50 protein-coding genes, 1 tRNA gene and 2 pseudogenes are annotated in these 56,621 nt (G+C 62.4%); 28 read left to right on the top strand and 25 right to left on the bottom strand.

The window, feature by feature from the left end; all coding sequences use genetic code 11:
• The coding region (locus tag Q0T48_RS00925; RefSeq protein WP_295951104.1) for a symmetrical bis(5'-nucleosyl)-tetraphosphatase at window positions 1-810 on the top strand (810 nt) is incomplete at its 5' end.
• A gap of 7 nt (window positions 811-817) precedes the next feature.
• Here the strand turns inward: Q0T48_RS00925 and Q0T48_RS00930 are convergent.
• The 8 genes from Q0T48_RS00930 to Q0T48_RS00965 all read right to left on the bottom strand — a co-directional run bounded on the left by Q0T48_RS00930 (window position 818) and on the right by Q0T48_RS00965 (window position 12,987).
• Window positions 818-2,281 carry a DEAD/DEAH box helicase gene (locus Q0T48_RS00930; protein WP_295951106.1) on the bottom strand — a complete coding sequence of 488 codons (1,464 nt, stop codon included), beginning with the start codon at window positions 2,279-2,281 and terminating at the stop codon, window positions 818-820.
• A gap of 158 nt (window positions 2,282-2,439) precedes the next feature.
• A complete protein-coding gene (lon, locus tag Q0T48_RS00935; protein ID WP_295951109.1) occupies window positions 2,440-4,866 on the bottom strand; it encodes an endopeptidase La in 2,427 nt (808 codons plus the stop codon).
• A gap of 97 nt (window positions 4,867-4,963) precedes the next feature.
• A complete protein-coding gene (clpX, locus tag Q0T48_RS00940) occupies window positions 4,964-6,229 on the bottom strand; it encodes an ATP-dependent Clp protease ATP-binding subunit ClpX (protein WP_295951111.1) in 1,266 nt (421 codons plus the stop codon).
• A gap of 105 nt (window positions 6,230-6,334) precedes the next feature.
• A complete protein-coding gene (gene clpP, locus Q0T48_RS00945; RefSeq protein ID WP_295951115.1) occupies window positions 6,335-6,982 on the bottom strand; it encodes an ATP-dependent Clp endopeptidase proteolytic subunit ClpP in 648 nt (215 codons plus the stop codon).
• A 109-nt stretch (window positions 6,983-7,091) separates the two neighbouring features.
• Window positions 7,092-8,402 (bottom strand): trigger factor, encoded by a 1,311-nt coding sequence (tig, locus tag Q0T48_RS00950; protein WP_295951116.1) that lies wholly within the window; start codon window positions 8,400-8,402, stop codon window positions 7,092-7,094.
• A gap of 28 nt (window positions 8,403-8,430) precedes the next feature.
• Window positions 8,431-8,517: transfer RNA gene (locus tag Q0T48_RS00955), tRNA-Leu, on the bottom strand.
• Between the two features lie 116 nt (window positions 8,518-8,633).
• On the bottom strand, window positions 8,634-11,843 hold the full coding sequence (locus tag Q0T48_RS00960) for an efflux RND transporter permease subunit (RefSeq protein ID WP_295951119.1): 3,210 nt from the start codon (window positions 11,841-11,843) through the stop codon (window positions 8,634-8,636).
• Window positions 11,844-11,850: 7 nt separating this feature from the next.
• Window positions 11,851-12,987 carry an efflux RND transporter periplasmic adaptor subunit gene (locus Q0T48_RS00965; RefSeq protein WP_295951239.1) on the bottom strand — a complete coding sequence of 379 codons (1,137 nt, stop codon included), beginning with the start codon at window positions 12,985-12,987 and terminating at the stop codon, window positions 11,851-11,853.
• Between the two features lie 226 nt (window positions 12,988-13,213).
• On the opposite strand from Q0T48_RS00965, the gene hpnC reads away from it, so the two are divergent.
• From hpnC to hpnE, 3 genes are all read left to right on the top strand, one after another.
• On the top strand, window positions 13,214-14,083 hold the full coding sequence (hpnC, locus tag Q0T48_RS00970) for a squalene synthase HpnC (protein ID WP_295951121.1): 870 nt from the start codon (window positions 13,214-13,216) through the stop codon (window positions 14,081-14,083).
• A gap of 162 nt (window positions 14,084-14,245) precedes the next feature.
• Window positions 14,246-15,085, top strand: a complete 840-nt coding sequence (hpnD, locus tag Q0T48_RS00975) for a presqualene diphosphate synthase HpnD (protein WP_295951124.1) — start codon at window positions 14,246-14,248, stop codon at window positions 15,083-15,085.
• Window positions 15,082-16,314, top strand: coding sequence for a hydroxysqualene dehydroxylase HpnE (gene hpnE / locus Q0T48_RS00980; protein ID WP_295951128.1), 1,233 nt, complete (start codon window positions 15,082-15,084; stop codon window positions 16,312-16,314). Before hpnD ends, hpnE begins: the two co-directional genes overlap by 4 nt.
• Window positions 16,315-16,357: 43 nt before the next feature.
• Here hpnE and Q0T48_RS00985 read toward each other — a convergent pair whose 3' ends face one another.
• From Q0T48_RS00985 to Q0T48_RS01005, 5 genes are all read right to left on the bottom strand, one after another.
• Complete coding sequence (locus Q0T48_RS00985) at window positions 16,358-17,287, bottom strand: NADP-dependent oxidoreductase (RefSeq protein WP_295951242.1); 930 nt, start codon at window positions 17,285-17,287, stop codon at window positions 16,358-16,360.
• Window positions 17,288-17,398: 111 nt separating this feature from the next.
• On the bottom strand, window positions 17,399-18,211 hold the full coding sequence (locus tag Q0T48_RS00990; RefSeq protein ID WP_295951131.1) for an oxidoreductase: 813 nt from the start codon (window positions 18,209-18,211) through the stop codon (window positions 17,399-17,401).
• Window positions 18,212-18,288: 77 nt separating this feature from the next.
• Window positions 18,289-18,888 carry a TetR/AcrR family transcriptional regulator gene (locus Q0T48_RS00995; protein ID WP_295951134.1) on the bottom strand — a complete coding sequence of 200 codons (600 nt, stop codon included), beginning with the start codon at window positions 18,886-18,888 and terminating at the stop codon, window positions 18,289-18,291.
• A 95-nt stretch (window positions 18,889-18,983) separates the two neighbouring features.
• Entirely contained in the window at window positions 18,984-19,532 is a 549-nt protein-coding gene (locus tag Q0T48_RS01000; protein WP_295951136.1) for a PA2169 family four-helix-bundle protein, read from the bottom strand.
• A 227-nt stretch (window positions 19,533-19,759) separates the two neighbouring features.
• Complete coding sequence (locus Q0T48_RS01005) at window positions 19,760-20,455, bottom strand: HAD-IA family hydrolase (protein ID WP_295951139.1); 696 nt, start codon at window positions 20,453-20,455, stop codon at window positions 19,760-19,762.
• Window positions 20,456-20,475: 20 nt separating this feature from the next.
• On the opposite strand from Q0T48_RS01005, the gene hemH reads away from it, so the two are divergent.
• The 3 genes from hemH to Q0T48_RS01020 all read left to right on the top strand — a co-directional run bounded on the left by hemH (window position 20,476) and on the right by Q0T48_RS01020 (window position 23,213).
• A complete protein-coding gene (gene hemH, locus Q0T48_RS01010) occupies window positions 20,476-21,582 on the top strand; it encodes a ferrochelatase (RefSeq protein WP_295951142.1) in 1,107 nt (368 codons plus the stop codon).
• Between the two features lie 48 nt (window positions 21,583-21,630).
• Window positions 21,631-22,851 (top strand): NAD(P)/FAD-dependent oxidoreductase, encoded by a 1,221-nt coding sequence (locus Q0T48_RS01015; RefSeq protein WP_295951144.1) that lies wholly within the window; start codon window positions 21,631-21,633, stop codon window positions 22,849-22,851.
• 98 nt (window positions 22,852-22,949) lie between these two features.
• Window positions 22,950-23,213 carry a hypothetical protein gene (locus Q0T48_RS01020; protein WP_295951145.1) on the top strand — a complete coding sequence of 88 codons (264 nt, stop codon included), beginning with the start codon at window positions 22,950-22,952 and terminating at the stop codon, window positions 23,211-23,213.
• Window positions 23,214-23,587: 374 nt separating this feature from the next.
• Here Q0T48_RS01020 and Q0T48_RS01025 read toward each other — a convergent pair whose 3' ends face one another.
• On the bottom strand, window positions 23,588-24,736 hold the full coding sequence (locus Q0T48_RS01025; RefSeq protein ID WP_295951147.1) for a Fic family protein: 1,149 nt from the start codon (window positions 24,734-24,736) through the stop codon (window positions 23,588-23,590).
• A gap of 180 nt (window positions 24,737-24,916) precedes the next feature.
• Here Q0T48_RS01025 and Q0T48_RS01030 point away from each other — a divergent pair, with 180 nt between their 5' ends.
• Complete coding sequence (locus Q0T48_RS01030) at window positions 24,917-25,717, top strand: PhnD/SsuA/transferrin family substrate-binding protein (protein ID WP_295951149.1); 801 nt, start codon at window positions 24,917-24,919, stop codon at window positions 25,715-25,717.
• A 76-nt stretch (window positions 25,718-25,793) separates the two neighbouring features.
• On the opposite strand, the gene Q0T48_RS01035 is transcribed toward Q0T48_RS01030, so the two are convergent.
• Window positions 25,794-27,260: a PLP-dependent aminotransferase family protein gene (locus Q0T48_RS01035; RefSeq protein WP_295951152.1), complete on the bottom strand. Its 1,467-nt coding sequence runs from the start codon at window positions 27,258-27,260 to the stop codon at window positions 25,794-25,796.
• An 85-nt stretch (window positions 27,261-27,345) separates the two neighbouring features.
• Between Q0T48_RS01035 and Q0T48_RS01040 the strand changes: the two are divergent.
• A pseudogene (locus tag Q0T48_RS01040) lies at window positions 27,346-28,041 on the top strand (GNAT family protein); the annotation flags it as partial.
• A 69-nt stretch (window positions 28,042-28,110) separates the two neighbouring features.
• On the opposite strand, the gene Q0T48_RS01045 reads toward Q0T48_RS01040, so the two are convergent.
• The gene (locus Q0T48_RS01045; protein ID WP_295951158.1) at window positions 28,111-28,776 is read right to left on the bottom strand and encodes an amino acid ABC transporter permease; all 666 of its coding nucleotides are present in this window, start codon (window positions 28,774-28,776) and stop codon (window positions 28,111-28,113) included.
• A 202-nt stretch (window positions 28,777-28,978) separates the two neighbouring features.
• A complete protein-coding gene (locus tag Q0T48_RS01050; RefSeq protein ID WP_295951161.1) occupies window positions 28,979-29,752 on the bottom strand; it encodes a transporter substrate-binding domain-containing protein in 774 nt (257 codons plus the stop codon).
• Window positions 29,753-29,989: 237 nt separating this feature from the next.
• Here Q0T48_RS01050 and Q0T48_RS01055 point away from each other — a divergent pair, with 237 nt between their 5' ends.
• The 9 genes from Q0T48_RS01055 to Q0T48_RS01095 all read left to right on the top strand — a co-directional run bounded on the left by Q0T48_RS01055 (window position 29,990) and on the right by Q0T48_RS01095 (window position 38,133).
• Window positions 29,990-30,922 (top strand): fatty acid desaturase, encoded by a 933-nt coding sequence (locus tag Q0T48_RS01055; RefSeq protein ID WP_295951163.1) that lies wholly within the window; start codon window positions 29,990-29,992, stop codon window positions 30,920-30,922.
• A 26-nt stretch (window positions 30,923-30,948) separates the two neighbouring features.
• Complete coding sequence (locus Q0T48_RS01060; RefSeq protein ID WP_295951164.1) at window positions 30,949-31,872, top strand: ABC transporter substrate-binding protein; 924 nt, start codon at window positions 30,949-30,951, stop codon at window positions 31,870-31,872.
• 4 nt (window positions 31,873-31,876) lie between these two features.
• The gene (locus Q0T48_RS01065; RefSeq protein ID WP_295951166.1) at window positions 31,877-33,079 is read left to right on the top strand and encodes an ABC transporter permease; all 1,203 of its coding nucleotides are present in this window, start codon (window positions 31,877-31,879) and stop codon (window positions 33,077-33,079) included.
• The gene (locus Q0T48_RS01070) at window positions 33,076-34,008 is read left to right on the top strand and encodes an ABC transporter ATP-binding protein (protein WP_295951169.1); all 933 of its coding nucleotides are present in this window, start codon (window positions 33,076-33,078) and stop codon (window positions 34,006-34,008) included. The genes Q0T48_RS01065 and Q0T48_RS01070 overlap by 4 nt, the downstream gene beginning before the upstream one ends.
• Before the next feature lie 96 nt (window positions 34,009-34,104).
• On the top strand, window positions 34,105-34,779 hold the full coding sequence (locus Q0T48_RS01075; protein WP_295951173.1) for an ABC transporter permease: 675 nt from the start codon (window positions 34,105-34,107) through the stop codon (window positions 34,777-34,779).
• Window positions 34,779-35,567, top strand: a complete 789-nt coding sequence (locus Q0T48_RS01080; protein ID WP_295951175.1) for a PhnD/SsuA/transferrin family substrate-binding protein — start codon at window positions 34,779-34,781, stop codon at window positions 35,565-35,567. The genes Q0T48_RS01075 and Q0T48_RS01080 overlap by 1 nt, the downstream gene beginning before the upstream one ends.
• Window positions 35,568-35,697: 130 nt before the next feature.
• A complete protein-coding gene (gene rpsU, locus Q0T48_RS01085) occupies window positions 35,698-35,910 on the top strand; it encodes a 30S ribosomal protein S21 (RefSeq protein ID WP_092756237.1) in 213 nt (70 codons plus the stop codon).
• Window positions 35,911-36,000: 90 nt separating this feature from the next.
• Entirely contained in the window at window positions 36,001-36,462 is a 462-nt protein-coding gene (locus Q0T48_RS01090) for a GatB/YqeY domain-containing protein (protein ID WP_295951182.1), read from the top strand.
• Window positions 36,463-36,525: 63 nt separating this feature from the next.
• Window positions 36,526-38,133: a DUF6600 domain-containing protein gene (locus tag Q0T48_RS01095; protein WP_295951185.1), complete on the top strand. Its 1,608-nt coding sequence runs from the start codon at window positions 36,526-36,528 to the stop codon at window positions 38,131-38,133.
• Between the two features lie 116 nt (window positions 38,134-38,249).
• Here the strand turns inward: Q0T48_RS01095 and pmbA are convergent, their stop codons facing one another.
• Entirely contained in the window at window positions 38,250-39,641 is a 1,392-nt protein-coding gene (gene pmbA, locus Q0T48_RS01100) for a metalloprotease PmbA (RefSeq protein ID WP_295951187.1), read from the bottom strand.
• Between the two features lie 87 nt (window positions 39,642-39,728).
• On the opposite strand from pmbA, the gene yjgA reads away from it, so the two are divergent.
• The 5 genes and pseudogenes from yjgA (at window position 39,729) to creD (ending at window position 44,809) form a co-directional block, all read left to right on the top strand.
• Entirely contained in the window at window positions 39,729-40,373 is a 645-nt protein-coding gene (gene yjgA, locus Q0T48_RS01105; protein WP_295951189.1) for a ribosome biogenesis factor YjgA, read from the top strand.
• A complete protein-coding gene (gene mog / locus Q0T48_RS01110; protein ID WP_295951191.1) occupies window positions 40,370-40,951 on the top strand; it encodes a molybdopterin adenylyltransferase in 582 nt (193 codons plus the stop codon). The genes yjgA and mog overlap by 4 nt, the downstream gene beginning before the upstream one ends.
• 250 nt (window positions 40,952-41,201) lie before the next feature.
• The gene (gene creB, locus Q0T48_RS01115) at window positions 41,202-41,906 is read left to right on the top strand and encodes a two-component system response regulator CreB (RefSeq protein WP_295951194.1); all 705 of its coding nucleotides are present in this window, start codon (window positions 41,202-41,204) and stop codon (window positions 41,904-41,906) included.
• Window positions 41,907-41,908: 2 nt separating this feature from the next.
• Window positions 41,909-43,316, top strand: a pseudogene (creC, locus tag Q0T48_RS01120) (two-component system sensor histidine kinase CreC).
• 83 nt (window positions 43,317-43,399) lie between these two features.
• A complete protein-coding gene (creD, locus tag Q0T48_RS01125) occupies window positions 43,400-44,809 on the top strand; it encodes a cell envelope integrity protein CreD (protein WP_295951197.1) in 1,410 nt (469 codons plus the stop codon).
• On the opposite strand, the gene cysE is transcribed toward creD, so the two are convergent.
• Together cysE and Q0T48_RS01135 are read right to left on the bottom strand one after the other, a co-directional pair.
• The gene (cysE, locus tag Q0T48_RS01130) at window positions 44,787-45,560 is read right to left on the bottom strand and encodes a serine O-acetyltransferase (protein WP_295951199.1); all 774 of its coding nucleotides are present in this window, start codon (window positions 45,558-45,560) and stop codon (window positions 44,787-44,789) included. The two genes, creD and cysE, sit on opposite strands and share 23 nt — an antisense overlap.
• A 9-nt stretch (window positions 45,561-45,569) precedes the next feature.
• The gene (locus tag Q0T48_RS01135) at window positions 45,570-46,385 is read right to left on the bottom strand and encodes an RNA methyltransferase (protein WP_295951201.1); all 816 of its coding nucleotides are present in this window, start codon (window positions 46,383-46,385) and stop codon (window positions 45,570-45,572) included.
• Between the two features lie 86 nt (window positions 46,386-46,471).
• On the opposite strand from Q0T48_RS01135, the gene Q0T48_RS01140 reads away from it, so the two are divergent.
• On the top strand, window positions 46,472-47,401 hold the full coding sequence (locus tag Q0T48_RS01140; RefSeq protein ID WP_295951205.1) for an inositol monophosphatase family protein: 930 nt from the start codon (window positions 46,472-46,474) through the stop codon (window positions 47,399-47,401).
• Between the two features lie 5 nt (window positions 47,402-47,406).
• On the opposite strand, the gene Q0T48_RS01145 is transcribed toward Q0T48_RS01140, so the two are convergent.
• From Q0T48_RS01145 to iolG, 3 genes are all read right to left on the bottom strand, one after another.
• Window positions 47,407-48,519, bottom strand: coding sequence for a two-component system response regulator (locus Q0T48_RS01145; protein ID WP_295951210.1), 1,113 nt, complete (start codon window positions 48,517-48,519; stop codon window positions 47,407-47,409).
• A gap of 233 nt (window positions 48,520-48,752) precedes the next feature.
• Complete coding sequence (locus Q0T48_RS01150; protein WP_295951213.1) at window positions 48,753-49,772, bottom strand: Gfo/Idh/MocA family oxidoreductase; 1,020 nt, start codon at window positions 49,770-49,772, stop codon at window positions 48,753-48,755.
• A 3-nt stretch (window positions 49,773-49,775) separates the two neighbouring features.
• Window positions 49,776-50,771, bottom strand: coding sequence for an inositol 2-dehydrogenase (gene iolG, locus Q0T48_RS01155; RefSeq protein WP_295951216.1), 996 nt, complete (start codon window positions 50,769-50,771; stop codon window positions 49,776-49,778).
• 271 nt (window positions 50,772-51,042) lie between these two features.
• Between iolG and Q0T48_RS01160 the strand changes: the two genes are divergently transcribed.
• On the top strand, window positions 51,043-51,900 hold the full coding sequence (locus Q0T48_RS01160) for a TIM barrel protein (protein WP_295951219.1): 858 nt from the start codon (window positions 51,043-51,045) through the stop codon (window positions 51,898-51,900).
• A gap of 13 nt (window positions 51,901-51,913) precedes the next feature.
• On the top strand, window positions 51,914-52,981 hold the full coding sequence (locus Q0T48_RS01165; protein WP_295951223.1) for a LacI family DNA-binding transcriptional regulator: 1,068 nt from the start codon (window positions 51,914-51,916) through the stop codon (window positions 52,979-52,981).
• A gap of 48 nt (window positions 52,982-53,029) precedes the next feature.
• Here the strand turns inward: Q0T48_RS01165 and Q0T48_RS01170 are convergent, their stop codons facing one another.
• Window positions 53,030-53,914 carry a MurR/RpiR family transcriptional regulator gene (locus tag Q0T48_RS01170; RefSeq protein ID WP_295951226.1) on the bottom strand — a complete coding sequence of 295 codons (885 nt, stop codon included), beginning with the start codon at window positions 53,912-53,914 and terminating at the stop codon, window positions 53,030-53,032.
• Between the two features lie 141 nt (window positions 53,915-54,055).
• Here Q0T48_RS01170 and Q0T48_RS01175 point away from each other — a divergent pair, with 141 nt between their 5' ends.
• Window positions 54,056-55,318 carry an FAD-dependent oxidoreductase gene (locus tag Q0T48_RS01175; protein ID WP_295951231.1) on the top strand — a complete coding sequence of 421 codons (1,263 nt, stop codon included), beginning with the start codon at window positions 54,056-54,058 and terminating at the stop codon, window positions 55,316-55,318.
• Window positions 55,308-56,273 carry a xylose isomerase gene (locus Q0T48_RS01180; RefSeq protein WP_295951234.1) on the top strand — a complete coding sequence of 322 codons (966 nt, stop codon included), beginning with the start codon at window positions 55,308-55,310 and terminating at the stop codon, window positions 56,271-56,273. Before Q0T48_RS01175 ends, Q0T48_RS01180 begins: the two co-directional genes overlap by 11 nt.
• Window positions 56,274-56,373: 100 nt before the next feature.
• On the opposite strand, the gene Q0T48_RS01185 is transcribed toward Q0T48_RS01180, so the two are convergent.
• Window positions 56,374-56,535, bottom strand: coding sequence for a hypothetical protein (locus Q0T48_RS01185; protein WP_295951237.1), 162 nt, complete (start codon window positions 56,533-56,535; stop codon window positions 56,374-56,376).
• Between the last annotated feature and the right edge of the window lie 86 nt (window positions 56,536-56,621).

Genomic DNA, 56,621 nt, shown 5'->3' on the forward strand with positions numbered 1-56,621 from the left:
GACAGCCCGCTGCAACGGCTTTTGGATCGACTGGACTTCTCGCCCAGCCGCGACACGATTTATTTACTGGGCGATCTGGTCAACCGGGGGCCGTCCTCGCTGGAGGTACTGCGCCGCCTGATGGGCTATGGCAATGCCGCCCGCTGCCTGCTGGGCAACCACGACCTGCATTTGCTGGCCGCCGCCCACGGCATACGCCCCACGCACCGTCTGGACACGCTGCAAGGCATCCTGCAAGCCCCAGACAGCGCCGTACTGCTCGACTGGCTACGCCACCAGCGCATGGCCATGCGCGAGACGCTGGAGGGCCAGGACATCCTGATGGTGCATGCCGGTGTGCTGCCCGGCTGGAGCGCGGCCCAGACCATGGCGCTGGCAGGCGAAGTGGAGGCCGTGCTGCGCGGCCCCAACCTGGCGGCGTTTTTGGGCCAGATGTACGGCAATACCCCGGCACAGTGGAGCGAGACCTTGCAGGGAGCCGACCGGCTGCGGGTGATCGTGAACGCACTCACCCGGCTGCGCTTTTGCACGGCAGACGGGGTGATGGAATTCGACAGCAAGGAAGGCGCGGGCACCCGCCCCGAGGGCTACCTGCCGTGGTTCGATGTGCCGGGCCGACAAACCGCCCACATGACCGTGGCCTTTGGCCATTGGTCCACGCTGGGCTGGTTGGGCCGCAGCGACGTGCTGTCGCTGGACACTGGCTGTGTGTGGGGCGGTGCGTTGAGTGCGCTGAAGCTTGGGGCCAACCCGGCCACCAACGAGCTCATCCAGGTGCACTGCGAGCAGGCGCAGCGCCCTGGGAGCTGACCAGAAGTTAGGCGGCGACTGACGCTTCGATGGCCTTGGCTTCGACGGCCTTGAACAAGGCCGCGACCTTGCGCTTGGGTTTGATGTTGGCCGAGATGCCGCGCACCGTGGCGTGTTTAGCCGCAGCTTCCCAGTTAGGCGCTTCGGTGACCGCAGGGGCCTCGTAGGGCTTGTCAAAGAAGGGGTCGCGCGGTGCGCTATGGCGCTGGGGACGCGGAGCCGGGCGCGGCGTGTCGATCACATCGCGCGGATCGTCACCACCCCAAGCGCGGCGGCCGTCGTTGATACGGCCTTGTTCGCGGATCTTGGGGGTGTCTTCTTCGAATTCCATGGGTTCGAGCTCGATCTTGGTCTTGATCAGCTTCTCGATGTCGGCCACTAGACGCACATCGCTGCCCGCCACAAAGCTCACCGCCAGACCGGATGCGCCAGCACGGCCGGTGCGGCCAATGCGGTGCACATAGTCTTCGGCATTGAATGGCACGTCGAAGTTGAACACCGCGGGCACGTCCTTGATGTCCAGACCGCGGGCGGCCACATCGGTGCATACCAGCAGATCGACTTCACCTTTTTTGAAGGAGTCCAGAGCCTTCAACCGCTCATCCTGGCTTTTATCGCCATGCAAAGCGGTGGTTTTCAAGCCTTCTTTTTCCAGCGAACGGGCCAAGCGAGCACAGCCCAGTTTGCTGTTCACAAACACAAAGGCCTGCTTCATACCGCGCGACTTGAGCACCTGGTGCAGGGCACGGCGCTTGTCGTCAGCATTGACACTGTAGAAATGCTGCTCCACCGTGGAAGCGGTGGCATTGGAGCGGGCCACTTCGATGGTGACCGGGTCTTGCAGGTAGCTGCTCGCCAAGCGCTTGATTTCGGGCGAGAACGTGGCCGAAAACAGCAAGGTGGTGCGCTGCTTGGGCAGATAGCTCAGGATGCGCTGCAGGTCGGGTAAGAAGCCAATGTCGAGCATGCGGTCGGCTTCGTCCAGCACCACGTATTCGACTTGGTTCAGCACCGCGTTTTTGGCTTCGATGTGGTCCAGCAGACGGCCTGGCGTAGCGACCAGGATCTCAACGCCTTTTTTCAGCTCCAGCGTTTGCGGCTTCATGTCCATGCCGCCAAACACCACGGCACTGCGCAGGTTAGTGTGCTTGGCATACGACTTGACGGCCTGGGCCACTTGGTCGGCCAACTCACGCGTGGGCAACAGCACCAAGGCGCGCACCGGATGGCGGGCGGGCGAGGTGGAGGCATTTTCATGCTTGAGCATGCGTTGCAGCAAGGGCAGCGAGAAAGCCGCTGTCTTGCCAGTGCCGGTCTGGGCGGCACCCATCACGTCACGGCCTTGCAACACCACCGGAATGGCTTGCGCCTGGATGGGTGTCATGGCGGTGTAGCCCATGTCGGCCACAGCACGTGACAGGGGTTCTGCAAGCTGCAGCTGCGAGAAAGAATCCAGGGGGGTATCGCTCATCAAATCCAGAGGGTAGGGGCTATTCAAACAATAGCAAATTGCACCCACATGACATGGGTAAACCCCGATTATCTCTGAAATCGCAAAACCGGGTCTTAAACAACAAAAGGCCGATGGAGCAAATGCCCCATCGGCCTTTTGTTTCAGTACGCTATTCGCTAGTGCTTAACCGGGACCGCAGGCGCAACAACCACCGCTTCCAGCGCCGCAGGAGCCACTGCCACCGGCTCTTCGTCAGGCAGCGGCTGGGGCATGCGCTCTAAGGCTACTTCCAGTACCTGGTCGATCCATTTCACCGGGATGATTTCCAGGCCGTTTTTGACATTCTCGGGAATGTCCTGCAGGTCCTTGGCGTTTTCTTCTGGGATCAGCACCGTCTTGATACCGCCGCGCAAGGCGGCCAGCAGCTTTTCTTTCAGGCCGCCGATGGCTGTGACTTCGCCGCGCAAGGTGATTTCACCCGTCATGGCCACGTCGCCGCGCACTGGAATACCGGTCAGAGCCGATACAAAGGCCGTGGTCATGGCCGCACCCGCACTCGGGCCATCTTTGGGCGTTGCACCATCTGGCACGTGAATGTGGATGTCTTTTTTCTCGAACACTTCGTCCTTGATGCCCAGACGCTTGGAACGGCTGCGTACCACGGTGCGGGCTGCTTCCACCGACTCTTTCATCACGTCGCCCAGCGAACCGGTACGGGTGATCACGCCCTTGCCGGGCATGATGGCCGCTTCGATAGTAAGCAAATCGCCGCCGACCTCGGTCCAGGCCAAGCCCACCACCTGGCCGACCTGGTTTTGCTGCTCGGCACGGCCATAGCTGTACTTTTGCACGCCCAGATAGTCGTTCAGGTTGTCGGCCGTAACCTTGACCTGTGGCACCATTTCTTTCAGCAGCAAGCCCTTGACCACCTTACGGCAGATCTTGGAAAGTTCGCGTTCCAGCGAGCGCACCCCCGCTTCACGGGTGTAGTAGCGCACGATGTCGCGCACCGCCTCAAAGCTCACCAGCAACTCGGACTCGTCTAGGCCGTTGTTCTTCAACTGCTTAGGCAGCAGGTATTTGACGGCAATGTTAGTCTTTTCGTCTTCGGTGTAGCCCGACAGGCGTATCACTTCCATACGGTCCAGCAGGGCCGAAGGAATGTTCATGGAGTTCGAGGTGGCGACAAACATCACGTCGCTCAGATCGAAATCCACTTCCACGTAGTGATCGCCAAAGGTATGGTTTTGCTCAGGGTCCAGCACCTCCAGCAGAGCGCTCGACGGGTCGCCGCGGAAATCCGTGCCGAGTTTGTCGATTTCGTCCAACAAAAACAGCGGATTGCGCGTGCCGATCTTGCTCAGGCTTTGCAGCACTTTGCCCGGAAGCGCGCCGATGTAAGTACGGCGATGGCCGCGGATCTCGGCCTCGTCGCGCATACCGCCCAGCGCCATGCGCACGTATTTGCGCCCGGTGGCCTTGGCGATCGACTGGCCCAGCGAGGTTTTACCCACGCCCGGAGGGCCAACCAGACACAGGATGGGGGCCTTGACCTTGTCCACGCGTTGCTGCACCGCCAGATATTCCAGGATGCGGTCTTTGACCTTATCAAGCCCGAAATGGTCTTCGTTGAGCACGCCTTCGGCATTGCGCAGGTCGTGTTTAATCTTGGTCTTTTTGCTCCACGGCAAACCGGTGAGCACGTCGATGTAGTTGCGCACCACGGTGGCTTCGGCCGACATAGGCGACATCAGCTTGAGCTTTTTGAGTTCGCTCTCGGCCTTTTTCAGGGCCTCTTTGGACATCTTGGCGAGCTTGATCTTTTTCTCAATCTCGTCGATGTCCGCGCCCTCTTCGCCCTCGCCCAATTCCTTCTGGATGGCTTTGACCTGCTCGTTCAGGTAGAAGTCGCGCTGATTTTTTTCCATCTGGCGCTTGACGCGGCCACGGATTTTTTTGTCAACATTCAGAATGTCCACTTCGCGTTCGAGCTGGCCGTAGAGGTTTTCCAGGCGTTCGCGCACATCCGACAGATCCAGCACCACCTGCTTGCTGTCGAGCTTGAGCGGCAGGTGGGCGGCAATGGTGTCGGCCAGGCGGCCAGGGTCGTCGATGCTGGAGATCGAGGTCAGGATCTCGGGCGGAATCTTCTTGTTGAGTTTGACGTACTGGTCAAACTGCTGCATCACGGCACGGCGCAGGGCCTCGATTTCCGTGGTTTTTTGCACCGGCGCCGCGGCAACCACCGGCGTGGCGTTAGCCGTGAAATGCGATTCGCCGTCGTCGATGTGGTTGACGCGAGCCCGTTGCTGGCCTTCGACCAGCACCTTGACCGTGCCGTCCGGCAGCTTCAGCATCTGCAAAATGGTGGAGATACAACCGACATCGAACATGTCAGACACCGAGGGCTCGTCCTTGGCGGCGGCCTTCTGGGCCACCAGCATGATGCGGCGATCGGACTCCATCGCGGCTTCCAGTGCCTTGATGCTCTTGGGGCGCCCCACGAACAAGGGGATCACCATATGGGGGAAGACCACCACGTCGCGCAGAGGCAGCAGGGGCAGGTCGAGGGGTTCGGCAGGTAGTGGAGTGTGTCCGGACATGAAGATCCTTTGAGTAACCTGTTGAATATGGACTTCGAGCGGTAATTTTCAACCGGCCCCGCTCCCTATTTTGCAGCGGGGGGTCGGTTGACTCCTATCAGGCCTTTTTAGCGGCTTCGCGATACACCAACAGCGGTGGCTTGTTTTCGTCAATCGTCGACTCGTCCACCACCACTTTATCCACATTGTGGTTGGTGGGCAGATCGAACATGGTGTCGATCAAGGACAACTCCAGAATCGAACGCAAACCCCGTGCGCCAGTCTTGCGGGCCAAAGCCTTTTTGGCGATGGCTTTGAGGGCCGAAGGACGGATTTCCAAGTCTACGCCCTCCATAGCCAACAGCTTGCTGTACTGCTTGACCAGCGCGTTTTTAGGCTCGGTCAGAATCTGCACCAACGCATCTTCGCTGAGCTCGGCCAGGGTCGCGACCACCGGCATACGGCCCACCAGCTCAGGGATCAGGCCAAACTTGATCAGATCTTCGGGTTCGACATCGCGGAACACCTCGGTCAGACTGCGTTGCGCTTTGCTTTTGACCGAAGCACCGAACCCAATGCCCGACGATTCGGTGCGGTTGCCGATGACTTTTTCCAGCCCAGAGAACGCGCCGCCCAGAATAAACAAAATATTGGTCGTATCGACCTGCAAGAAGTCCTGGTTGGGGTGCTTGCGCCCGCCCTGGGGCGGCACGCTGGCCATAGTGCCTTCGATCAGCTTAAGTAAAGCCTGTTGCACGCCCTCGCCCGACACGTCGCGGGTGATGGAGGGGTTGTCGGACTTGCGCGAGATCTTGTCGATTTCGTCGATATAGACAATGCCGCGCTGGGCCCGCTCAACTTCGTAATTGCAGCTTTGCAGCAGCTTGGCAACGATGTTTTCCACGTCCTCACCCACGTAACCGGCTTCAGTCAGGGTGGTGGCATCGGCCATCACAAACGGCACATCCAGCATGCGGGCCAGGGTTTGTGCCAGCAGGGTTTTGCCGGAGCCGGTCGGACCGATCAAGAGAATGTTGCTCTTGGTGAGCTCGATCTCGTCCTTTTTTGCGGTTTCTTTGTGCCGCAGACGCTTGTAGTGGTTGTACACCGCAACCGCCAACGTACGTTTGGCCACTTCCTGGCCAATGACGTAATTGTCCAGGTTGTTCTTGATATCTACCGGTGTGGGCAGTGCGGCACCGGCATCGCGGGCTTCGGTACCTGCGGGCAACTCATCACGGATGATGTCGTTGCACAGGTCGATGCATTCGTCGCAAATAAACACCGAGGGCCCTGCAATCAGCTTTTTTACTTCGTGCTGGCTTTTGCCGCAGAAGGAGCAGTACAGGGTTTTTTCGCTGGAGGAGCCTTTTTTCTCGGCCATGGGAGGAATGCCTTTTCAGTCGTTACTGAATGATAACCAAATAAAAACGGCGCTTTCTGTTGCAGAAAACGCCGTTATGGGCTTGTTAGCCGCCTATTTTTAGGCTTAAGTACGTTTAGCGATGACTTGGTCTACCAAGCCATACTCTTTTGCTTCGTTGGCTGACAGCCAATAGTCGCGCTCCATGTCGCGCGCAATTTTTTCCACGGGCTGGCCTGTGCGCTCAGCATAGATCTTGTTGAGCTGCTCGCGGGTCTTAAGAATTTCTCGGGCCGAAATTTCAATATCGCTCGCCATACCGCGCGCACCACCCGAGGGCTGGTGGATCATGATGCTGGAATTCGGCAGTGCAAAGCGCTTGCCTTTGGCACCCGCAGCCAACAAGAAAGAACCCATGCTGGCCGACATGCCAGTGCACAGCGTGGACACATCGGGTTTGATGAAGTTCATGGTGTCGAAAATAGCCAAACCTGCACTGACCGAACCGCCTGGCGAATTGATGTAGAGCGAAATGTCTTTGTCCGGGTTTTCGCTTTCCAGGAAAAGCAACTGTGCCACCACCAGGTTGGCCATGTAGTCTTCCACCGGGCCGACGAGAAAAATCACGCGCTCCTTGAGCAAACGCGAGTAAATGTCATAAGAACGCTCGCCACGACCGGACTGCTCAATCACCATGGGCACCAGCCCTAGAGCCTCGGTTTGCAATGAATCGTAAGCGCCGAACGGGATGCTGTCAGCTTGGTTTTTGTACATGAGGTGACTCCGAAGGTTGAATAGATGTTACTTTAGACAAAACAAATGGGGCTGGTGCGCAGGAGTTCAATCCACACACCAACCCCATTGTTTTAAAAATTCAAAATCTTCAGTTCTGACCCATCAGCTCGTCAAACACAACCGCCTTTTCCACCACTTGGGCTTTGCCCAGGACGAATTCGGTGACATTGCTTTCGATCACGATGGCTTCAACTTCTGCCAGGCGCTGGTTGTCGCTGTAGTACCAGCGGACCACATCGGTAGGCTTTTCGTAGCTGGCAGCCAGCTCTTCGATGTGGGCCTTGATTTGCTCCGTGGTGGCTTGCAGCGCATTGCTACGCACCAGCTCGGCCACGACCAGACCCAATCGCACACGGCGCTCGGCCTGTGGGCGGAAGATGTCGTCAGGGATCGGGGCCTTGTCCGCATCCTTGATGCCGCGCTGCTTCAAATCAGCACGCGCACCTTCGACCAAGCGGTTCAACTCGGTTTGCACGCTGGAATTGGGCAGATCGAGTTCCGACTTGGACACCAACGCGTCCATGGCGGCTTGCTTGTTGCGAGCCAGCACGCGGAACTTGACCTCGCGTTCCAGATTCTTGCGGATATCGGCGCGCAGGCCTTCGACCGTAGCATCTGCAATACCGAGCGACTTGGCCAAGGTTTCGTCCACGGCGGGCAGGTGCGCAGCTTCGATCTTCTTCACGGTGACCATGAAGTCAGCTTGCTTGCCAGCCACGTCTTTGCCGTGGTAATCGGCCGGGAATGCCAGCGGGAAGGTGCGGCTTTCGCCGGACTTCATGCCGCGCACAGCATCTTCAAATTCTTTCAGCATCTGACCTTCGCCAACCAGGAACTGGAAAGCTTCGGCTTTGCCGCCTTCGAAGGTTTCGCCGTCGATCTTGCCTTCGAAGTCCACCGTCACGCGGTCACCGTCTTCAGCAGCAGCTTCGAGTGCGCGCTGGGCAAAGGTACGGCGCTGCTTGCGCAGGATTTCGACGGTTTTGTCGATCGCGCCATCGTCCACTGCGGTAGTAATCTTTTCGACTTCGGCGGTGCTCAGGTCACCAATCTTGACATCGGGAAAGACTTCAAAGATCGCGTCAAAAGCCATTTGGCCTTCGGGCGAGGTTTCGTTTTCGCTGATGCGGGGCTGGCCTGCGACACGCAGCTTGGCTTCGTTGGCGGCCACGGCAAAAGCCTCGCCTACCTTGTCGTTCATCACTTCGTAGTGGACCGAATAACCGTAGCGCTGGGCAACCACGTTCATGGGCACTTTGCCTGGACGGAAGCCGTCCATTTTGACGGTGCGGGCCATCTTCTTGAGACGGGTAGCCACTTCGTTCTGGATCACATCCACAGGCAGGGACAGCGTGATTTTGCGTTCCAGCTTTTCAAGGGTTTCAACAGTAACTGCCATCTTGGTCTCGGTCTCGTATAAAAAAGTGTGGTGCGCGGGGGGGGACTCGAACCCCCACATCCTTGCGGACGTCAGGACCTAAACCTGGTGCGTCTACCAATTTCGCCACCCGCGCAGATTCAGAACTAACAAACGGTCTTGGGTGCTATGCCAAGACCGTTTGTGTGAAATCAGTCAGCCCGCTATTTTAGCGTGCTCGCGGACCAGATTCCGTACGGGCTAACCAGGGGCTCAGCGAGAGTCGCGCCGAACCCGGAACCAGGCCGCGTACATGGCGGGCAAAGCCAGCAGAGTCAGTACCGTAGCCACGATCAGGCCGCCCATGATGGCCACGGCCATCGGCCCCCAGAACACCGAGCGCGACAACGGAATCATGGCCAACACGGCAGCAGCCGCGGTCAACACAATCGGGCGCAGACGCCCCACGGCCGACTCCACGATCGCATCCCAAGTGGGCACGCCACGGGCACGTTCGTGCTCGATCTGGTCGATCAAGATCACCGAATTGCGCTGGATCATGCCCATCAGCGCAATTACCCCCAGCAGTGCCACGAAGCCAAACGGGCGGCCCAGCAGGATCAGGGCTCCGGCCACCCCGGCAATGCCCAGCGGGCCGGTCAAGAACACCAGCATGGCCCGACTGAAGCTCTGCAGTTGCAGCATTAGCAAAGTGAAGGTGAGGAACAGCATGATGGGGATGCCCGCGGCGATGGATGCGGAGCCCTTGCTGCTCTCCTCCACCGCGCCAGCCACTTCAATGCGGTAAGCCCTCATGCCTTTGCTGGCCCACTGGGCTTCCAAGGTTTTCAGGGAGGGTAGCAACTCGTTCGTCACGGTGGCCCCTTGCAAGCCTTCGGTGATGTCGGCCTGCACGGTGATGGCGTAGTCGCGGTTTTCGCGCCACATCACACCGGGTTCCCAGTCAAACACCGGCTTGGCAATTTGCAGCAGTGGAATCGACTGCCCCGAGGCGGTGGGCAGATACGCATTGCCGATATCGGTAATGGCACTACGCTCGTCTAGCGGCTGGCGCAGAACGATGTCGATGAGCTTGTCGTTCTCGCGGAACTGGCCCACCGTGGTACCGCTCAAAATGGTTTTGGCAGCCTGTGCAATCGATTGGCTGGTGACACCCAGCGCACGCGCCTTGGTCTGGTCCAACTCCAGGCGCATGACCTTGACCGACTCGTTCCAGTTGTCGTTCACGCCCCGGGTATTGGCACTCTTACGCATCAAGGCCTTAACCTCGTCAGCACGCAAACGCAAGACGGCGGGGTCGGTGCCAATCACCCTGAACTGCACCGGATACGGCACCGGCGGGCCGGTAGACAAGAGCTTGGCGCGCCCGCGGACGTCAGGGAACTCGGTGGCCAGTAGCGCGGGCAGTTTGTTGCGCAAAACGTCCCGCGCCTTCAGGTCCTTGGTCATCACAATCAACTGCGACACATTGGTCTGAGGGAACACCTGGTCCAGCGGCAAGAAGAACCGGGGTACACCCGACCCGACCCAGGACACGACGGAGCTGACACCAGGGTCTTTCAGCAAGCGAGCCTCGATCAACTTGGCGGTGGCATCGTTGGCCTCAAAAGAAGTGCCCTCGGGGAACCACAAGTCCACCAGAATTTCCGGTCGGCTGGAGTCTGGGAAAAACTGCTGCTGCACCTTGCCCATGCCCACAATGCCCAGCGCGAAAATCAGCAAAGTCAGGGCAATGGTGATCCAGCGGTGCAGCACACACCAGCCCACCAGGCGGCGAAACCGCTTGTAAAACGGGGTATCGAAGGTGTCATGCCCATGCACCGGCCCATCTCCTGGCCCATCGCCCGGCGTGCCATTAGGCAGCACCTTGGCATGCGGCGGCGGCTTCAACAGCAGTACGCCCAGGTAGGGCACAAAGTACACCGACACGATCCAGCTCAGCAACAAGGCCAGCACCGTCACGGCAAAAATCGCAAAGGTGTATTCACCGGTGGTGGACTTGGCCAGGCCGATAGGCAAAAAGCCCGCCGCTGTGATCAGCGTGCCGGTCAGCATGGGCATGGCGGTGATCTCGTAGGCGAAAGTGGCGGCACGCACCTTGTCGTAGCCCTCTTCCATTTTGCGCACCATCATTTCCACGGCGATGATGGCGTCGTCCACCAACAGGCCCAGCGCAATGATCAGCGAGCCCAGCGAAATCTTGTGCAGACCAATGCCCCAGTACCACATGCCCAGGAAGGTCACGCCCAGCACCAGCGGAATCGTGATGCCCACCACCAAACCAGGCCGCATGTCCAGCGTGTAGCTGCGCCAGAAAGGATTCTTGCCCGGCCGTTTGTGCAAACCCAGGCTGATAAAGCTGACCGCCAGCACGATGGCTACCGCCTCGATCAACACGTGGATGAATTCGTTCACCGAGGTGCTCACCGTTTTTGGCTGGTCTTGCACCTGCACCAGTTTGACCCCGGCGGGCAGACTATTGCCGATCTGCAGCGCCATGGCGTCCATGGCCTTGCCCAAGGTGATGATGTCGCCGCCCTTGGCCATCGACACCCCCAAAGCAATCACTTCCTTGCCCTGGAAGCGCACCTTCACACTCGGCGGATCGATGTAGCCCCGGGTGATCACGGCGATGTCACCCAGCCGCAATTGGCCCGCCCCGGCCGTCGTGCTGCTGGCCCCCCGGATCGGCATGGCTTTAAGTTGCTCCACCGTTTGGAACTGCCCCGCCACCCGCACCTGCACCACGTCCAGCGGGGTTTGCACCGTACCGGCACTTTCCACCGCGTTTTGCTGGCCCAGCTGGGTCAGTACCTGGTTCAGGTCCAGACCGAGTTGGGCCAGGCGCTTTTGCGATACCTCGACATACACTTTTTCGTCTTGCACGCCAAACAGCTCGACCTTGCCCACATCGGGCACGTGCAGCAGCTTCTGGCGCACATCGTCGGCAAACACCTTTAGCTCGGCATTGCTGAAGCCATCAGACTCCAGCGCGTAGATCACGCCGTACACGTCACCAAAATCGTCGTTGAAAAACGGCCCTTGCACGCCCGGCGGCAAGGTGTACGCCATGTCGCCAATCTTCTTGCGCACCACGTACCAGAGGTTGGCGACTTCGCTGCCTTTGATGGAGTCCTTGACCTGAAAAATGATCTGCGACTCGCCGGGCTTGGAATAGCTGCGGATTTTGTCCGCGTACGGCACCTCTTGCAGGGTGCGCTCCAGCTTGTCGGTGACCTGCTCGGCCACTTGCTGGGCAGTGGCACCCGGCCAGAAGGTTTTAACCACCATGACACGGAAGGTAAACGGCGGATCTTCATCCTGGCCGAGCTGGAAATAGGCGGCAAAGCCCATCACCATCAGCACCACCAGCAGGTAGCGGGTCAGCGCAGGATGTTCCAGCGCCCATTTGGAAAGGTTAAAGCCTGGCTTGAGCTGGTCAGGGGTATGGGGTTGCGTCATCAGAAACTCACTGTGCAGCAGATGCAGCTACGGGTGGCGCTACATTTTCAGTAGCTACCGATGCAGGTGCGGGCTGCGATGGCGTCGGTTTTGACTGAAAAATAGAGACTTTTTGTCCCTCGGCTAGCACATGCACCCCAGCGGATACCACCTGCATGCCGGGTTGCAAGCCGCTGGCAATCACGGTCTCGTTGCCGTCTGCCGTGGCCACCACCACCGGCTGGGACTTGACCGTCATCGTGGCCGGGTCTACCAGCCACACGGCCGTCTTGCCATTGGCCTCCTGCTTGAGCGCGCTGGTCGGCAGCTTGATGACCGGCGTGCCTGCGTGGCTCAGCGCCTGCGGCAGCACACTCACCGTAGTGCCCAGGGCAGGCGCAGTTTTTTCATCAATGGCCACCTTCACCTGGAAAGTGCGCGTCACCGGGTCGGCACTGGCCGCCACCTCGCGCACCTTGCCTTCCAGCGAAGTCTTGCTGGCCCACACCCGTACTTCCACGGCCGAGCCCAGCGTGACTGCGGCCACCCGGTCTTCCGGCACCACAAACACCACGTCCCGGGCACCATCGCGGGCCACGCGCACCACCGGCGTGCCGGCCGCCACCACCTGGCCGGGCTCGGCAGCAATGGCGGTGACGACACCGGCCACATCCGACACCAGCCGCGTGTACGCCGCCTGGTTGCTCTGCGACGAGAGCTGGGCCTGCGCCTGTTGCACCTGCGCCTGCGCCGACTTCAGAGCGCTATCACGTTGCTCCAACTGGGCACCGCTGATGAAGTTCTGCTCTTTCAGCTCTTTGTAGCGCTTGTAGTCAGCACTGGCCAGATCGCGGTTGGTGGCCGCCGAGGCCAGTTGCGCGCGGGCCGCATCGGCGGCCAACTGGTAATCTTTAGGGTCGAGTTGCGCCAGCACCTGGCCGACCTTGACACGCTGGCCCAGCTCGGCCTGGCGCTGCATGATCTTGCCCGCCACCCGAAAGCCCAGCGCCGACTCGGCCTGCGGCCGCACTTCACCGGCAAATTCCAGGGTAGCCAGCATGCCACTGGGGGCCACGGTCAACACCTTGACGGCACGAATAGGCTCAGGCACAGGCTCAGGCTTGGAACATGCTGCCAGCACCGCCACCACCCCGATACAGCACATGCTGGCACGGAACAGGGGACGCACGCTGGGCGGCAACGAAAATTGGTATGACATAGCAAGCCTAAGAAAATGGGACTGGCGCAGTGTCCGGGTCGCGGACCATAGACCCAACACATGGGCACTGCAAAAGTCGTAAAACGGCAAAAAACTGTAACCGCCATTGTTACTGACTAGCGGGTTAGTAATCTAGAAGAACGGGTAAAGCTTGTCAAGCGACAATCCCGGCGTGAACGCACTCCCCACCTTGAAACAAAATGCTACCCCACAAACGGTGGACCACTATGAAAATTTTCCGGTGGCATCGGTCTTGTGTCCTGCCCATCTGCGCCCGCCCATCGCCGCCATCTACTGGTTTGCGCGCACCGCAGACGACATTGCCGACGAAGGCCCGGCACCTGCTGCGCAGCGGCTGGCCGACCTGAGCGCCTTCCGCGCCGACCTGACCGCCGCCGCGGCGGGCCGCAGCGCCAGCGGCCGCTGGCCCCAGGTGTTCGGCCCCTTGCACGCCGCCATGGCCACCTGGAAGCTGCCCGAGCCGCTGCTGGCCGACCTGCTCAGTGCCTTCACGCAAGACATCATCAAAACAGATGAAGAAACCGGCTACGCCGACCGCGCTGAGCTGCTGGACTATTGCCAGCGCTCTGCCGCACCCGTAGGCCGCCTGCTGCTGCATTTGTATGGAGTAGACGATGCGCAGTCGCTGCAATATAGCGATGCCATTTGCAACGCCCTGCAACTTATCAACTTCTGGCAAGACCTGAGCCTGGACCTGCCGCGTGGGCGCTTCTACCTGCCTCAAGACCGTAGCCAGCACTATGGTGTGGATGCCGCCGCCCTGGCCCAGCAACCCCAAAGCCCCGCCCTCACCCGTCTGATGCAGGAAAACGTGGCCTGGGCCCGTGCCCTGATGTTGAGCGGCGCGCCCCTGGTGCACCGCGTACCGGGCCGCGCGGGGTGGGAGCTGCGCCTGGTCGTGCAAGGCGGCCTGCGCATTCTGGACAAGATTGAAGCCCTGGGCTACGCCACCCGGCATACCCGCCCCACCGTGCGTAAAGCCGACGTGGCCGTGATGCTGTGGCGCGCACTGTGGATGTAACAATGCACAAACTACTACGCAACCATCCAACCCCTCTTGCAGGCAGAACGAGCGCCGTCCAGAAACACCGCAGAACTGGCTTTGCCAGGCTGCTGGTGTTGCCCCCTGCAAGGGGATTGGCGAAAAGCGCTTGCGCTGAAGCCTGGGGGTGAGCCACAACCTATGACCCCCGAGCAATACGTCCAAAACAAAGCTGCGTCTTCTGGCAGCAGCTTCTACTACGCCTTTCTGTTCCTGCCCAAGCCCCGCCGGGCCGCGATCACCGCCTTCTATGCCTTCTGCCGCGAGGTGGATGACGTGGTGGACGAAACCGCCGATGCCGGTGTCGCCCGCACCAAGCTGGCCTGGTGGCAAGGCGAAGTCGCCAACGCCTATGCAGGCAAACCCACCCACCCGGTGATGAAAGCCCTGATGCCGCTGGCCGCCGACTACCAGATCGAGCAGCGCCACCTGCAGGCCATCATCGAAGGCTGCCACATGGACCTAGAGCAAACCCGCTACCTCGACTTCCCCGGCCTGCAGCGCTACTGCCACCTGGTGGCAGGCGTGGTGGGCGAGGTCTCGGCCCGCATCTTTGGCCAGACCGACCCCGCCACCACCCAGTACGCCCACACCCTGGGCCTAGCCTTCCAGCTCACCAACATCATCCGCGACGTGGGCGAAGACGCGCTGATGGGCCGCATCTACCTGCCGGTCAACGAGCTGCAGCAGTTCGACGTGAAGGCCCACGAAGTCTTGAAGCGCACCTACTCCGACCGCTTTACCGCCCTGATGCGCTTCCAGGCCCAGCGCGCCCATGGCCTGTACGAAGAAGCCTTCGCCATGCTGCCCGCTGCCGACCGCCGTGCCCAAAAGCCCGGCCTGATGATGGCCAGCATTTACCGCACCCTGCTGCGCGAGATCGAGGCCGACAACTTCCAGGTGCTGCACCAACGCGTCAGCCTGACCCCGCTGCGCAAGCTGTGGCTGGCGTGGAAAGTCCAGGCACTGAACAAGCTATGAAGATTGCGGTGATCGGCGCAGGCTGGGCCGGGCTGGCCGCAGCCGTCACCGCCACCCAGGCCGGGCACCACGCTACAGTTTTTGAAGCATCTCGTGCAGTCGGCGGTAGAGCTAGAGCCATTTTTGGCACTGAACTCGACAATGGCCAGCACATCTTGATCGGGGCGTACACCGACACCTTGCGGCTGATGCGCGAGGTGGGCGTGGATGTAGACCAGGCCCTGCTGCGCCTGCCACTGACTCTGCTGTTCCCCGATGGTCAGGGCCTGCGTTTGCCCAGCCTGCCCGCGCCTTTCGATGCCTTCGTCGGCATCCTGCAAGCCCGCGGTTGGGGCTGGCGCGACAAGGTTAGCCTGCTGCGCACGGCAGTCGGTTGGCAGCTGGCACGATTCCAGTGTCGCCCCCAACAATCCGTCGCCGACCTGTGCGCCACACTCACAGCGCGTGTGGTGGATGAACTGATCGAGCCCCTGTGCGTGGCCGCGCTGAACACGCCCGCGAATCGCTCCAGTGGCCAGGTGTTTCTGCGCGTCATCCAGGATTCGCTGTTCGGCGCCCCCGGCGGTTCAAACCTGCTGCTGCCCAAAGTCGATCTGAGCGCCCTCTTTCCGACCCCCGCCGTACGCTGGCTGGAATCCCGCGGGGCCACCGTCACGCTGGGCCACCGGGTGTTCAGCCTGCAACCCCAGGGCGCGCAATGGCAAGTCGATGGTGCCGTGTTCGACCAGGTGCTGCTCGCCTGCCCACCGTGGGAGGCGACCCGGCTGGTAGAAAGTAGCGGCGTGCCAGCAGACGCCTGGCTGGCGCAGGCCCACGCCCTGCAATTCGAGTCCATCGCCACCGTCTACGCCACCAGCGACACCCGACTTTCCCAGCCCATGTTGTCGCTAAAGGCTGGCCCTGCGCAGTTTGTGTTCGACCGGGGCCAGCTCGGCGGCACGGCGGGCCTGCTGGCGTTTGTGGCCAGCGCCAGCCAAGGCGACCGGCAGACGCTGGAAGAGCCGGTCATCGCCCAAGGCCGCGCCCAGTTGGCCCTGCCCGACCTGCAAGCCCTGCGTACCGTGGTGGAAAAGCGCGCCACCTTTGCCTGCACCCCTGGGCTGCAGCGCCCCTCCCAACACATCGCTCCCGGCCTGACGGCTTGCGGCGACTATGTGGACGGGCCGTACCCGGCGACACTGGAGGGGGCAGTGCGCAGCGGCATGGCGGGAACGCTATCTATTCAGTAGCTGGTTACGCTGATGGAATAAGCGCAGGCAGCCATTTTCGCGCTCACTTCATTTTGATGACGACCTTGCCTTTGGCGCGGCCCGTTGCAACGTAGGCCAGGGCCTCGTTGGTGTGTTCGAAGGCAAAGACCCGGTCCACCACCGGGTGGATGGCCCCCGCCTCGATCAGGCGGGTGATCTCGCCCAGTTGGCTTCCATCCGCCCGCATAAAGAGGAACGCGTAGTCCACCTCACGGCGCTGGGCCTTGCGCCGGATGCCTGCGCTCAAGAGCCGCAGGATCAAGCGCACGAACCCGGGCGCTCCAATTTTTTGGCCGAATGCGGGGTCCGGCGGCCCGGAGATGGAGATGAGCTGGCCGCCGCTTTGGAGCACGCGCAAGGATTTGGCCAGCGTTTTGCCGTCCTGGCTGTTCAGCACCACGTTGTAGCCGTGCAAGACATCCTCAAAGTCCTGCGTCTTGTAGTCGATGGCGACATCGGCACCCAGGCTTTTGACGAGCGCGAGGTTGCTGGTGCCCGTAGTGGTGGCGACGGTTGCACCCAGGTGCTTGGCCAACTGGATGGCCAACGTGCCGACACCGCCAGAGCCCGCCTGGATGAAGACTTTCTGCCCTTTCTGCAGTTGGGCCTTTTCGACCAAAGCCTGCCAGGCTGTCAAAGCTACCAGAGGAATGGAGGCGGCTTCTTCCATGGTGAGGTTTTGGGGCTTGAGCGCCAAGGATGCCTCCTTGACCGGTACGAATTCGGCGAAAGACCCTATCCGAAAATCATCCGTCCGCGCATAGACCTCGTCGCCCAGCTTGAACTGCCGAACACGCGGGCCCACCTGCACCACCACCCCGGCCACGTCATGCCCCAAGATGAGGGGCAGGCGGTAGGGCAGGATGAGCTTGAACTCGCCGTCGCGGATCTTGGAGTCCAGCAGGTTCACGCCAGCGGCGTGCACCTGGACCAGCACCTCGTCGTCACGCAGCTCGGGCTATGGCATGTCGGCCAGGCGCAACGCGCCCTTTTTGCCGTACCGTTCAAGAACAAATGCTTTCATGGGGTTTCCTTGGGTGTGTGTTGTACGAGGCACAGGCGCTTATGCCGCGAGCCGCAGGTCTTTGCGCACCCCGGCATCCAGCACGCGGGCGGGCGCAAACCTGCGCAGCAGGCGCATGCGGCGGGCCAGGCCCGGGGCGTAGCGGATCTGGGGGTGGGCTGCCATGGCGGCCTTCAGCACCATGTCGGCCACCACCTCCAGCCCGTCTGCGTCCACCAGCACCTCCTTGACCCGCCTCTCCACGCCCGCGCGGATGTCGCGGTACAGGTCCAGCGGCGCATCGGGGGGCACCAGGTTGGCATCAAACGGCGTGTGAATGTAGGCAGGCTCGACCACCGAGACGCGGATGCCCAGCGTGCGCAGTTCATGGTCCAGCGCTTCCGAATAGCCCGCCACCGCGTGCTTGGTGGCGGAGTACAGCGCCATGTACGGCATGGGCAAAAAACCCAGCACCGAGCCGATGTTGATGATGCGCCCCGCCTTTTGGCTGCGCATATGCGGCACCACGGCCCGGACCATCCGCACCATCCCGAAGAAATTGGTGTCGAAGATAGCCCGGGCCTGCGCCATCGAGCTCTCTTCTGCCGCGGCTGCAGCCACCCCGAAACCGGCGTTGTTGACCAGTAGATCAATGCGGCCTTCCCGCTGCAGCAACTGCTGGACCGCTGCGTCGACCGACGCATCCTGGGTCACATCCAGGGGCAGCATCTCAAACGGGCGCTGGCCTGGCTGGTCGCCGCGTCGGCTGGTGCCGTACACCGTGTAGCCCGCTCTGGACAGGCACTGCGCGGTCGCTTCACCAATGCCCGAGGAGGCCCCGGTGACGAGGGCAATTTTCTTCATCCTATCCATGGTGGCTTTCCTTCAATTACTTGGTATGATGATCATCATATTTTTTGACGTGCAAAAAATGGCGTGCATCTACAGCTTCAGGCGGGGCTCAAATGCTTCAAGGCGGCCGCGCACAGGCTGTCTGCCATCGCGGGCTCGTCAACGGCACGGGCCAGCAGCAAGGTGCCCACCATGGTGGCGACGGTCACGAGGGCGTGCTCATGGGCGCCAGGCTGCCCCCAGTCTGGCGACTGGCGGGCGACCAGATCGACCATGGCCTTGATGTGCCGGGTGGTCACTTGGCGGACTTCGGGGGCCTGGCGTGCCGTCTCCGAGCCCAGCGCCACCAGCGGGCACCCCTGCTCTACCTGCACCAGATGTTCCCGCGAGAGGTAGGCATGCAGCATGGATGCCAAGGCCTGCGCAGGGGGCGCGCTGGCGACCACCTCTGCCGCAACGGTAGCGGACTCTGCGCATGCCCGCCCTGCGGCTTCCGCCAGCATGGCCTCGCGCGACGCAAAGTGGGCATAGAAGGCACCATGGGTCAGGCCCGCCTCCTTCATGATGTCGGCCACGCCGGTACCGCCGTAGCCGCTGCGGCGGATCGCCCGCGCTGCGGCAGACACGATGCGCTCGTGGGAGGCCTTTTTGGCCGATGTTCTAACACTGGGTTTTGCATTCCGCATGATACACATCATACACGACCCGAAAAAACCGCGCTGTGGTGTTGAAGGCCATAGCCACCCCGCGCCACCACGGAAAGAGGGTGCGGGATGCCGCTGACCGAAAGGTGTCAGCGTTGGGGCTTGTGGTCGTCGCGCAGCGACTTGATCGTGTCGTGGTTCTTCTGCACACCCCGCATCTGGCGCGCCACGATGCCCTGGATGTCCAGCGGCAAGGCCTCCTGCAGCGCCTTGCGGTAACGGCCCAAGGCGATGTCTTCGCCGCGCTCGCACTCTTCCAGCACGGCCAAGTCGTCACCATCGTCGCCGGTCAGCATCTCGCGCACAGCCACCCAGCCCCGGTGCACCGTACCGCTGACGGTGCCGCTGTCCTCGGGCGTGCCGCCTAAGCGCACCACCTCGTTGGCCAGTTCGGCGGCAGAGCTGGCGCAATCCCGCATGCGCTCGGCAAATACGGTTTGCAAGTTGGAAGCCTTGGTGCGTTCAATACAGGCTTTGAAGCCATATTCCCCGTCACAACAGGTTTCGATCAGCAGGTTCAAGGTAGCGATCACGTCGTCGTTGTGCATTGGCAATTCAGCATCCACCGCCGCCGTGGGCACCGGGGGAATGGCCAGGCCGCCGAGCAGGCCAAGGGTGGGGTCGTTTTGGTTCAACATACAAATACTCCTTCAGGAATGGGAATGGAATCCGATCCGCCTGGTGCCTTTTGGTCGGCGGCTCGGCAAGTGATTCCATCTTCCTGCGGAGAGCGTGGCTTGTACGTCAGCCAAGCCATGTCCTGTGTGTAGGAAAAAACGCCGCTGGCTTGGGCACAAAAACTATCTATTTGATAGCTACTTGTGTAATTGCCTATTGCGCTAAAAGCACTTTTTATCTAAATTTTTTAAATCCCCAGCACCAGGCACAGCGCACCCAGCTCCACCACGTGCAGATGCGGCTGGACGGGGTGGTCCCAGGTGTGGCCAGCACGGTTCACCCACACGGTCTGCATGCCTGCGTTCACACCGCCCACCACGTCCATCAAAGGGTCGTCGCCCACGTGCAGCACCTGGTGCGGGGCCACCTGGGCAGCACTGGCGGCGGCGTGGAAGATGCGCGGATCGGGCTTGGCCACACCAAATTCGCGCGCGCTCACGGCCGCGTGGAACAGGTGGCCGATGCCCACCCGGTGCACGTCGGCGTTGCCGTTGCTCAGGGCCACCAGGGGGTAGCGCGCCGCCAGCCGGGCCAGCGCAGGCAGGGCATCGGGGTAGAAGTCCACGCGCTGGCGGGCGGCAAAAAAGGCCTCAAAAGCGTCTTCGGCCAGCGCCGGGTTGTCGCCCGACAGCTTGAGTGCCAGGCGGATGGATTCGCGGCGCAGCGCGCTCAGGTCGTGCAGCAGATCGGGCCGCTCGGCCTCCAGCTGCTCGCGCACCGCCCGCAGCGCCAGCGTGCTGGGGTAGCGCGCAGCGGTGGCCGGGGCAAAGTCGCCCAGCCACTGCAGCAGCGTGGCCTCGGCCCGCTCGATGGCGGGCCAGACAGGCCACAGGGTGTCGTCCAGGTCGAGGGATATGGCTTGGATGGAGTAAGTGTTCAGCATAGGTACGGGAGAATACCGCCATGCCCTTATTTGCTTCTCCCTTCAAGCCAGAACCCCCTTTTAACCACGCCCAGACCGCCCGCACCGGCGTGCTGTACTGCAACCTGGGCACGCCCGACGCGGCCACGCCCACAGCGGTGCGGCGCTACCTGGCGCAGTTCCTCAGCGACCACCGCGTCATCGAAATCCCCAAAATCATCTGGAACGTGATCCTGCACGGCATCATTTTGCGCACCCGCCCCAAGCAGTCGGCCGCCAAATACGCCAGCATCTGGACTCCGCAGGGCTCGCCGCTGCGCACCGGCACGGCCCAGCAGGCCACCCTGCTCCAAGGCTGGCTGGGCGAGCGCGGCCACCGGGTGCAGGTGGACTACGCCATGCGCTACGGCAGCCCGTCCATCGCCGATCAGCTCAACAAGTTCAAGGCCAATGGCGTGACCCGCGTGCTCATCGTGCCCGCCTACCCGCAGTATTCGGCCACCAGCACCGCCAGCGTGTTCGACGCGGTGTACGACTGGGCGCGCCAGACCCGCAACATCCCCGAGCTGCGCTTCGTCAACCGCTACCACGACGACCCCGGCTACATCGCCGCCCTGGCCCGCCGCATCCGCAGCCACTGGCAGCAGCATGGCCGGCCCGACCAGTTGGTGATGAGCTTCCACGGCGTGCCCGCGCGCACCCTGCAGCTGGGCGACCCCTACCACTGCGAATGCCAGAAAACCGCCCGCCTGCTGGCCAACGCACTCGACCTGACCAAAGACCAGTACAAGCTCACCTTCCAGTCGCGCCTGGGCCGCGCCAAATGGCTGGAGCCCTACACCGAGCCCAGCCTGATTGCCATAGCCAAGGCGGGCGTGAAGCGCGTGGACGTGGTCTGCCCCGGCTTCACCAGCGACTGCCTGGAAACCCTGGAAGAAATCGCCATGGAAGGCAAAACCGCTTTCCTGAACGCGGGCGGCAAAGAATTTCACTACATCCCCTGCCTGAACGGTGAGGCCGACTGGATCACCGCCTTGAGTCAGATCGTGCAAACCCACCTGCAAGGCTGGCCGACGCAGGCCGCGCCCGATGCCCAAGCCCTGGCCGATACCCAGGCCCGCGCCAAAGCATTAGGAGCCAAACAATGAATTTCATAGCTACCCACGTAGGTAATACAAGCGCTAGAGGCCGATTTAATGCATAACTTTGATGTCGTCGTCATCGGCGCAGGCGCTGCCGGTTTGTTCTGTGCCGGGATTGCCGGACAACGCGGTTTGAAGGTGCTGGTCATCGACCACAGCGAGAAAGTGGCCGAGAAAATCCGCATCTCCGGCGGTGGCCGCGCCAACTTCACCAACAAGGACGTCACCCCCGCCAACTTCCTCAGCGAAAACCCGCACTTCTGCCGCAGCGCCCTCAGCCGCTACACGCCCAAGGACTTCACCACGCTGATGACAAGGCACGGCATCTCGTTCCACGAAAAGCACAAAGGCCAACTTTTCTGCGACCGCAGTGCCGAAGACCTGATCACCATGCTGCTGGCCGAATGCGCGGCAGGCAACGTCACCCGCTGGCAGCCCTGCAGCGTCAAAAATATAGCTTTTTCGGCCTCTAGCGCAGACGGTATCAGCGCAAGTAGCTACACCATTGATAGCAGCCATGGCCAAATCACCACGCCGCAGATCGTGGTCGCCACCGGCGGCCTGTCCATCCCCAAGATCGGCGCGACCGACTTTGGCTACCGCATCGCCCAACAGTTCGGCCTGCGCATGGTCACCCCCCGCCCGGCCCTGGTGCCGCTGACCTTCGACAGCGAAGCCTGGGCCCCCTACGCCCACCTGTCCGGCCTGGCGCTGCCGGTACAGATCGAGGTGGGTGCCAAGAAAACCAAAACCGCCTTCCTGGAAGACCTGCTGTTCACCCACCGGGGCCTGAGCGGCCCGGCCGTGCTGCAAATCTCCAGCTACTGGCGCGAAGGCACGCCCATACGCCTCAACCTGGCCCCCGAGGTCGATCTGCCCCCTGCCCTGGCCCGCGCCAAAGCCACTTCGCGCAAGCTGATCGCCAACGAACTGGCGCAGTTGGTCCCGTCCCGTCTGGCCGATGCCTGGGCCGGCCAAGATCCCGCCTGGCAAAAACCCATTGGCGATGCCACCGACAAAGCCCTGGCCCAGTTGGCCGAAAAGCTCGCCCGCTGGGAGCTGACCCCCAACGGGTCGGAAGGCTACAAAAAGGCCGAGGTCACTGCGGGAGGTGTGGACACACGGGACTTGTCGTCCCAGACGATGGAGTCGAAGCAGCCTGGGTTGTTTTTCATTGGGGAGGTGGTGGACGTGACGGGATGGCTGGGGGGGTATAACTTCCAGTGGGCTTGGGCGAGTGGGTTTGCTTGTGGGGGGGCGTTGGCGGTGGGGTGAAGATAAATGCGTGAAGATAAACGGGCAATGGCAATGAATCAGCCGTCGGCACGTCGCCGAGTCAAATACGGTCTTTCAGTACAACAAAATTAAGCCTTATGTCTACGCACAACAGTTGGGAGCAATTTCTTTCGCCAGAGGTCACTCGCGAGCGACTGGTTTCCGCTTCCCTTTTCATCATTGCATTTGAATTGCTCAAAGACTCGATCGTCCAGAAGCTTCGTGACTACTATTCGATTGGCTTTGATGCTACCGGTGCAACTATCAGTCCAGACTACCAGCGCCGCGTGCTGGACCGAAATAAGAGCGCGCTATATGCGTCTTTAGCTTGGTTAGAAAAGAGTGGCGCAATCACGCCCTGAGACTTGGAGTCGTTTGAACGTATCAAAACGGCACGAAACGCAATCGCACACGGCCTTCCAGCGTTAGTCTTCAACGGCGTGAATCATGGTCTTAAAGAGCGCTTCGATGACGCTGTGGCGCTCTTGAGGAAAATTGGAATCTGATGGATTGTCAACGTGGATATCACAACGGATCCTGATTACGATGGAGCAGAAATAGACGAAGACAAAATTACACCTGGGTCCGTACTTATGCTCCAGTTAATGCTTGACGTTGCATCAGGCTACTAACAATACCTCAACCACTTCAAAAGTGGCACCTAGCGATAAGGAGTGTGACCCCTAGGTGAAATCTCCGTCATAGCAACTGTTGAACGCAAAGCAAGCGACCTATATCACCCCGTCAGCAGCTCCACATACCCCTGGTAGCTGTAACTCCGGTTCTTTTTCTGCCCCGTAAGCTCCGCCACGATGCCCAACTCCTCCAGCACCTGCACCGCAGCATTCGCGGTAGGGAAACTGGTATCCAGGGCCTTGCGCACGCGCTCTATGGTGAAGCGCGGCATCATGGGCAGCAGCTCAAACAAGCGGTAGCTGGCAGAGCCCGCCTTGGGTGCGGCCAGCAGGCGGCGGCGGTCGGTGGCGACCAGGCTGGCGATGGCGATGATGTTGCGTTCGGCATCGGCGGCGGCCACAGCCACGCCCTCCAGAAAAAACGCGATCCAGGCTTCCCAGTCGCCCTCGCTGCGCACGATGGACAGGCGGCGGTAGTACTCTGCCTGGTGTTGCTTGAGGTAGCCGCTGAGGTACATCAGTGGCTCGGCCAGCATGCCCCAATGCTCCAGCAGCGCGGCAATCAGCAAGCGGCCGATGCGGCCATTGCCGTCCAGAAACGGGTGGATGGTTTCAAACTGGGCATGCACCAGGGCCATCTTCACCAGCGGCGGCAGACCCGGCGGCGCACTGTGGATGAATTGCTCCAGCTCGCCCATCAAACGGGCCACCTGGTCGGCCGGTGGCGGTACAAACGCGGCGTTGCCCGGGCGGGTGCCGCCGATCCAGTTTTGCGAACGCCGCAACTCTCCAGGCTGCTTGCCCGCCCCGCGCACGCCATCGAGCAGCAGGCGGTGGGCCTCGCACAGCAGGCGCACGCTGATCGGCAGCCCGCGCGGGTCGCGCAAATTGTCTTGCACGTAGCGAAAGGCGCGCAGGTAGTTGGTGACCTCTTCGACATCGTCGGTGTTGCCTACTTTGATGCCCGCCTCTTCGTCGAACAAATCGGTCAATGTGGCCTGGGTGCCCTCGATTTGCGAGGTGAGCAAAGCCTCTTTGCGGATGGCGCTGTACAGCAGCCAATCCACCGAGGGCACCAGCCCCGACACCCCGGACAGGCGCGCCAGGGCCAGCTCGGCCCGGTTGTTATTCTCGAAAAATCCTTCCAACGCCAACGCGGGTGCGGCAGGCGGCAGCGGGTACGGCACAAAGGCATGCACAGACTCACCCGACGTGGTGGAGGTGACATAGTTGCCAGAGGTGCGTTTCATTTTAAAGATAGCTTGTATTCAGTACCTCGTTATTAAAGCACTCTTTAATATAAAGAGGTGCAAGTCAAAGAATCTTTCATATGGGACGGATTAACATGCGATTTAATTTTCATATCGTTTAGCCCCTCTATGCTTATTCCACAGGCGCAGGCAGCTCTTTTTTTAATAGCATATCCCCCCATGATCGCCGCCCTCCCCATGTACCTGTCCCACCCGGCAGGCAATACCGCGCTATGGCACAGCATCGCCCAGTACCTGCGCCAGGCGGGTGTAGCTGACGTGCCTGCAGAACTCAGTATCCCCACCAACGCCGACCTCACCGCCCACTGGCTGCGGCCCGATCTGCTGCTGAGCCAATGCTGCGGCTACCAGATGGTGGACGCGCTGGAGGCCAAAGTGCAACTGGTCGGCGCGTTCCGCTACACCGTACCGGGCTGCGACGGCATCCACTACAGCAGCCACCTAGTGTGCCGCGCCGACGACCCCAGCAGCAGCCTGGCCGCGTTTCGCAACCGAGTAGCGGCCTACAACTCCAGCGATTCGCAGTCGGGTTACCGCAGCCTGCGCGACATGGTGGCTCCGCTGGCGGTGGGCGGGCAACTCTTTGCGCGGACCATCGCCTCGGGCGCGCACGTCGATTCGCTGGCCCTGGTGTGCAGCGGGCAGGCGGATATCGCGGCCATCGACTGCATCAGCTACGCCCAGTTTCAGCGCTTCCAGCCCGAGGCCGTGGACGGCATCCGCATTCTGGGCCGCACCGCGTCGGCTCCGGGCACGCCACTGATCACCGCCCTGGGCACCCCGCCTGCGTTGCTGGCCTTGCTGCGCCAGAGCCTGCACCGGACGATGGCCGACCCCGCCTTGGCTACGACGCGGGCGCAGTTGTTGATCGGCGGGTTTAAAGTGGTGGATGCCGCCGCCTACGCGGGCATGAAAGAGATGGACCGGCAAGCTGCAGCGCTGGGTCTGGCGCGGCTGTAAAACACAAATTTATAAAAAATAGGCCGCCAGCGCATATTCCATCTACGCAAGCAGCTACTGTAACTATAGCAATCGACTACGCCTGCGCCTCACGCGCCAGCGCCCCCAACCGCTGCACCAGCGGCGCAAACAGCTCGGCCGAGGTGTTGCCGTAGCCCAGCACCAGGCCGTTGTCTTGCGACTGCGGTTGCAGCGCAAAGCCGGACAGCGCGGTGGGGGCGATGCCGTAACGCTGGGCGGCCTGGGCGATGGCCGCGTCGGGGTAGTCCACAGGCAGGCGCACGGTGAGGTGCAGGCCGCAGTGGCCGCCTTCGATGCTGTGGGGCACGCCCAGGTGCTGGGTCAGGGCCTCGCGCAGGGCCTGCTGGCGGTCGCGGTAGAGGCGGCGCATGCGGCCCAGGTGGCGGCTGAACTGGCCGCTTGCTATGAATTCGGCCATGGCCAGTTGCTCAAAGCGGTGGCCGCCACGCAGCATCTCTTGCAGCGGGGTGTGGGTGGGGGCCAGCAATGCCTCGGGCAGCACCAGAAAACCCAGGCGCAGGGAAGGGAACATGGTTTTGCTGAAGGTGCCCAGGTACAGCACCGGAGCCTGCGCCACCAGGCCCTGCATCGCGCCTATCGGTTCGCCCGCGTGGCGGAATTCGCTGTCGTAGTCGTCTTCCAGTATCCAGGCCCCGTGGGCGCGGGCCTGGGCGATCAGGGCCAGGCGGCGCGCCACCGTGAGCACGGCACCCACCGGGTACTGGTGCGAGGGCGTGGTGTAGACCAGGCGCGGCGGCTGGGTTTTCCAGTCGGCCTCGGTGGCGACCAGGCCATCGGCATCGACGCGCAGGGGCAGGATGCGCAGGTCACCGCCCTGCATCGCCACCCGGGCACCGCGGTAACCGGGGTCTTCCACCCAGGCGGTGTCGCCGGGGTTGGACAGCAGGCGCACGCACAGGGCCAGGGCTTCCTGCGCGCCCTCGGTGATCACGATTTGCTCCGGCGCGCAGCGCACGCCGCGTGCTACGGCCAGGTGCCGGGCGATGGCGGTGCGCAGCGCGGGCTCGTCCACCGGGTCGCCGTAGCCCAAAGCGGAAGAACCCGCACGGCGGATGGCCTGGTCGCAGGCGCGCCGCCAAGCCGCCAGCGGAAAGTGCGACAGCGCCGGGATGCCCGGGCGCAAGGCGTTGCCGGTGGCGGTGGGCGGCGCGGTGGGGCGGATCTGCGCCAGCCGCCACGCGGTGACCGGGGGCGCTGCGGGCTCGCGCACGGTGCGTGGCCGCGCCGTGCGGCTGGCATTGGACAAGGCCGCCACCCGCGTGCCCTGGCGGTCTTGCTGCACATAGCCTTCTGCCGCCAGGTACTCGTAGGCGGCAGTGACGGTGTTGCGCGAAATGGCCACCACCTTGGCCAGGCCGCGCGAAGCAGGCAGGCGGCTGCCAGGGGCCAGGCGGCTGTCCAAAATGGCTGTTTTGAGGCGGTGGTGCAACTGCCGCTGCAGGGGCGCGGCGGCGCTGTCTTTGTCCAGCGGGGTGTCAAACAAGGCGTGGATGGTCATCATGGCACCATGAAATGTGAGGGTTGTGGCACTTTTCATGCAGCCACGGATGGCGTAACTTTAGCCCCTACACACCCTGGACCGCACCATGCCCATCACCAATACCTACGACCAGCCCATCGGCGATGCCCTGCCCGCCTGGACGGCCCGCGCCCTGCCCACACCCAGCACGATTCCTGGCCGGTTCTGCCGCCTGGAGCCGCTGGATGCCGCGCGCTACGCCGACGACCTGTTCAGCGCCTACAGCCAGGCACCAGACGGCCGCGACTGGACCTACATGCCGGTGGGCCCGTTTGCCACGCTGGCCGACTACCGCGCGCATGCTACCCAGGCGGCTGTGGCCCCGGGCTTCCTCCACTACGCGGTAATCGACCTGCGCACCGAGCGCGCCGTGGGCACCCTGGCGCTGATGCGCATGGACCCTGCGAATGGCGTGATCGAGGTGGGTTTTGTGGCGTTCTCGCCGCTGCTCAAACGCACACCCATCTCCACCGAGGCGCAGTTTCTGCTGATGCAGTACGCCTTCGACAGCCTGGGCTACCGGCGCTTTGAGTGGAAGTGCGACAGCCTGAACGCGCCGTCGATGGTGGCGGCCAAGCGGCTGGGTTTCCAGTACGAGGGCATCTTCCGCCAGGCCGTGGTGACCAAGGCGCGCAACCGCGATACCGCCTGGTTTTCCATCATCGACACCGAATGGCCGGTACTGCGGGCGGCCTTCAACCAATGGCTGACGGCGGACAACTTTGACGCGCAGGGGCAGCAGCGGCAATCGCTGGCGCAACTTCTATCGCTACTGTTTTAATAGCTACTTGCGCAGGTGGAATATGCGCTGAAGGCTTATTTAACTAAAAACTCAGCGCGCATAAGGCTTGCTGTAGCGCGCCTCCAGGCGGCGGTGCACGGCGTATTCGTACACCAGGCACAGCGACCAGTAGATCAGCGCGGCCAGCAGGTAGAAGGTGAAGGGCTTGAAGGTGGCCGAGATCACGTCGTTGATGATTTTCAGCAGCTCGGCCACGGTAATGACAGACAGCACCGAGGTGTCTTTGAACAGCCCGATCAAGGTGTTGCTGATGCCCGGTATGGCCAGCCGCAGCGCCTGGGGCGAGACCACAAAGCGCAGGGCCTGGAACTTGGTCAGGCCCAGGCTCAGGCCCGCGCTCCACTGGCCATGGGTAACGCCGTTCAGCGCCCCGCGCAGAGTCTCAGAAAGATAAGCGCTGGCGTTGACGATCAGCACCAGGGTGCCGATGACTACCAGCGGCAAATCCAGCCCCATGGAGCCAATGCCAAAGTAGATCAAAAACGCCTGGATCAGCTGCGGCGTGCCGCGCATGAAGCTCACATACAGGCTGAACAGACCCGCCAGCACCGGGATTTTTTCAAACCGCGCCCAGGTAATGAACAGCGCCACCGGCAGGCCAAACACCATGCCCAGCAGCGCGTAGCCCACGGTGTAAGCCGTGCCCCAGGCGATGAGCGGCGCGGAATCCCAGATGGGTTGGAGGTAGTCAATCACGTGGCAAAACCTTGCAAATAAAAACGCCCGCGATGGGCGGGCGCATTGTGATCTATTTGGAACACCCCCAGGCTCCAGTGCTTCGCATCTTTCGCCAACCCCCTTGCAGGGGGCAACACTAGCAGCCTGGCACAGCCAGTTCTGCGGTGTTTCTGGAATAGATCGTTCGCTTGGAAATAGGCGGCGGTCGTTCCAAACAGATTTATTTAGATGCGTCCACGCCAAACCAATGCATCGAGATTTTGGCGTAGCTGCCGTCCTTGACGATCTCGGCCAGAGCTTTGTCGAGCGCATCTTTCAGCTTGGGGCTGCCCTTGTGAAAGGCAATGCCCTGCTTTTGCGGGTTGTCCAGCAGCACGGTGGACGGGCGCAGGGGCAGCTTGGCTTCCTTGATCATGTAGGGCACCAGCAATCGGTCATTCAGCGCGGCATCGATGCGGCCATTGACCAAATCTTGCAGGTTCAGCGGCGCAGAGGTGTAGGCCTTGATGTCGATACCGCCGACCTTGCCCAGGGTTTCGGCATAAATGCTGCCCTGGCCCGCGCCAACTTTTTTACCCTTGAGGGCATCCAGGTTGGCGTATTCGCTCTTGTCATCTTTACGCAGGATGATTTGTGCGAACGACACGGTGTAGGGCACCGAGAAGTCAAATTCCAGCGCGCGTTTTTCGGTCATGGTGACCTGCGACACCACCAGATCGTACTTACCCACCTGCAAACCGGCCAGGATGGTGGCCCATTCGGTGGCCACGAACTCGGGCTTCACGCCCAGCTTGGCGGCGATGGCGTTGGAGATGTCCACGTCAAAACCTTGTAGCGCGCCGGTTTTGGCATCCTTGAAGTTGAACGGCGGGTAGGTGCCTTCCATGGCGATTTTGACCACGCCTTTGGACTTGATGGTGTCAAGCAGGTCGTCGGCCAGGGCCGCATGGGCCAGACCGAAGCATAGTACCGCAGCGCAGATTTTTTTCAACATGGAATGCCTTTGGAGGAAGTAAACGGAAAGCAGCCGGACACACCGGCCAAGCCCAGCCTTCTGGGCCTGCGCGGCTATTCTAGCCAGCGCGTGTGCAAAGCCAACCGATAGGGCTCGGTTTGCATACACCGCCAGACTACTTCTGGCATTGAATACTCATATGAGAATTATAAGTTTCACAAGCGATGCAAAGTCCTTTAGCATCGCCTGTACATATCACCCTATACAAGATCACACATGCCCCGCCCAAGCACCGCCACCCCACACGAGTTTGAATGGCCCACCTGGCTTTTGGCCGCAGGTCTTTACCTAGGCTGGGGCCTGGTTGTGGGCTACTGGTCGGTGTTGGGAAATGGCTGGGGCAGTGCGGCCCTGCTGCTACTGACCTGCTGGTACATGAGCCTGCAGCACGAACTCGTGCACGGCCACCCCACGCGCTGGCCACGCATCAACCGCCTGCTGGGCTTGGCACCGCTGGCCGTGTGGTATCCGTTTGACCTGTATGTACATAGCCACCTGATCCACCACCAAGACGAGCACCTGACCCGCCCCGGCATCGACCCCGAAAGCAACTACCTCACCGCCGCCCAGTTTGCCGCCCTGCCCGCCTGGCAAAAAACCTGCTGGCGCTGGCAACGATCGGTGCTGGGCCGCCTGCTGGTGGGCCCAGCGCTGGCCATTGTGCCCACCTGGGCCGACATTGTGCGCAAGCCGCTACGGGGCGACTGGTCGCAGACCACCAGCTGGGCCGAGCACTTGCTGCTGCTGGCGGGCATGCTGTGGGGTTTGCAGCATTGGGCAGGCATCAGCCCCCTGCATTACCTGCTGGTGGCCTATCCGGCGCTGGGTTTGGCAATGCTGCGTTCGCTGTACGAACACCGCCCGGCGGCCCGTCCCGCGCACCGTATCGCCATCAACGAGGCGGGTATATTCTGGCGTCTGCTGTACCTGAACAACAATTTCCACGTGGTGCACCACGAAACGCCCACTATGCCCTGGTACCGGCTGCGCACCACCTACTTGGCCGACCGCGCCGGGTATCTGCACCGCAACGGTGGTTTTCTGGTGCCCGGTTACGGCCATTTGATGCGCCGTTTTGCCCTGAATCCGATTGATTCACCGGTGCTGCCCGAAGACCTGATTCCTGTTGCACGTGCCAGCGTGCATTGACACTCTTTTTTTATCCAAGGATTCCCATGGCTATTCATTTCGCTCGCCGCCTCGCTGTTACCGCACTGGCCATCGCCAGCTTCTCGGGCACGCTGTATGCCCAGAATGCGGTGCGGGTGTCGTCCAAGATCGACACCGAAGGCGCGCTGCTCGGCAATGTCATCCAGCAGGTGCTGGAAGCCAATGGCATCAAGACCGAAAACAAATTGCAACTGGGCAACACCAAGATCGTACGTGGCGCGCTGGTCGCCGGTGAAGTGGACATTTACCCCGAATACACCGGCAACGGCGCATTCTTCTTCTCGGACGAAAAAAATCCCGCCTGGAAAGATGCCAAGGCGGGCTATGAAAAAATCAAGTCGCTGGACGTAGCAAAGAACAAACTGGTCTGGTTGGAGCCTTCGCCCGCCAACAACACCTGGGCCATCGCCATTCGCAAGGATGTAGCGGCCAAGAACAACCTGAAATCACTGGACGATCTGGGCAAATGGCTAGGCACGGGCGGTAAATTCAAGCTGGCCGCATCGGCTGAGTTCATCGAGCGCCCGGATGCACTGCCCGCTTTCCAAACCACCTACGGCTTCAAGCTGACCCAGGACCAACTGCTGACACTGGCCGGTGGCGACACCACCGTGACCATCAAGGCCGCCGCCGAGCAGACATCGGGGGTCAATGCCGCCATGGCCTATGGCACCGACGGCCCGGTATCTGCCTTGGGTCTGCTGGTCCTGGCAGACACCAAGGGAGCCCAACCCATTTACGCCCCGGCACCCGTGGTGCGCGCCGATGTGCTGGCCAAATACCCCAAGATCAAAGACGCGCTGGCACCGGTTTTCAAAAGCCTGGATGGCCCCACGCTGCAAAGCCTGAATGCCAAGATTGCCCTGGAAGGCCAGGATGCCAAAGCTGTTGCCGCTACCTACCTGAAGTCCAAAGGCTTTGTGAAATAAGTCGATGGGGTTGTCCTTACCGACTTCTGCAGCGCCAGTGACCGCCCATGCGCGACCCATCGGATGGATACACAACCGGGTACTGTTCAGTCTGGTCGTGATCGGTCTGTGGGTGGCCTTTGGAATGGCGTTTTTGACACAGGCGCCCAACCGCCTGGTCTCGGGCGTGGGCATACCGCTGGGCGAGCTGCTCACCGGGCTGCGCTGGCTGGTACTGCTGCCAGCGGTGGCCCTGGCAGCTGCCGCGCTGCTGCCAGCCGCGCGGCCAACCCACTGGCTGGTGGTATTGGCAGCGGCAGCGGGCCTGTTTGGCTGGGTCTGGCTGGCGGGCGCACAGGCCCGATGGGCCATGGAAACTGCCGAGTCCCCGCTCTTGCGCACCTCTTTCGGCGGCGGGTTTTGGGTGCTGGTGGTGGTCTACGCCCTGGCAGCGGCCGATGCGCTGCAACGCCTAGGTCTGCATACTGCACTGCGTACACTGGTAGGGTCAGCCGTGGCGCTGCCGGTGCTGGTCCTGTTGCTCCAAGGGCATTTGGACGCGCTCTCGCTGCTCAAGGAATATGCCAACCGGCAAGACGTATTCCAGTCGGCCTGGTACCGGCATCTGCAAATTGTGCTCACCACTTTGGTGCCCACGCTGCTGGTGGGCGTGCCGCTGGGTGTGGCGGCGTTCCGCAGACCCGGCTTGGCCGCCCCCGTTTTCGCCGTACTGAACCTGGTGCAGACGGTGCCCTCCATCGCCATGTTTGGCCTGCTGATGGCTCCGTTGGCGGCACTGGGTGGCTGGTGGCCGGGCTCGGGCATCAGCGGCATTGGCCTGGTTCCGGCGGTGATTGCACTGGCTCTGTATTCGCTGCTGCCCGTGGTGCATAGCACCGTGGCAGGGCTGCGGCAGGTGCCAAGCGCGGCGGTTGAGGCGGCTACCGGCATGGGCATGTCGCAGCGCCAGATCTTTTGGCGTGTGGAACTGCCGCTGGCGCTGCCTTTGCTGGTGGCGGGCATCCGCACCACCACGGTGCAGGCGATAGGGCTGGCGGTGGTGGCGGCCCTGATCGGTGCGGGCGGCTTTGGCGCCATCATGTTCCAGGGGCTTCTGAGCAGCGCACTGGACCTGGTGCTGTTGGGCGTACTGCCGGTCGTAGGGCTGGCCGTGGTGGTGGACGCGCTGTTCCAGTCTCTTTCTGTCTTTTTGCGGGCCACGCCATGATCGAATTCCAGCACGTGTACAAATCTTTTGGCGGGGCTCCCGCCGTCAAGGATTTGTCACTCCACATTCCCCAAGGCGAGTTCACCGTGTTGATCGGTGGCTCCGGTTCGGGCAAGTCCACCACGTTGAAGATGGTCAACCGGCTGATCGAGCACGACGCAGGCCGCATCCTGTTCCAGGGCCAGGAGATCCGCAGCTTCAAGCTGCAAGACATCCGCCGCCGCATGGGGTATGCCATCCAGTCGATCGGCCTGTTTCCGCACTGGACCGTAGAAAAAAACATCGCCACCGTCCCCGAGCTGCTGGGCTGGCCCGCAAGCCGTATCCGCGACCGTGTGACCGAACTGCTGGAGCTGCTGGACCTGGCACCCGCTCTGTACCGTGGCCGCTACCCGCACCAACTTTCGGGTGGACAGCAGCAGCGGGTGGGCGTGGCCCGGGCACTGGCGGTGGACCCGGAGGTCCTGCTGATGGACGAGCCTTTTGGTGCGCTCGATCCGGTGACGCGGCACACGCTGCAAAAGGAAATGCGGCGCATCCATGCCAGCTCGGGCAAAACCATTGTGCTGGTGACCCATGATATCGACGAGGCGCTGAGCCTGGCTACACGCATCGTGCTGCTGCAGAATGGCCAGATCGTGCAGGCAGGCACCCCCACCGAGCTGTTGACCCACCCCGCCAATGACTTTGTGACCGACTTTGTAGGCCGCAGCGACATCGGCATCAAACTGCTGGGCCTGGCAACCGTGGCATCGCACACCCGCGCTGGCGAAACCGCACTTGGAGCTGCCCTGCCCGCCCATACCAGCCTGCGCGAAGCACTGTCCACCTTTGTGGCCCGTGCCTGCGACCGCTTGCCGGTGGTGGACGACCACGGCAACGCGCTGGGGGTGCTGCACTTTGCCGACCTGTGGCAACGCCCTACATGAAAAAACCCACCTACCCCCCAGGCGACTATGGTGCATAAAATTGTGCGTGACCGCTTATTCTGGGCGGTTTTATTGCTATCATTATTGACATGGGGCATGCCACATCTGCGTCCGCTGTTCGCTGCCCTGTTTCCCGCCCTGGACCGCCCCGTCTACACCCAGGACAGCTTTGTAGCGCTGGTGCTGGCGCACCTAAATATCGTCTTTTGGTCCAGCCTAGCATCGGTGCTGGTGGGTGTGGGCGCAGGTGTGGCTGTCACCCGGCCTGCCGGGCGCGAGTTCAAGCCCGTCGTGGAAACCGTGGTGGCGATGGGCCAGACTTTCCCACCGGTTGCCGTGCTGGCGATTGCTGCGCCGTTGATCGGCTTTGGCACCGAACCCGCACTGATTGCGCTGGCCTTGTACGGTCTGCTGCCCGTGGTGCGAGCCACCATTGCAGGCATTGAATCTGTCCCAGACTCGGTGCGGGAGATCGCGCAGGGCTTGGGCATGGGCGGGCTAGGCACGCTTTGGCAGGTAGAGCTGCCGCTGGCGCTCAGCGTGATTCTGACGGGCGTACGCACCTCGGTCATCGTCAACCTAGGGACCGCCGCCATTGCATCCACGGTGGGCGCCAAAACGCTGGGTTCCCCCATCATCGTTGGCCTGAGCGGCTTCAATACCGCCTATGTTCTGCAAGGTGCCATCCTGGTGGGGGGGCTTGCCATCGTCACCGACATGGCCTTCGCACGATTGACCCAACACCTGAACCGCTGGCGGAGTGCCCACTGATGACCGTGCTTGCTTCACTTCCTATGTACGCAGCCGGGTCTGCGGCCAATGCCGCGCTGTGGCAATGTGTCGCCGACCAACTGAACAGCGCCGCTGTGCCCGCCACGCTGGCGCAGCCCACCGACCTGCTGGCGCATTGGCTAGACCCCGCCCTGCTGCTGAGCCAAACCTGCGGTTACCCCCTGACCCACGCGCTGGCCGGGCGGGTGCAACTGGTGGGCGCGTTCCGCTACACCGCGCCCGGCTGCGACGGCCTGCGCTACCGCAGCCAGTTGGTCTGTCGCAGCACCGATGCCGGGCTGCCGCTGGCCGGGTTCCGGGGCCGCACCGTGGCCTATAACTCGGAGGACTCGCAATCGGGCCACAACAGCCTTCGGGCGCTGGTGGCCCCATTGGCGCGCAATGGCGTATTTTTTGGCAAGGCCGTGGCCACCGGATCGCACCATGCCTCGTTGGAGAGCGTGTGCAGTGGCCAGGCCGATCTGGCCGCCATCGACTGCGTGACCCTGGCGCTGCTGCAGCGCGACCACCCTGAGAAGCTGCGCGGCGTGCAGGTCTGCGGCCACACCGCACCGGCTCCGGGCTTGCCACTGATCACCTCCTTGCAGACCCCACCCGACGTACTGCTCGCCCTGCGCCAGGCCCTGCACCACGCCATGCGCGCCGAGGCGCTGGCCGGTGCCCGCGCGGCCTTGCTGATCGAGGATTTCTCCGAACTGCCGCTGGACGACTATGACGCGATTACCCTGATGGAAGCACGCGCAACCCGGGCAGGTTACAGGCTATAATCCAAGGCTTTGCTGGCAAACCCCTGCTGCCTGATCAATTTAATAGCAGGGGAACACCGCAGATTCTTCGTCCAACGGCCTGATCTTCCTTTCGACAAGACCTGCACCTAAATCGGAACCCATCCCTGTCATGACAACCATCCGTGTAAAAGAAAACGAACCCTTTGACGTCGCTCTGCGCCGTTTCAAGCGCACCATTGAAAAGCTCGGCCTGCTGACCGACCTGCGTGCGCGCGAGTTCTACGAAAAGCCCACCACCGAGCGCAAGCGCAAGAAGTCGGCCGCTGTCAAGCGCCACTACAAGCGCGTGCGTTCCATGCAGCTGCCTAAAAAGCTGTACTAAGCTTTCAAACTGTCCGCAGTTTGACAAGCCCGCCCAGGGACGCCAGGGCGGGCTTTTTCTATTCCAGAATCCAAAATCCAGGAGCACCCAATGTCACTCAAAGAACAAATCACCGAAGACATGAAAACCGCCATGCGTGCCAAGGACAGTGTCCGCCTGGGCACGGTGCGCCTGCTGCTGGCCGCCCTGAAGCAAAAAGAGGTGGACGAGCGCGTGGTGCTGGACGATGCAGCCGTGGTGGCCATCGTCGACAAGCTGATCAAGCAGCGCAAGGACTCCATCGATGCCTTCACCAAGGCCGAGCGTAGCGACCTGGCCGACATTGAAAAAGCCGAACTGACCGTGCTGTCCGCCTACCTGCCCCAGCGCCTGGATGCCGAACAGGTGGCCGCCGAAGTGCGCACCCTGGCCGCCGCGATGGTGGCCGAGCTGGGCCGCGCACTGGGTGCGGGCGACATGGGCAAGCTGATGGGTGCCGCCAAGGCGCAATTGGCAGGCAAAGCCGAGATGGGCCAGGTATCCGCTGCCGTAAAGGCCGCACTAGCCGGATAGACCCCAGGCCAACCAAGGAGGCGGTTGCCGCGTTATAAAAAGAGAGCCACTCCGAGCAACGCCATGTCCGCCTCCTTTTTACACAAAACCGCCCACCTGTTGGGCGCGTTACTTTTCGCATCGATTACCGCACTGACCGCAAGCCACGCGCTGGCGCAGGCCACCCCACCGGGCCGGGTGGCGCGCCTGAGCCTGATGGAAGGCGCAGTCAGCTTCGCCCCTGCCGGTAGCGACGAATGGAGCCCGGCCGAATTCAACCGCCCCCTGACCAGCGGCGACCGGCTGCAAACCGCCCCCGGCGCGCGCGCTGAGCTGCACAGCGGCTCCACAGCCTTGCGCATCAACGGCCAAACCGCGCTGGAGATCAGCGAGCTTGACGACAACACCACCCGCCTCACCCTGACCCAGGGCAATCTAGCCTTGCGCGTGCGCAACCTCTACCCCGGTGAAACACTCGAGGTCAACACCCCTAACCTGGCCTTCACCGCCAGCCAGCCCGGCGAATACCGGCTGGACGTAGACCCCCGCTACGGCACCACCGGCGTAACGGTGCGCAGTGGCAGCGGCGTGGTGTATGGCGAAAACGGGGCCTCTCGCACCCTCGCCAGCCAGCAGCAAGTGCGCTTTGCCGACCGGCAACTGGCCCAGGAAGTAGCGCAAAACAACCCACCCCGCGACAACTTCGACCTCTGGTCCTTCGCCCGCGACCGGGCCGAAGACCAGTCCCAAAGCGCCCGCTACGTATCGCGTGACACCATCGGCTACCAACAGCTTGACGGCTATGGCGACTGGCGCACCGACAGCGCCTACGGCGCGGTGTGGTTTCCCCGGGTCACCGTAGGCCAATGGGCGCCCTACCAAAACGGCCAATGGCGCTGGGTTGCCCCCTGGGGCTGGACTTGGGTAGACAACGCCCCCTGGGGCTTTGCACCGTCTCACTATGGCCGCTGGGCGCAGATTGGCGCGCAATGGGCCTGGGTGCCCGGGCCGATGAACCAACGCCCCAGCTACGCACCCGCTCTGGTGCGGTTCGAGGGCTCCAACCGCTTCGAGCAAGACCGCCGCGTGCCACCGCAAGGCAACTGGCTTCCGCTGGCCCCCGGCCAACCCTGGCGGCCCAACTACCCCATGGGCCAGCGCCCCAACGACAACTTCAACCGCCCCCAGCAGCCCCAGGACTGGAACCGTAACCCGCGTGACCCACGTAACCCACGCCCCTTTGACAATGGCCCAACACGTGTAGAACCCATGGTGCAACCACCACCCCAACCCGCCTGGCAGCAGCAAGCCATACCCCACGCACGCCCTGAAATGCGGATGCAGGATGCCCCCCGCAACCAGGCCGACCTGGAACAACGAGCGCAAATGCAGCGCCAGCAGCAGATGGACCGCGAACGCCAGCAGCAAGAGCAAAACCGCAACCAGATGCAGCAACAACAATCCCAGCGCGAACAAATGCAGCGTCAGCGCGATGCCTCACAGCAACAAATCCAACAGCAGCAAATGCGCGACCAGCAAAACCGCCAGCAGCAACAGCCGCAACAAGACCGCCAGCGCACGGAACCCGCCCGCCCCATGCCTCGCCCGCAGATGCAGGAACCCCAGCCCAAGCCACCAGAGCCCTACCTTCGCCCCCTGCTACCGGGCCAACGCCCTGGCGACGGCAGATAAGCCCGCACCGGCAAAAACCCCTTGCCCCAAACGACAACGCCACCAGCTACATTATTGATAGCTGGTGGCGCAGGTGGATCATGCGCTAGAGTCCTAAAAGGCTTAAAAAATTGACATTAGCTACCCGCCACCTTCATCTTGTTGATGAGGATGGAACCCACGGTTTTGGCCCCGTAGTTGTAGGTATCTGCACCAATCGCCTGGATGCCCTTGAACATGGTCTTCAGGTTACCGGCGATGGTGATTTCTTCCACGGGGAAGGCGATTTCACCGTTTTCTACCCAGAAGCCACTCGCGCCGCGCGAGTAGTCGCCGGTCACGTAGTTCACGCCCTGGCCCATCAGCTCGATGACGAACAGGCCCGTGCCCAGCTTGCGCAGCATGGCATCCAGGTCATCGCCGGGGCGGGTGCGGGTGGAAGACAGCACCAGGTTGTGCGAACCGCCTGCATTGCCGGTGGTCTTCATGCCCAGCTTACGGGCCGAATAACTGCTAAGGAAGTAACCCTCGACACGACCCGCATCCACCACGGTACGGGCCTTGACGCGCACGCCCTCATCGTCAAACGGCGAGCTGCCTTTGCCGCGCTTCACAAACGGGTCTTCCAACAGATTGATGTGCTTAGGGAAGATTTGCTGGCCCATCGAATCCAGCAAAAACGTGCTCTTGCGGTAGAGTGCCCCGCCGCTGACGGCCTGCACAAAGCCGCCCAGCAGCCCGGCCGCCAGGGGCGACTCGAACAGCACCGGGCATTCGGTGGTCGGGATCTTGCGCGACTTCAGCCGGCTCAAGGCGCGCTGGGCGGCATAGCGACCCACCTCGTGCGGCGAAGCCAACTCGGCGGCATCGCGCATCGAGCTGTACCAGGAATCGCGCTGCATGCCGCTGCCCTTGCCCGCAATCGGTGCCACCGATAGCGAATGCCGCGAAGTGGCATACCCACCGCGAAAACCATTCGTGTGCGCGCTGAAAAAATGCGACTGCTGGGCCGACACGCCTGCGCCTTCGCTGTTGGTAATTTGTTTGCTGGTTTGCAGGGCCGCGGCCTCGCATTCCATGGCGATTTGCGCCGCATCTTCACTGGTGATGGCCCAGGGGTGGAACAGGTCCAGATCGACCTGGCGCTTGGCGATGTTCTTCGCATCGGGCAGACCTGCAAAGGGGTCTTCGGCGGTGAAGCGGGCAATGTCGTACGCCGCCTTCACGGTTTGCTGGATGGCCGCCTTGGAGAAGTCGGAGGTGCTGGCATTGCCCCGGCGCTTGCCCAGGTAGACGGTGATGCCGAGTGATTTGTCGCGGTTGCGTTCCACCGTTTCCAGCGCGCCCTTGCGTACCGAAACGCTCAGGCCGCAGCCCTCGGAAGCCTCGGCCCCGGCGTTGGTGGCACCGAGTTTTTTGGCATGCGCCAGGGCACTGTCAACGAGTTCTTCAAAGAAGGGACGGCTGTAGGCAAAGCCGCTATCGGGGCCACGGTTGGCACTGGGGACGGTGGAATCAGGTTTTTTCATGTTGGCGGCTATGATACTTGCCACGCAGCCCCTCCTGCTGCACCCCCATCGGATACCCCGCGCACAGCGCGCACAACTCTAAAAACCATGTCACGCAAACTCACCAAAGGCTACTACGTCCACGGCAAATTCGTTGCCGAAGGTAGCGAACTGGACATCCAGCTCAAAGCCGAACTGAAGGGCACCGATGCCTCCAGCCGCACCGACCTCAAAAAGGAGAGTGACGAACTGCAAGCCCTGGGCGAAAGTCTGCTGACGCTGCGCCTGGACCTGTTCACCAAGCTGCAACTCACCGAAAAATTGCACGACGCCATCCTCGAGGCCAAGCGCATCACCAACTTTGAAGGCAAGCGCCGCCAGATGCAGTTCATCGGCAAACTCATGCGCAAGCAGGAGCCCGAAAAGCTCGAAGAGATCCGCGCTACGCTGAAAATCCAGCACTCCGGCTCGGCGCAAGAAAACCTGGCCCTGCACAAGGCCGAAACCTGGCGCAACCGGCTGATCGCCGAAGACGACGCCTTTGGCGAATGGATTGCAGAATTTGCGCAAACCGACTCGCAGCAACTGCGCGCCCTGGTCCGCCAGGCCCGTAAAGACCTGGTGCCCGAAAAGCCCGGTGCCCTGCCCCGCCACGGCCGCGCCTACCGCGACATCTTCCAGCTGGTGCGCGAGCAGTTGGCCGACATCGATGGCCCGCTGAACGACGGAACGATAGAAGAGACAGAAGAATGACCGCGTTCGACCCCGTCAAGATCGGCATCGTCTCGGTCAGCGACCGGGCCAGCAGCGGGGTGTATGAAGACAAAGGCCTGCCCGCCCTGCAAGACTGGCTGGCCCGCGCCCTGAAGAACCCGATTGAATTCATGCCTCGCCTGATCCCCGACGAGCAGGCGGTCATCAGCGCAACTTTGATCGAACTGGTCGATGCCGGTTGCAGCCTGGTGCTGACCACTGGCGGCACCGGCCCGGCTCTGCGCGACATGACCCCCGAGGCCACCCTGGCTGTCGCCCACAAGGAAATGCCCGGTTTTGGCGAGCAAATGCGCCAGATCAGCCTGCAGTTTGTGCCGACCGCCATCCTGTCGCGCCAAACCGCTGTCATCCGCGACCAGGCCCTCATCCTCAACCTGCCCGGCCAGCCCAAAGCCATCGCCGAGACGCTGGAAGGCCTGCCCGCACGGGGCGTGCCCGGCATCTTTGCAGCGGTGCCCTACTGCATCGATTTGATCGGCGGGCCGTACCTGGAGACGGATGACACGGTGTGCAATGCTTTTCGGCCGAAGTCGGCAGTGCGGGTAATGCCGGGATAGATTGCTATATAAATAATAGCTTTTAGCGCAGACAGAATATGCGCTAGAGGGCTAAATGGCTTATATTTTTAGGTTGTTGCTGTACCCGCAGGCACGTCCAGCACCACGCTGGCGAATACACCCCCGGTACAGCCCATGCTGTTCGTTCTAGCCCGCCTCCACGCAAGGCGGGTCGCGGCATCACACGGTGAGGAAAATGGGGTGTTCGCCATGCCTTATCCTAGTCCTCCGCCGACCAGCCCACGCGCCCATGCCCCCTCCCCACATCCTCCTGCTAGAAGATGACCCGGCCATCGCCAAAACCGTGGTCTACGCCCTGGAGCGCGCGGGGCTGCGGGTGACGCACTGCCTGCTGGTGGCGGATGCGCTGCGGCAACTGGCCACCGCGCCGCCCGACGCGCAGCACAATGTGTTGGTGCTGGACATCGGCCTGCCCGACGGCTCGGGGCTGGACGTGTGCCGCCATGTGCGGGCCAGCCCGGCGCTGCAGCATCTGCCGGTGCTGGTGCTGAGCGCGCACGGCGAGGAGATCGACCGCGTGGTCGGGCTGGAGCTGGGGGCGGACGACTACGTGACCAAGCCGTTCAGCCCGCGCGAGCTGGTGGCGCGGGTCCGCGGGCTGCTGCGCCGTGCCGCGGCCCCGGCGGTGACAACACCGCCACCGACCGGGTTCACACTGGACACCGATAGCCAGCGCGCCACCTGGCAGGGCCAGCCATTGGCGCTGACGCGGCGCGAACTGGGCCTGCTGGCCGAACTGCTGCGCCAGCCGGGTCGGGTGCGCAGCCGCGATGCCCTGCTGGCCGCCGTGTGGGGCCATGATTCGGACAGCGCCGACCGCACGGTGGACACGCACATCAAAACCCTGCGCGCCAAGCTACAGCAAATCGCTCCCGAGCGCGACCCCATCACCACCCACCGGGGTCTGGGCTACTCGGTTTCCACCTTGGTCTGAGGATGCACCTGGGCATCCGCATCCTGTTCGGCTTTTTCCTGATCACCGGGCTGGCGGGTTTTTTTGTATTGCGGATTTTCGTAGCAGAGGTCAAGCCCAGCGTGCGCGAGGTGATGGAAGACATGATGGTGGACACCGCCAACATCCTGGCCGAGCTGGCCACCGACGACCTGCGCGCCGGGCGCATGGCCCAAGGCCTGTTTGCCACCCAGGTGGCGGCCTACGCCCGGCGGCCCATCGACGCGCGCATCTGGGGGCTGGACAAGCAGTCGCTGGACTTCCGCGTCTATGTGACCGATGCGAAGGGCCTGGTGGTGTTCGACTCGGCCCACGCCGCCGAGGGGCAAGACTATTCGCAGTGGCGCGACGTAGCCCGCACCCTGCGCGGCGAGTACGGGGCCCGCGCCACGCGTGAGGTGCAGCGCGACGACCGCAGCGCGGTGCTGTACGTGGCCGCGCCGGTGACCGACCAGGGCCGCGTTATCGGCGTGCTGACGGTGGCCAAGCCGGTGGCCACGGTGCAGGCCTTCATCGACCGGGCCGAGCGCAAAATTCTGGTCAGTGGCTTCTGGCTTCTGGCTGCTGGCTCTGTCGGCGGCGGTGGGGGTGGCGGTGACGCTGTGGGTGGTGCACAGCATCCGCCAGCTGCGCCGCTACGCCAACGCCATGGAGGCGGGCAAAAAGCTGCCGCTGCCGCGCATCCAGGGCGAGCTGGGCGAGTTGGCCCTGGCCATGCAGGCCATGCGCCAGCGCGTCGAAGGGCGGGATTACATCGAAGGCTATGTGCGGGCTTTGACCCACGAGCTGAAAAGCCCGCTGGCCGCCATCCGCGGCGCAGGCGAGCTGCTGCAAGACCCCCTGCCCGAACCCGACCGCCAAGAATTCGCCGCCGACATCCTGGCCCAAACCCAGCGCCTGCAGTCGCTGGTGGACCGCCTGCTGGAGCTCAGCAAGCTGGAGCAGCGCTAGGAACTGCACCAGCCGCAAAACCTGGTGCTGGCAGATTTTTTAGCATCTTTTGTGGCCCAGGCGCAGGTAGAGCGTGCGCATATAGCTATTGACTTGATAGCAAACCAAAATACAGAGATCGTGCGTATCGAACCCGCCCTGCTGTCCCTGGCGCTGGGCAATCTGCTGGACAACGCCGCCGCCTTTGCGCCGCCCGGTGGCCGTACCACCCTGGCCGCCTTGGGCCGCAGCATCGTGGTGCAAGACGATGGTCCCGGCGTGCCCGACTTTGCCCTGTCCAAACTAGGGCAAAAGTTCTTCTCCACCGTGCGCCCGGATGGCCACACCAAGGGCTCCGGCCTGGGCTTGGCCATCGTGGCGCAAACCATGGCGCTGCACGGCGGCACGCTGCACATCGCCAACACCCATCCTGGTTTGCGTGTCACGCTGCAATTTTCTTAGCCACAGTTCACACCCACTTCACAGACTTCACGCGCCCCTCACCAGCAGCTCAGAAACTCGCCGCTTTCAACAAGGAGTGGGCGATGAAAGCAATGATTTTTGGCAAATTCTCCGGGCTGCTGGTGGTAGCGGTCTTGCTGCTGCTGGGCTTGGCGCAGATTACCGACCTGGTGCAAGAGCGCCAGGGGCGGCACCAGAGCGCGGTTGACAGCGTGGCCCGCAGCCTGGCGGGCAGCCAGACGGTGCTGGGACCGCTGGTGCACCGGGCCTGTACCGAGGAATGGAGCCACACCACTGACAAGGGCGTGGTGCTGGAGCGGCGCAACTTCAACCTGGTGGCCGCGCCCAGCAACTTGAATGTGGTCAGCACCAGCCAGGTAGAGGCCCGAGCCCGTGGCCTGCACGCCACCCAGGTGTTCACCCTGAAGGCCAAGCTGTCGGCCCAATGGACGGACCTGCAAAGCCTCAGCAGCCAGCCACAGCACGCCGGGGCAACGGTGCGCTGCGGCCCGCCGGTGTTGATGCTGGCGGTGAGCGACGCGCGCGGCATCCGCCAGGCCGAGGTGCTGGTCAACGGCCAGCCGCAAACCGTGCAGGCCGGTACCCAGCACAGCGCCTACCCGCGCGGGGTGCAGGCCAGCCTGCCCGCCAACACGCCGCTGGGTGCGCCGCTGCGTGCCGAGGTGGAACTGGAGCTGCTGGGCACCGAGGCGCTGAACTTTGTGCCGCTGGGGAGTGCCACGCAGATCAGCCTGTCGTCCAACTGGCCGCACCCGCGGTTTGACGGGCAGTTCCTGCCGTCCGAGCGCAAGATCAGTGACCAGGGTTTTGAAGCCAGCTGGCGCGTCTCAGCCCTGGCCAGCAGCGCCCAGCAGGCGGTGGTGGACGGGGGATCGCTATGCAGCGGAGGTATGGGCACATCCAACGACAGTGCCGAATACGCCACCACCGCAGTGGATGCCAGCCGCCATGGCTCGGCCTGTGTGGAAACCCTGGGGCTGGGCTTTATCGACCCGATCAACACCTATTCGCTGTCCGACCGGGCCACCAAATACGGCCTGCTTTTCATCGTTCTGACGTTCTGCGCGGTGGGCCTGTTTGAGTGCATGCGCGGGCTGCGGGTGCACCCCATCCAGTACTTTTTGGTGGGCGCGGCCATCAGCATCTTTTTCTTGCTGCTGGTGAGCCTGTCGGAGCATTTGACGTTCAACACCGCCTACGCTTTAGCGGCCAGCGCCTGTGTGCTGCTGCTGGCCTACTACGCCAGCCACATGCTGCACAGCTGGCGGCGCGGCCTGCCGTTTGGCTTAGGGATTGCGGCGCTGTACGGCCTGCTGTTTGTGCTGCTGCAACTGGAGCAAACCGCCATGGTGATGGGCGCTCTGGCCCTGTTCGGGGTGCTGGCCGGGGTGATGACACTGACCCGCAAGCTCGACTGGTATGCGCTGCTGCGGGTTACACCAAGTGCAGTTACTTCCCCACCAGCTGCGTAAATTTTTCGGCCTCAAAGCACTCGGTGCGGGCCGCGTCGCAGGGCACGCAGTCGGGGGTGGTCTGGGTGGCCGAGAGCTTTTCGATCGCCTGCCAGAGCAGCGCAATCTGGTGTTCCTGGCTGGAGGCGCTGTCGATCAGGCCGCGCATGGCTTCGCCAATCGGGTCGCCATCGGGGGTGATGCCGTAGGCCGAGAAGCGCGGCGTGGCCATGGCCGCATCGCCGGCCGGGCCGTCCTTGGGCAGGATGATGCGGGCCGGGATGCCCACCGCCGTGGCCCCTGCTGGCACGGGCTTGATCACCACCGCGTTGGAGCCGATCTTGGCCCCGTCGCCCACAGTAAAGCCGCCCAGCACCTTGGCCCCAGCGCTGACCACCACGTCGCGGCCCAGCGTGGGGTGGCGTTTGGCGCCCTTGTACAGCGAGGTGCCGCCCAGGGTCACGCCCTGGTAGATGGTGCAGCCGTCGCCAATTTCGGCGGTTTCGCCCACCACCACGCCCATCGCGTGGTCAAAGAACACCCGCTCACCCAGCTTGGCACCGGGGTGGATTTCGATACCGGTAAACCAGCGCGCAATGTGCGAGATGAAGCGCCCCAACCACTTGAAGCCGTGGTGCCAGCACCAGTGGGCCGGGCGGTGCAGTACCACCGCGTGCAGGCCGGGGTAGCAGGTCAATACCTCCCAAGTGCTGCGGGCAGCAGGGTCGCGGTCAAGGATGCAGTGGATGTCGGAGCGGAGGCGGGAAAACATGGTCGAAGTCTAGTCGTTCGTTTCAGATTTCGCTTTGTCCGCAGCCTGGTCAGTGGCTTTGGTAATGGCTTTGGCAATGCCGCGCAGGATGTGGATTTCTTCCTGCAGCGGCTGGGCGCGGTTGAACAGCTGGTTCAGGCGCGGCATCAGCTTTTTGGGCGCGGCGGGGTCCAGAAAGCCCAGCGCGGTCAGCGCCTGCTCCCAGTGCGCCAGCATGCCGCCGACCTGGCGCGCGTCGGCCTGCACCGGTGGCTGGGTGGCGGCTTCCACCGCGTAGCCGCCCAGGGCCATGCGCCATTCGTAGGCAATAAGCTGCACGGCCGCGGCCAGGTTCAGCGAGCCGAAGTTCGGGTTGGTGGGAATGCTCAAAGCGACGTGGCAGCGATACACGTCTTCGTTGGCCATGCCAAAGCGCTCGCAGCCAAACAAAAACGCAACGCCCGCGGGACGCTTATTCGCCAAATTTAATGCCAAATCGGCTTCTAGCGTATATTCCTCCTGCGCAGGTAGCTCTCTTTTCAATAGCGCTTCAAAGTGTGGGCGCGGCGTGGTGGTGGGCGGGCCGAAGTCGCGCGGGGTCATGGCGGTAGCGCACAGGTGGTCCATGCCGTCCAGCGCCTCGTCCAGGGTGGCGACGATGCGGGCGTTGTTGAGCACGTCCAGGGCCCCGCTGGCGCGCTGGATGGTCTCCAGGCGGCGCAGCACATTCGGCCAGCGCGGATTGACCAGCACCAGGTCGTCAAAGCCCATGACTTTCATGGCGCGGGCAGTAGCACCCACATTGCCAGCATGGCTGGGTTGGATCAGAATAAAACGGCTTTGCATGGCAGAAACAGTAGGGCGGGTAAAATCGCTCGATTGTGGCTGCCTGCATCGCCTGGCCGCTCTTCTTTTGCTCTTCTTAAAAATCTATGGCGCTCCCAAACCTACACCCGATGCTTAACGTGGCCGTCAAGGCTGCCCGTGCCGCTGGCTCGCTCATCAACCGCGCGGCACTTGATGTCGAAGCGGTGCGTATCAACCAGAAGCAAATCAACGATTTCGTCACCGAAGTCGACCAGGCGGCCGAGAAAGTGATCATCGAGACACTGACCACGGCCTACCCTGGCCACGGCATCCTGGCGGAAGAATCGGGTTCAGAGTTTGGCGCCAAAGATTCCGAATTTGTGTGGATCATCGACCCGCTCGATGGCACCACCAATTTCATCCACGGCTTTCCGTTCTACTGCGTCAGCATCGCGCTGGCCGTGCAGGGCAAGATTGAACAAGCTGTCGTCTACGATCCCACCCGCAACGATCTGTTCACTGCCACCAAAGGCCGTGGCGCGTACATGAACGAGCGCCGCATCCGCGTCTCCAAACGCGTGCGCCTGAACGAATGCCTGATCTCCACCGGCTTTCCGTTCCGCCCCGGTGACAACTTCAAAAACTACCTCGGCATGATGTCCGACCTGATGCCCAAGCTGGCCGGTATCCGCCGCCCTGGCGCTGCGGCACTGGACCTGGCCTACGTGGCTGCTGGCTTTACCGATGGCTTCTTTGAAACCGGCCTGAACCCCTGGGATGTGGCCGCGGGCTCGCTGCTGATCACCGAAGCCGGTGGTCTGGTGGGCAATTTCACCGGAGAAGCCGATTTTCTGGACCAAAAAGAGTGCATGGCCGGGAATCCGCGCGTGTACGGCCAGTTGGTGTCGGTGCTGGGCAAGTACAGCAAGTTTGCCAGCGCAGGCGAAAAGGCAACTTTGCGCCAAGCACCCAACGCCGAAGCGGTGGAACAAGTGGAAGTAGCTGCGCCCCCCGCAGCAGCAGAACCCAGCAAAAGCGAAGACGCGCCCTTTTAATTGCTTTAGTCGTTGTCGCTGTAAGCCAGGGCGATTTTTTGAAAATCGTCTGCAATAGCGACAAAAGCATCCAGGATGTCGGGGTCAAAGTGGCTGCCCCGGCCCTGCACCACGATGCGGTAGGCCTCTTCGTAGCTGAAGGCAGCTTTGTAGACGCGCTTGCTGATCAGTGCGTCATACACATCGGCCACCGCCATCAGGCGGGCTGAAATCGGGATCGCATCGCCTACCAATCCCTCGGGATAGCCTGAACCGTCCCATTTCTCTTGGTGGCTGTAGGCGATTTCTTTGGCCAACGTCAGAAACGCCACCTTCATACCCAGGCGCCGCTCCGCATCTTCGATCGCGTCCCGGCCCAGGCGGCTGTGCGTCTTCATCACCTCAAACTCTTCCGGGGTCAGCTTGCCGGGCTTGAGCAAGATGTTGTCGGGGATGCCGATCTTGCCAATGTCGTGCATCGGTGCCGACTTGAAAAGCAGCTCAATCGTGGTATCGGTCAAAAAGCTGGAGAACCGCGGGTGGTTTTTAAGCTGCTCGGCCAACCGCTTGACGTACATCTGGGTACGGCGGATGTGGTTGCCGGTTTCGTTGTCGCGGGTTTCGGCCAGCGAGGCCATGGCCATGATGGTCACGTCCTGAATGGCATGCACTTCCTGCGTGCGCTTGAGCACTTCCTGCTCTAAAAATGCGCTCTTGTCGCGCAAAAAATCGGCCGAGGCCTTGAGCGCCAGATGGGCATGCACGCGCGCCAACACGATGGACGGGCTGATGGGCTTGGTGATGTAGTCGGCAGCGCCCAGCTCCAGGCCCTTGGTTTCGTCTTCCACCTCGGACTTGGCCGTGAGAAAGATCACCGGGATGTGGCGGGTGCGCAGCTCCGCTTTGAGACGGCGGCAAACCTCGTAGCCGTCCATGTCGGGCATCATGATGTCGAGCAGGATCAGGTCGGGTGGCGTATCAGAGTTGGCGATCCGCAAACCCTTTTCACCATGGTTGGCTACCTTGACCTTGTAATGGTCTTTGAGCAGCGAGCTCATCAAGGACAAATTATCTGGCGTGTCATCCACCACCAATACGGTCACAACCGGCTTGTCAATGAAGGTAGTTGGAAGGTCCATGGGCATAAAAGGAGGGTGCATTTTTCGCCGAACAAGCAGTCAAACCAAGCGCTATGGGGCCGCTTGCGCATCTTGCAACGAAGCTGGTATACCCGTAGTTTGTGGGTCACAGCATAACTGCGTTTTGTAACTATCGGCAACAAACGGAGTCACCGAAAAATGTGCCCATAAAAAAACCGGTGGCGGCCCGTGCGAAGCTGGCTCCGCGGCCGTCCACCGGTTTCGGCCTGGGTTCAGACCGCTTCAGGCATTCCGCTGCGCAGCGACTTGGCAATCGCCAGCCCGATGCGGGTGGCTTCCAGCGCGTCCGACAGTGTCAGCGTCAGTGGCTGCACACCCCGGCAGGCAGCCACAAACGCCGCCATTTCGGCGGCAAAGGCGGCCTCGAAACGCTCGTAAAAATCGGCCACCACGGTGTGGCGCACGCCCAGGCCGTCGCTGCGCACCACGCGGTCGCGGGCCGCGTGCTCACCCACCAGCAGCTTGCCGGCGGTGCCGATTATTTCGGTGCTGGTTTCGTGTCCATGGGCCATGGTGCGCGAGGCGTACAGCACGGCCTTGGCCCCGCCTTCAAACTCAACCACGGCCAGGCCGTTATCCACATCACCGAACTCGGCCAAGGCCGGGTGCAGCGCATTGGTGCCGGTGGCAAAAGCGCGCAAGGCCTTGGGACGGCCCAGCATCCAGCGCGCCAGATCGATGTCGTGCACGCTGCAGTCCATGAAGATGCCGCCTGAGGTAGGCGCAAACCGCACAAAGAAACCTTCGGGGTCGTTTTGGTCGCAGGTCTGGCTGCGCACCAGAAACGGCTTGCCGATCTCGCCTGCGGCCACACTGGTCTGGGCGCTCACATAGCTCGGGTCAAAACGCCTCACAAAACCGACCATCGCCACCTGCGCCGGGTGCTTTTCGGCCACGGCCAGCACGCGTTCGCAGTCGGCCAGGTTCAGCGCCAGCGGCTTTTCCACAAACACATGCTTGCCCGCTTCCAACGCAGCAATAGCCTGGTTGGCATGCAAGGACGTGGGCGTGACCAGCACTACCGCGTCGATGTCCGGGTCGGCGATGAACGCGTCGAAGTCGTCGTACAGCCGGGCAATGCCCAGCTGCTCGCCCGCAAACGCGCGCTCGCTGGCCACCGGGCTGCAGGCTGCCACCAGGCTGCAGTGGCGGGTGCGGAAGGCCAGGGCCTCCGCATGCCGTTGGCCCAGACGGCCCAGTCCGGCAATGCCTATCCGTAATGCCCTGGTCATGGCTTAAAACAGAACGGGTTGGCCGCTCTTGCAGCTTTCGGCGGCGGCATCGGCCAGCTTCTGGGCGGCCACGCCGTCGGCGATGGTGGTTTTGAACGCTGCGCCGGTCTGCAGGCATTCAAAGAAGTGGGCCATTTCCAGCTTGTAGGCCGCTGCGTAGCGTTGCAGGAAGAAGGCTTCTGGCTTGTCGGCACGGATGCCGTTGGCATCCCACTGCACCACAGCCGAAGGGGTCTGGTTGCCGCATTGCAACAGGCCACCCGAGCCCAGCACTTCAAAGCGCTGGTCGTAGCCGTAGGCCGCGCGGCGGCTGGTGTTGATCTGGCACAGGCGGCCGGACTTGGTACGGATGCTGACAGCCGTGCTGTCCACGTCGCCCAGGGCGGTAATGGCGGGATCGGTCAGCACCGAGCCGGTAGCGCTGAGCCACACAGCTTCGTCGCCGTCGGCGCACAGGATCCAGCGGAACACGTCCAGATCGTGGATCAGCATGTCGCGGAAGATGCCACCGGAGGCCTTGATGTAGTCGGCCGGAGGCGCGCCGGGGTCGCGGCTGGTGATGATCAGCATCTCGGGCTTGCCGATGTCACCGGCGGCGAGGCGGCGGCTGGCATCGTTAAAGGTAGGGTCGAAACGGCGTTGAAAGCCGATCATGCAGGCCACACCGGCGGCCTTGACGGCTTCGGCACAGGCGATGGCGCGGGGCACCGACAGATCGACCGGCTTTTCGCAAAAAATGTGCTTGCCGGCAGCGGCGGCGCGGGTGATCAGGTCACTGTGGGTAGCGGTGGACGAGCAGATCGCCACGGCGTCAATGCTCTTGTCGGCCAGCACGGCTTCGATGGTGGACACCTGGGCACCCAGTTGCTGCGCCAGTTCATTGGCGGCGGCAGGCACCGGGTCGCACACGGCTTGCAGCTTGACACCGGGCAGTGCGGCGATATTGGAAGAGTGGATACGGCCAATGCGACCGGCACCGAAAACAGCAACGTTTTTCATAGGGTTTACCAGGGAATAAAAGACAAAAAATCCGCCTGCACAAGGCCATGGCGGGAACCAAGATGCCGGACTATACGGGGATTTTTGACAAACGAAAATAATTTTCCAAAAAAATTTAAATTCGAATTTAACTTCAAGGTAAACCCTTAGAAATGACCATAAATGGTCAAAAAATCGGCTGCAAAAGCAGCACGGCTTGTCTACAGTGGCGGCCAGACCAGCCCACACGCAAGTCAACAAACAAATCCATTTTTTCCAGGAGACAAACCCCATGACCACCGCCATCCCTTTTTCCATCAACCGCATCAGCGCACCCCGCATCCCCTTCGCCAGCTTTGCCGCCATGAGCAAGCGCCTGGGCGTGGGTGCCATCGAAATCCGCAACGACCTGCCCGAGGCTGAAATGGTCAACGGTGCCAAGGCCGCCGACATCGGTGCCGCCGCCAAGGCCCAGGGCCTGACCATCCGCTCCATCAACGCGCTGCAGCGCTTCGAGCAGTTCGATGCCAAGCGCCTGCAAGAAGCCCAGGACATGATTGCCTACGCCGTGGCCTGCGGTGCCGAAGCCCTGGTGCTCTGCCCCACCAACGACCTGCGCGACAACCGCACTGCCGACCAACGCCACCTGGATCTGGTGAACGCCCTGACACAACTCAAGCCCCTGCTGGAAGAGGCCCGGCTGGTCGGCCTGGTGGAACCCCTGGGCTTTGAAGAATGCGCCGTGCGTCGCAAATCCCAAGCCATGCGCGCCATCGACGAGATCGGCGGTGGCAGCACCTTCAAGCTGGTGCACGACACCTTCCACCACCACCTAGCAGGCGAAGGTCTGTTCTTCCCCGAGCATACCGGCCTGGTCCACATCTCCGGCGTGGAAGACACCGCCCTCAGCCCCAACCAAATGCGCGACAGCCACCGCGTGCTGGTCGGCAAGGCCGACCGCCTGGGCAACGCCGCCCAACTCGGCACCTTGCTGGACGCAGGCTACGCAGGTTTTGTGTCGTTCGAACCCTTCGCCGAAGAAATCGCCGCCGCGTCTGAGGCCGACATCGAGCAGCAACTGGCCTTCAGCATGGCCTACCTGACGAATGCCGTGGCAGCAGCGCGCGAAAAAGTAGCACAGCCCGCCTGATTTACAGTGGGGAATGGCCGACATTCCCCCTCCGCGTAAAAAATCCAGCGCCCGCTTCATCGACATTGCCGCGCTGGCCCAGGTCAGCCCGGCCACCGTCAACCGGGTGCTGAACGACCGGGGCAGCGTCTCCACCGCCACCCGCGAAAAAGTCATTCGGGCGGCACAGCAACTCGCCGTGCCGCGCCTGATGCCCGAGGTGCACCGCGGCCTGACCCGGCTGGACGTGGTGTTGGCGCGCAGCCAGACCCCTTTTTTCCAGCGCATGGAACTGGCCCTGCAGCGCCTCATGCCCCTGCTGGACCGTCGCATCGTGGTGCACCGCCACAGCTTTGCGCCCGGCGACGACGAGCACACCGCCCAGTTCATCCGCCAGCCCCCGCACCCACGCCACGGCCTGCTGCTGGCCGTGCACGACACCCCCGTGCTGCGCGCCGCCGTGCAACAGGTGAGCCAGCAAGGCGTGCCCGTGGTCACCCTGATGAGCGACATCAGCGACGTATCGCGCCTGCACTACGCGGGCATCGACAACCTGCACGCCGGCCGCACCGCCGGGCACTTCATGGGGCGACTGGCCCGCACCGGAGGACGTTTGCTGGTGCTGACCAACGACCTGCACTTCCGCGCCCACCGCGACCGCACCGCCGGATTTTTGGACGTGGTGCAAGAGAAGTTCGGCCAGTTCCCGTGCGCCCCCGCCATCCCCTGCTTTGATGATCCCGACCAAACCTTCCAGGCCGTGGATGCCGCCTGCAAGCAGGGCCCGGTGGCGGGCATTTACCACAGCGGTGCCGGTTCGGTCGGCATCCACCAGGCCCTGCAACGCCATGGCCTGGCCGGCAAGGTGGTGTGGATTGGGCACGAGCTGTCCGACGAGCACCGCCGCTGGCTGCAGCTGGGTGCGATGGACCTGGTGATCGACCAGGACCCGGATGGCCAGGTGCTGTCGGGCATGCAGCACCTGCTGTTCCAGAACAAATGGCTGGCCCAAAAACCCCTGGCCGGGCCCAACGAGTTCCGCCTGTTCTGCGCCGAAAACCTGCCCAGCCAGCCGTACTTGCCCGGCAGTGGCTTGCTATAAAATAAGTAGCTATCTGCGTAGGTGGGATATACGCTAGAGGCCTATTTTTTATGAAACCGTGCCCTGCGGCGTGGTGGTCTGGTACGGCAGCTCCAGCATGTAGGCCAGGGCGATGAACAGGCTTTGCGCCAGGCCCATGGTGCTGTTGAGCGATCTAAAGCCGAAGGTGGAGTTGTCTTGCACCACCAACACCACTTGGGCCAGTTTGGCCAGGGGGCTCATGCGGCTGTCGGTGATGGCGATCAGGCGGGCACCGCGCTCTACGGCCATTTTGGCCACGGCGATGGTCTCATCGGCGTAGGGCAGAAACGAGATGGCCACCATCACGTCGCCCTTGCGCACCGAGCGCATTTGCCCCAGGTGCATGCTGCCCATGCCCGACACCAGGCCGATGCGCTTGTCGGTGTGCTGCAAGGCGTAATCGAGGTACACCGCCACCGGAAACGAGCGGCGCGAGGCGGCGATCCAGATGCTGTCGGCCTCGGCCAGCAGGTCTACGGCCTTCTTGAATGTGGGGCCGTGCAGGCTGTTTTGCAGCTCTTGCATGCCGGCAATGCTGCCCGACAAAAATTCGTTCGCAATCTCCACGCTGGACAGGCTACCCGCGCCCGACTCGATCACGTCACGGATGCGGGTTTTGTAATTGCGTGCGGGCGCCAGCTGGCGCGACAGGCCTTCGCGGAAGATGGCCTGCATTTCCGAGAAGCCCGAGAACCCGAAGTGTTTGGCAAACCGCACCACCGCCGAGGGCTGCACGCTGCACTGCGACGCCACCTGCTGGATGCCGTCCAGCCCGATGTGGTGGCGGTTGAGTTCCACGTGGCGGGCGATCACCTTGAGCTGCTTGCTTAACGCGTCGTATTCGCCGGTGATGCGCTTGATCAACTGGTCCACGCTGGGGACGTTGGGTTTGGGGGCCTTGTCAGCAGACATCGTGGTTTCTGTTGTGTAAAGCAGTCATCTTAATCTCAGCGAAGGAATAAATTTTCATACTCAAATAAAAATAGAAAATTTTTGTTATTTTGAGGCGCGACTTCCTATAATTAAAGTCCACCTTTCACATGCGACACACCCATGCAAACCCCCGATAGTACGTCCAGCCCGGCCATGGTCATCGTCGGCGCCGGCCATTGCGGCGGCCGTGCCGCGCTGGCGCTGCGCACAGCGGGCTGGCAGGCCGCCATCCATTTGGTAGGCGACGAGCCGCACCACCCGTATGAGCGCCCGCCCCTGTCCAAAGACCTGCTCACCGGCGACAAAACCGCCGAAGCCTGCGCCCTGCTGTCAGACGCCGACCTGCTGGAAGCGCGCATCACCCGCCATGTCGCGCGGGTGACATCCATCGATGCCACGGCCCGCCATCTCACCCTGTCCGACGGCCAAACCCTGCCCTACCAGTCGCTATTGCTGGCCACGGGTGGCAAGGTACGCACGCTGCGCATCCCCGGCGGCGATCTGCCCGAAGTGATGACGCTGCGCAATTTAGGCGATGCCGCCGCGCTGGCCCAGCGCCTCACACCAAGCCAGCGCCTGCTGGTGGTGGGCGGTGGTTTTATTGGCCTGGAAGTGGCGGCCTCGGCCCGCAAGCTGGGCTGCGAGGTCACCGTAGTCGAAGGTGCGCCGCGCCTGATGGGCCGCGCCGTACCCGAGCCGGTGACCGAGCGCGCCCTGGCCCTGCACCGCGAACGCGGCGTACGGGTACTGCTGGGCGTGAGCCCGCAAAGCATCACCCGTACCGCGACCGGCGTGCGCATGGACTTGGCCGACGGCAGCAGTATCGAGGCCGACACCATCCTGGCCGGCATTGGCATCGAACCCGATTTGGCGCTGCCACAGGCCGCCGGGCTGGCAGTAGGGCGTGGCGTGCTGGTCAACGCGCACCTGCAATCCAGCGTGCCGGGCATTTTTGCGGCGGGCGATGTGGCCGAATTCCCTAGCGTGCTGTCAGGCCAACTGGTACGCCAAGAAACCTGGCACAACGCCGAAACCCAGGCCGCCATTGCCGCGCAGAACATGTTGGAAGGTGAGTTGGCTGCCTACACATCCCTGCCCTGGTTCTGGTCCGACCAGTACGACCACCAGTTGCAGGTAATGGGCGAGCCCGCGCTGGCCGCTAGCAGCACCACCCGCACGCTGGATGATGCAGGCGGCATGGTGATTTTTTACCTGGACGCAAACAACCGCTTGGTCGGTGCCTGCGGCTGGGGCCAAACCAGCCGCGTGGCCAAAGAGCTGAAGCTGGCCCGCACCCTGGTCGAGCGACGCATCACCGCCAGCGCCGACGTGCTGGCCAACCCCGCCACCAAACTCAAGAGCCTTTTAAGCAATGCAGCCTAAATTACCCATTGGCATCAACCTCGACGGCGTGCTGCACCACGACGGCCTGCCCACACCCGATGCCGCCACCCGCTTTGCCTGGGTGCGCGACAGCAGCGCGTTTGCCTACATCGAAAAGAACCACAACCCGGCCGAAGACTTTGCGCCCTACTTCGACCTGGTACAGGAATACGGCGTGCCTATCGATGTGTTCGGCGGCATCTTCTGCGCGGGGCGCGATGAAGAGCGCATGCGCTGGTGCGTGGCCACTGGTGGCCAGCTCAGCGCCAAGGTATTTAACATGCAGCTCTTCGCCCGTCGCGCCGACGGCGAAGCCATTACCGACCAGCAAGTGGCCGACTTCTTCCTGGATGCCATGCAAGTAGGCGCGCCGGTAGGCTGCCTGCCCAGCCTGGAAGTGCACGTAGACATGTGGAGCGAGCAGTTCGCCCGCGTAGAGCGCGTGGCCGAACTGCTGGCGCGCCGCCAGGTACCGCTGCGCATCACGCTGGACCATTCGCACCTGGTGTTCAAAATGGACCACCCGCAAGAGCTGGCCCAGAGCGGCCTGCCCGATGGCGGCAGCCACGACGTGCTGCCCGCCTTCTACCGCCAGTGGCTGAATGAGGGCTGGGTCGCCCACGCCCACACCCGAAGTGTCGCCCCCGGCGTGCCGCACAACAAAGCCATGGACCGCCAGCCCGGCCAGCCCGGCCGCGCCATCCAGTACCCCTTCATCGCGCCACCCGCGGGCACGTTCCACAGCGATTGGGATGCACAGAAGCTGGAGCCCTGGAAGCAGGCCGTGCGCGAACTGCTGGCCGCCATGCACGCCAACCCGGCGTCCACACCGCAGCGCATCAGCTGCGAGTTCATCCCGTTTGCCGACTACGGCGGCGGCGGGCGCTATTCGATCTGGGACAACAACATCGCCTGCGCCGCTTGGTTGCAGGACGAATGGAAGAAATTTAAGTAGCGAAGTCACACACCGTGGCCTAAGGCCCGCTACTTGGCGAATGGACGTGACCCTGGCACGAATGCACCAGGTGAACTAGGTCGATCGGAAAAAACAGGCTTTAGTCGCCAAAGTACCAGGGATACGAACACACCACTGCGTTGATGTGGGTCATGTTACGCGCGGCCTCTTTGTCGCTTTTCAACGTATTACTCACCCGCTGGATCAAACCGGTCACCGTCTCGCGGTAGAAATTTTCCGCTAGCACCTCTTCGAAGCGCATGGCGTAGGTGGCCTAGTCGTTGCGGAGACTGTCCAGACCGACGACCTCATCGCCCGGCCGAGCGCAGCGGCAGATTTTCGGTTTAC

It is taken from the genome of Rhodoferax sp. (assembly GCF_025354435.1).
Taxonomy (GTDB): domain Bacteria; phylum Pseudomonadota; class Gammaproteobacteria; order Burkholderiales; family Burkholderiaceae_C; genus Rhodoferax_B.

Excerpts from the sequence above, each read along its gene's own strand:
- Q0T48_RS00930 (WP_295951106.1), bottom strand. The coding sequence starts at position 2,281 with ATGAGCGATACCCCCCTGGATTCTTTCTCGCAGCTGCAGCTTGCAGAA.
- lon (WP_295951109.1), bottom strand. The coding sequence starts at position 4,866 with ATGTCCGGACACACTCCACTACCTGCCGAACCCCTCGACCTGCCCCTG.
- clpX (WP_295951111.1), bottom strand. The coding sequence starts at position 6,229 with ATGGCCGAGAAAAAAGGCTCCTCCAGCGAAAAAACCCTGTACTGCTCC.
- clpP (WP_295951115.1), bottom strand. The coding sequence starts at position 6,982 with ATGTACAAAAACCAAGCTGACAGCATCCCGTTCGGCGCTTACGATTCA.
- tig (WP_295951116.1), bottom strand. The coding sequence starts at position 8,402 with ATGGCAGTTACTGTTGAAACCCTTGAAAAGCTGGAACGCAAAATCACG.
- Q0T48_RS00960 (WP_295951119.1), bottom strand. The coding sequence starts at position 11,843 with ATGACGCAACCCCATACCCCTGACCAGCTCAAGCCAGGCTTTAACCTT.
- Q0T48_RS00965 (WP_295951239.1), bottom strand. The coding sequence starts at position 12,987 with ATGTGCTGTATCGGGGTGGTGGCGGTGCTGGCAGCATGTTCCAAGCCT.
- hpnD (WP_295951124.1), top strand. The coding sequence starts at position 14,246 with ATGACCCCCGAGCAATACGTCCAAAACAAAGCTGCGTCTTCTGGCAGC.
- hpnE (WP_295951128.1), top strand. The coding sequence starts at position 15,082 with ATGAAGATTGCGGTGATCGGCGCAGGCTGGGCCGGGCTGGCCGCAGCC.
- Q0T48_RS00990 (WP_295951131.1), bottom strand. The coding sequence starts at position 18,211 with ATGGATAGGATGAAGAAAATTGCCCTCGTCACCGGGGCCTCCTCGGGC.
- Q0T48_RS00995 (WP_295951134.1), bottom strand. The coding sequence starts at position 18,888 with ATGATGTGTATCATGCGGAATGCAAAACCCAGTGTTAGAACATCGGCC.
- Q0T48_RS01000 (WP_295951136.1), bottom strand. The coding sequence starts at position 19,532 with ATGTTGAACCAAAACGACCCCACCCTTGGCCTGCTCGGCGGCCTGGCC.
- Q0T48_RS01005 (WP_295951139.1), bottom strand. The coding sequence starts at position 20,455 with ATGCTGAACACTTACTCCATCCAAGCCATATCCCTCGACCTGGACGAC.
- hemH (WP_295951142.1), top strand. The coding sequence starts at position 20,476 with ATGCCCTTATTTGCTTCTCCCTTCAAGCCAGAACCCCCTTTTAACCAC.
- Q0T48_RS01015 (WP_295951144.1), top strand. The coding sequence starts at position 21,631 with ATGCATAACTTTGATGTCGTCGTCATCGGCGCAGGCGCTGCCGGTTTG.
- Q0T48_RS01020 (WP_295951145.1), top strand. The coding sequence starts at position 22,950 with ATGTCTACGCACAACAGTTGGGAGCAATTTCTTTCGCCAGAGGTCACT.
- Q0T48_RS01025 (WP_295951147.1), bottom strand. The coding sequence starts at position 24,736 with ATGAAACGCACCTCTGGCAACTATGTCACCTCCACCACGTCGGGTGAG.
- Q0T48_RS01030 (WP_295951149.1), top strand. The coding sequence starts at position 24,917 with ATGATCGCCGCCCTCCCCATGTACCTGTCCCACCCGGCAGGCAATACC.
- Q0T48_RS01035 (WP_295951152.1), bottom strand. The coding sequence starts at position 27,260 with ATGATGACCATCCACGCCTTGTTTGACACCCCGCTGGACAAAGACAGC.
- Q0T48_RS01050 (WP_295951161.1), bottom strand. The coding sequence starts at position 29,752 with ATGTTGAAAAAAATCTGCGCTGCGGTACTATGCTTCGGTCTGGCCCAT.
- Q0T48_RS01055 (WP_295951163.1), top strand. The coding sequence starts at position 29,990 with ATGCCCCGCCCAAGCACCGCCACCCCACACGAGTTTGAATGGCCCACC.
- Q0T48_RS01060 (WP_295951164.1), top strand. The coding sequence starts at position 30,949 with ATGGCTATTCATTTCGCTCGCCGCCTCGCTGTTACCGCACTGGCCATC.
- Q0T48_RS01065 (WP_295951166.1), top strand. The coding sequence starts at position 31,877 with ATGGGGTTGTCCTTACCGACTTCTGCAGCGCCAGTGACCGCCCATGCG.
- Q0T48_RS01070 (WP_295951169.1), top strand. The coding sequence starts at position 33,076 with ATGATCGAATTCCAGCACGTGTACAAATCTTTTGGCGGGGCTCCCGCC.
- Q0T48_RS01075 (WP_295951173.1), top strand. The coding sequence starts at position 34,105 with ATGCCACATCTGCGTCCGCTGTTCGCTGCCCTGTTTCCCGCCCTGGAC.
- Q0T48_RS01080 (WP_295951175.1), top strand. The coding sequence starts at position 34,779 with ATGACCGTGCTTGCTTCACTTCCTATGTACGCAGCCGGGTCTGCGGCC.
- rpsU (WP_092756237.1), top strand. The coding sequence starts at position 35,698 with ATGACAACCATCCGTGTAAAAGAAAACGAACCCTTTGACGTCGCTCTG.
- Q0T48_RS01090 (WP_295951182.1), top strand. The coding sequence starts at position 36,001 with ATGTCACTCAAAGAACAAATCACCGAAGACATGAAAACCGCCATGCGT.
- Q0T48_RS01095 (WP_295951185.1), top strand. The coding sequence starts at position 36,526 with ATGTCCGCCTCCTTTTTACACAAAACCGCCCACCTGTTGGGCGCGTTA.
- pmbA (WP_295951187.1), bottom strand. The coding sequence starts at position 39,641 with ATGAAAAAACCTGATTCCACCGTCCCCAGTGCCAACCGTGGCCCCGAT.
- yjgA (WP_295951189.1), top strand. The coding sequence starts at position 39,729 with ATGTCACGCAAACTCACCAAAGGCTACTACGTCCACGGCAAATTCGTT.
- mog (WP_295951191.1), top strand. The coding sequence starts at position 40,370 with ATGACCGCGTTCGACCCCGTCAAGATCGGCATCGTCTCGGTCAGCGAC.
- creB (WP_295951194.1), top strand. The coding sequence starts at position 41,202 with ATGCCCCCTCCCCACATCCTCCTGCTAGAAGATGACCCGGCCATCGCC.
- creD (WP_295951197.1), top strand. The coding sequence starts at position 43,400 with ATGAAAGCAATGATTTTTGGCAAATTCTCCGGGCTGCTGGTGGTAGCG.
- cysE (WP_295951199.1), bottom strand. The coding sequence starts at position 45,560 with ATGTTTTCCCGCCTCCGCTCCGACATCCACTGCATCCTTGACCGCGAC.
- Q0T48_RS01135 (WP_295951201.1), bottom strand. The coding sequence starts at position 46,385 with ATGCAAAGCCGTTTTATTCTGATCCAACCCAGCCATGCTGGCAATGTG.
- Q0T48_RS01140 (WP_295951205.1), top strand. The coding sequence starts at position 46,472 with ATGGCGCTCCCAAACCTACACCCGATGCTTAACGTGGCCGTCAAGGCT.
- Q0T48_RS01145 (WP_295951210.1), bottom strand. The coding sequence starts at position 48,519 with ATGGACCTTCCAACTACCTTCATTGACAAGCCGGTTGTGACCGTATTG.
- Q0T48_RS01150 (WP_295951213.1), bottom strand. The coding sequence starts at position 49,772 with ATGACCAGGGCATTACGGATAGGCATTGCCGGACTGGGCCGTCTGGGC.
- iolG (WP_295951216.1), bottom strand. The coding sequence starts at position 50,771 with ATGAAAAACGTTGCTGTTTTCGGTGCCGGTCGCATTGGCCGTATCCAC.
- Q0T48_RS01160 (WP_295951219.1), top strand. The coding sequence starts at position 51,043 with ATGACCACCGCCATCCCTTTTTCCATCAACCGCATCAGCGCACCCCGC.
- Q0T48_RS01165 (WP_295951223.1), top strand. The coding sequence starts at position 51,914 with ATGGCCGACATTCCCCCTCCGCGTAAAAAATCCAGCGCCCGCTTCATC.
- Q0T48_RS01170 (WP_295951226.1), bottom strand. The coding sequence starts at position 53,914 with ATGTCTGCTGACAAGGCCCCCAAACCCAACGTCCCCAGCGTGGACCAG.
- Q0T48_RS01175 (WP_295951231.1), top strand. The coding sequence starts at position 54,056 with ATGCAAACCCCCGATAGTACGTCCAGCCCGGCCATGGTCATCGTCGGC.
- Q0T48_RS01180 (WP_295951234.1), top strand. The coding sequence starts at position 55,308 with ATGCAGCCTAAATTACCCATTGGCATCAACCTCGACGGCGTGCTGCAC.
- Q0T48_RS01185 (WP_295951237.1), bottom strand. The coding sequence starts at position 56,535 with ATGCGCTTCGAAGAGGTGCTAGCGGAAAATTTCTACCGCGAGACGGTG.